This window comes from Desulfatitalea tepidiphila (genome assembly GCF_001293685.1).
Lineage (GTDB): Bacteria > Desulfobacterota > Desulfobacteria > Desulfobacterales > Desulfosarcinaceae > Desulfatitalea > Desulfatitalea tepidiphila.
Map to the genome: position 1 here is coordinate 115344 of NZ_BCAG01000004.1, position 53898 is coordinate 169241.

The 53898-nt window shown below is 59.5% G+C and carries 33 protein-coding genes (1 of these 33 cut by a window edge); 14 read left to right on the forward strand and 19 right to left on the reverse strand.

The window, feature by feature from the left end; translation table 11 throughout:
• The 3 genes from DFT_RS17665 to DFT_RS17675 form a co-directional block, all read left to right on the forward strand.
• On the forward strand, positions 1-891 hold the 3' portion of the coding sequence (locus DFT_RS17665; RefSeq protein WP_054032592.1) for a histidine kinase N-terminal 7TM domain-containing protein. 426 nt of this gene lie to the left of the window's left edge; 891 of the gene's 1317 nt are visible here — the last part of the coding sequence; the start codon falls outside the window, past its left edge; its stop codon occupies positions 889-891.
• 48 nt (positions 892-939) lie between these two features.
• On the forward strand, positions 940-2253 hold the full coding sequence (locus DFT_RS17670) for a histidine kinase N-terminal 7TM domain-containing protein (protein ID WP_054032593.1): 1314 nt from the start codon (positions 940-942) through the stop codon (positions 2251-2253).
• A 215-nt stretch (positions 2254-2468) separates the two neighbouring features.
• Positions 2469-2996 (forward strand): hypothetical protein, encoded by a 528-nt coding sequence (locus DFT_RS17675; RefSeq protein WP_152972070.1) that lies wholly within the window; start codon positions 2469-2471, stop codon positions 2994-2996.
• Positions 2997-3035: 39 nt separating this feature from the next.
• Here DFT_RS17675 and DFT_RS17680 read toward each other — a convergent pair whose 3' ends face one another.
• The 4 genes from DFT_RS17680 to DFT_RS17695 all read right to left on the reverse strand — a co-directional run bounded on the left by DFT_RS17680 (position 3036) and on the right by DFT_RS17695 (position 11755).
• Positions 3036-4913, reverse strand: a complete 1878-nt coding sequence (locus DFT_RS17680; protein WP_054032595.1) for a bifunctional acetyl-CoA hydrolase/transferase family protein/GNAT family N-acetyltransferase — start codon at positions 4911-4913, stop codon at positions 3036-3038.
• Between the two features lie 111 nt (positions 4914-5024).
• Positions 5025-7199 carry an acetate--CoA ligase family protein gene (locus tag DFT_RS17685; protein ID WP_054032596.1) on the reverse strand — a complete coding sequence of 725 codons (2175 nt, stop codon included), beginning with the start codon at positions 7197-7199 and terminating at the stop codon, positions 5025-5027.
• Positions 7200-7588: 389 nt separating this feature from the next.
• The gene (locus DFT_RS17690) at positions 7589-9196 is read right to left on the reverse strand and encodes a fumarate hydratase (protein WP_054032634.1); all 1608 of its coding nucleotides are present in this window, start codon (positions 9194-9196) and stop codon (positions 7589-7591) included.
• A gap of 138 nt (positions 9197-9334) precedes the next feature.
• Positions 9335-11755 carry a DNA internalization-related competence protein ComEC/Rec2 gene (locus tag DFT_RS17695; RefSeq protein WP_054032597.1) on the reverse strand — a complete coding sequence of 807 codons (2421 nt, stop codon included), beginning with the start codon at positions 11753-11755 and terminating at the stop codon, positions 9335-9337.
• 449 nt (positions 11756-12204) lie between these two features.
• On the opposite strand from DFT_RS17695, the gene DFT_RS17700 reads away from it, so the two are divergent.
• Together DFT_RS17700 and DFT_RS17705 are read left to right on the forward strand one after the other, a co-directional pair.
• Entirely contained in the window at positions 12205-12837 is a 633-nt protein-coding gene (locus DFT_RS17700) for an MBL fold metallo-hydrolase (protein ID WP_054032598.1), read from the forward strand.
• 213 nt (positions 12838-13050) lie between these two features.
• On the forward strand, positions 13051-14826 hold the full coding sequence (locus tag DFT_RS17705) for a hypothetical protein (RefSeq protein WP_054032599.1): 1776 nt from the start codon (positions 13051-13053) through the stop codon (positions 14824-14826).
• A gap of 49 nt (positions 14827-14875) precedes the next feature.
• Here the strand turns inward: DFT_RS17705 and DFT_RS17710 are convergent, their stop codons facing one another.
• The 4 genes from DFT_RS17710 to DFT_RS17725 all read right to left on the reverse strand — a co-directional run bounded on the left by DFT_RS17710 (position 14876) and on the right by DFT_RS17725 (position 21661).
• Positions 14876-15304, reverse strand: coding sequence for a GNAT family N-acetyltransferase (locus DFT_RS17710; RefSeq protein ID WP_054032600.1), 429 nt, complete (start codon positions 15302-15304; stop codon positions 14876-14878).
• A gap of 11 nt (positions 15305-15315) precedes the next feature.
• A complete protein-coding gene (parC, locus tag DFT_RS17715; RefSeq protein ID WP_054032601.1) occupies positions 15316-17580 on the reverse strand; it encodes a DNA topoisomerase IV subunit A in 2265 nt (754 codons plus the stop codon).
• A 40-nt stretch (positions 17581-17620) separates the two neighbouring features.
• Positions 17621-19546 (reverse strand): DNA topoisomerase IV subunit B, encoded by a 1926-nt coding sequence (gene parE / locus DFT_RS17720; RefSeq protein WP_054032602.1) that lies wholly within the window; start codon positions 19544-19546, stop codon positions 17621-17623.
• Positions 19547-19660: 114 nt separating this feature from the next.
• Positions 19661-21661: a peptidase U32 family protein gene (locus tag DFT_RS17725; RefSeq protein WP_054032603.1), complete on the reverse strand. Its 2001-nt coding sequence runs from the start codon at positions 21659-21661 to the stop codon at positions 19661-19663.
• Positions 21662-21837: 176 nt separating this feature from the next.
• Between DFT_RS17725 and DFT_RS17730 the strand changes: the two genes are divergently transcribed.
• From DFT_RS17730 to DFT_RS17745, 4 genes are all read left to right on the forward strand, one after another.
• A complete protein-coding gene (locus DFT_RS17730) occupies positions 21838-22677 on the forward strand; it encodes an ATP-binding protein (RefSeq protein ID WP_076750769.1) in 840 nt (279 codons plus the stop codon).
• Between the two features lie 141 nt (positions 22678-22818).
• Entirely contained in the window at positions 22819-24978 is a 2160-nt protein-coding gene (locus DFT_RS17735; RefSeq protein ID WP_054032605.1) for a DEAD/DEAH box helicase, read from the forward strand.
• Between the two features lie 31 nt (positions 24979-25009).
• Complete coding sequence (locus DFT_RS17740; RefSeq protein WP_054032606.1) at positions 25010-25387, forward strand: diacylglycerol kinase; 378 nt, start codon at positions 25010-25012, stop codon at positions 25385-25387.
• 221 nt (positions 25388-25608) lie between these two features.
• Positions 25609-27078 (forward strand): leucyl aminopeptidase, encoded by a 1470-nt coding sequence (locus DFT_RS17745; RefSeq protein ID WP_054032607.1) that lies wholly within the window; start codon positions 25609-25611, stop codon positions 27076-27078.
• A gap of 126 nt (positions 27079-27204) precedes the next feature.
• On the opposite strand, the gene DFT_RS26315 is transcribed toward DFT_RS17745, so the two are convergent.
• Positions 27205-27351 (reverse strand): hypothetical protein, encoded by a 147-nt coding sequence (locus tag DFT_RS26315; protein WP_161807198.1) that lies wholly within the window; start codon positions 27349-27351, stop codon positions 27205-27207.
• A gap of 417 nt (positions 27352-27768) precedes the next feature.
• Here DFT_RS26315 and DFT_RS17750 point away from each other — a divergent pair, with 417 nt between their 5' ends.
• Both DFT_RS17750 and DFT_RS17755 read left to right on the forward strand, forming a co-directional pair.
• Positions 27769-28290: a rubrerythrin family protein gene (locus tag DFT_RS17750; protein ID WP_200907088.1), complete on the forward strand. Its 522-nt coding sequence runs from the start codon at positions 27769-27771 to the stop codon at positions 28288-28290.
• Between the two features lie 135 nt (positions 28291-28425).
• Positions 28426-29502 (forward strand): trypsin-like peptidase domain-containing protein, encoded by a 1077-nt coding sequence (locus DFT_RS17755; protein WP_054032608.1) that lies wholly within the window; start codon positions 28426-28428, stop codon positions 29500-29502.
• Positions 29503-29505: 3 nt separating this feature from the next.
• On the opposite strand, the gene bamA is transcribed toward DFT_RS17755, so the two are convergent.
• The 5 genes from bamA to DFT_RS17780 form a co-directional block, all read right to left on the reverse strand.
• Positions 29506-32370, reverse strand: a complete 2865-nt coding sequence (gene bamA, locus DFT_RS17760) for an outer membrane protein assembly factor BamA (protein WP_054032609.1) — start codon at positions 32368-32370, stop codon at positions 29506-29508.
• Between the two features lie 39 nt (positions 32371-32409).
• Complete coding sequence (locus tag DFT_RS17765) at positions 32410-36606, reverse strand: translocation/assembly module TamB domain-containing protein (RefSeq protein ID WP_054032610.1); 4197 nt, start codon at positions 36604-36606, stop codon at positions 32410-32412.
• 141 nt (positions 36607-36747) lie between these two features.
• Positions 36748-37707: an electron transfer flavoprotein subunit alpha/FixB family protein gene (locus DFT_RS17770; RefSeq protein WP_054032611.1), complete on the reverse strand. Its 960-nt coding sequence runs from the start codon at positions 37705-37707 to the stop codon at positions 36748-36750.
• Positions 37707-38498: an electron transfer flavoprotein subunit beta/FixA family protein gene (locus DFT_RS17775; RefSeq protein WP_054032612.1), complete on the reverse strand. Its 792-nt coding sequence runs from the start codon at positions 38496-38498 to the stop codon at positions 37707-37709. Before DFT_RS17775 ends, DFT_RS17770 begins: the two co-directional genes overlap by 1 nt.
• Positions 38499-38672: 174 nt before the next feature.
• Positions 38673-40739, reverse strand: coding sequence for a (Fe-S)-binding protein (locus DFT_RS17780; protein ID WP_054032613.1), 2067 nt, complete (start codon positions 40737-40739; stop codon positions 38673-38675).
• A gap of 366 nt (positions 40740-41105) precedes the next feature.
• Here DFT_RS17780 and DFT_RS17785 point away from each other — a divergent pair, with 366 nt between their 5' ends.
• Entirely contained in the window at positions 41106-42800 is a 1695-nt protein-coding gene (locus DFT_RS17785; protein WP_054032614.1) for a long-chain-fatty-acid--CoA ligase, read from the forward strand.
• Between the two features lie 131 nt (positions 42801-42931).
• Here the strand turns inward: DFT_RS17785 and DFT_RS17790 are convergent, their stop codons facing one another.
• Together DFT_RS17790 and DFT_RS17795 are read right to left on the reverse strand one after the other, a co-directional pair.
• Positions 42932-44743 carry an acyl-CoA dehydrogenase gene (locus DFT_RS17790; protein WP_054032615.1) on the reverse strand — a complete coding sequence of 604 codons (1812 nt, stop codon included), beginning with the start codon at positions 44741-44743 and terminating at the stop codon, positions 42932-42934.
• A gap of 25 nt (positions 44744-44768) precedes the next feature.
• Positions 44769-45464: a TetR/AcrR family transcriptional regulator gene (locus DFT_RS17795; protein ID WP_076750771.1), complete on the reverse strand. Its 696-nt coding sequence runs from the start codon at positions 45462-45464 to the stop codon at positions 44769-44771.
• Between the two features lie 262 nt (positions 45465-45726).
• Here DFT_RS17795 and DFT_RS25205 point away from each other — a divergent pair, with 262 nt between their 5' ends.
• The gene (locus DFT_RS25205; protein WP_083453614.1) at positions 45727-47046 is read left to right on the forward strand and encodes a (Fe-S)-binding protein; all 1320 of its coding nucleotides are present in this window, start codon (positions 45727-45729) and stop codon (positions 47044-47046) included.
• Positions 47047-47179: 133 nt separating this feature from the next.
• Here DFT_RS25205 and fdhF read toward each other — a convergent pair whose 3' ends face one another.
• The 3 genes from fdhF to thrS form a co-directional block, all read right to left on the reverse strand.
• Positions 47180-49945 carry a formate dehydrogenase subunit alpha gene (gene fdhF, locus DFT_RS25210; protein ID WP_083453615.1) on the reverse strand — a complete coding sequence of 922 codons (2766 nt, stop codon included), beginning with the start codon at positions 49943-49945 and terminating at the stop codon, positions 47180-47182.
• A gap of 197 nt (positions 49946-50142) precedes the next feature.
• Positions 50143-50616 (reverse strand): VanZ family protein, encoded by a 474-nt coding sequence (locus tag DFT_RS17820; protein ID WP_054032619.1) that lies wholly within the window; start codon positions 50614-50616, stop codon positions 50143-50145.
• Positions 50617-50620: 4 nt separating this feature from the next.
• Entirely contained in the window at positions 50621-52534 is a 1914-nt protein-coding gene (thrS, locus tag DFT_RS17825) for a threonine--tRNA ligase (RefSeq protein WP_054032620.1), read from the reverse strand.
• A 113-nt stretch (positions 52535-52647) separates the two neighbouring features.
• On the opposite strand from thrS, the gene DFT_RS17830 reads away from it, so the two are divergent.
• The gene (locus DFT_RS17830; protein WP_054032621.1) at positions 52648-53859 is read left to right on the forward strand and encodes a ribonuclease D; all 1212 of its coding nucleotides are present in this window, start codon (positions 52648-52650) and stop codon (positions 53857-53859) included.
• The last annotated feature ends 39 nt before the right edge of the window (positions 53860-53898 follow it).

The following is a 53898-nucleotide window of genomic DNA, read 5'->3' on the forward strand; positions in this document are numbered from 1 at the left end:
GGCCCCTTATGGTGGGCGATCATCGGATATCACTATGCACTGACGGGGCTGATGAGCGCGATACTGATTCGGACCGTGCATGTCAACCAGGGCGCCCGCCGTTCCCAGGCAAGTGTCGTGCTAGCCGCCATCGGCGTGGTCTGGCTGGCCAACGCAATCTACGTCATGGGGAAAAGCCCGGTTGCCAACATGGATCTCGGGCCTCTGGCCTTTATTTTTGTCGCCTTTTCCCTTGCCTGGGGATTTTTCAAATATGACCTGCTTCAGCTCCTTCCCATTGCCAAGGCGCTTATTTTCAAGTCCCTGAGCGATCCCATCATCGTCATCGACGAAAAACGTCGAATCATAGACATGAACCCCGCAGCCGAAAAACAGTTCAATTTCAAGGCCTCCGACGCCATTGCACGGAATTTCGATCAAATATTCGACAAGCACCTGCAATTAAAAGGCATTCTCGATCAAGCCGCGGCAAGACAGCTCACCTTCCATACGGCCGAAGGGCCGCGGTTTTTCGACTTGGGCAGGTCCACGATCCGGGACAAAACGGGGAAAGAGATCGGGCAGATCCTGATTTTCCAGGACGTCACAGAAAACAAGCTGGCAAACGAGACCATTGTTGAAAACGAGCGCATGCAAGGCGTCCTGGAAATGGCCGGTGCGGTATGCCACGATCTGAACCAGCCCGTCGCCGTCCTGTTGAAGCAGACGGATAGGCTTGAAAGCGTGATAAGCAGCGACCATGCGCTCTACCCCAAGGTGCTCAAATTGGCCGAGCAAGCCAATCGATTGAGGGAAACGACCTTGAAACTGACAGGTATCACCCGCTATGAAACCCGCGAATATCTACGCAGTAAGATCGTCGACATCGACAAATCATCGGCAGATGCTTAATGGTCGCGTGCCCCAGCACTCGATCGCCCCTCTTGACGGAACGGTGTCATGCGTCCCGAACTGATCTATAGTGCGCCTTTTTTCATCGCCGCGTTTCTCATCATCATCGTCGCCGTGTTCGCCTGGCGACGGCGACGGATTCGAGGCGCCCGGTATTTATCCTTGGTATGCATGGCCGGCGCGGTCTGGTCGATATTCGAGGGTTTGCTCTACCTGGGATTGAGCCTGGAGACCGACATGTGGGTCACCTATGTGCAATATCTCGGCACCGCTCCCATGATTCCCCTGGCGCTTTGTTTCACATTCGCCATTTTTGGATTCGAACGTTGGATCCATCGCACGACCAAAACGATTTTCATCCTGATTCCCCTGGCCATGTTGGCGCTGGCGTGGACCGACCCCCTGCACCACCTGGTATATAAAAATTACTACCTGATCCACGACCATGCGGTTCCCATCCGTGGTTTCGAACGCGGTATCCTATGGTGGGGCATCATCGGCACCCAGTACATACTGGCCTTTGGGCTCACCACATTTTTGATCTACGTCGCGTGGATATCGTCGGGGGTCATGCGTGCCCAGGCCGGCGTCATCCTGGCGGCGGTCTCTATCGTTTGGCTGACAAGTGCGGTCTATGTGACCGGCAACAGCCCGATTTCCCATATGGATATCAGCCCTCTGGCCTTTATTCTCGTGGCCCTGTCCATGGCGTGGGGCTTTTTCCGCTATCACCTGCTGGACGTGTTGCCCATCGCCAAGGCCGATATCTACTCGGGTATCGGCGATCCCATCCTCGTCGTCGATGATCAGAACCACCTGTTGGATCTCAATCCCGCCGCCGAAGCCCTGTTTCATATTCGAACCTCTGCCAAGGATGCCGCCTTTCCCATGCCGATTCAACGGCCGGTCGCCCTGCCCTTGTCCCTCGCTCAACCCGAGGAAACGGTCTGCCTGGTAAACAATGGCACGAAACGTTTTTATGAAACCCGGACAACCCCTTTGCCGGACAAACGCGGCAACCGGATCGGTCGTATGATCATCTTGCGGGACGTCACCGAGCGTCATCGCGCCCAATGGGCACTGGGCCAAAGCGAGCGGCTGCAAGGTGTGCTGGAGATGGCCGGCGCCGTGTGTCACGACTTGAACCAACCGATCATGGCCATTATGGGCTATGCGGAATTGATCCTGCTGGACCTTGCCCAGGACGATCCCTTGTATCCCATCATGATGAATCTCACGGCGCAGTTGGAAAAAATCACCACGATCACCCAAAAACTGATGCGCATTACCCGTTACGCGACCAAAGACTACGGCGGTCAACAGATCATCGATATTGAAAAAGCCGCCACAGCTTCTGACTAAGTGGTCGCGGGCAAAAATACAGTGACGCAACGAGATGGTCGAGGCGCCCGTCCCGCAAGGCGCGAGAAGCGAGAATAGCGGGCCTATTTGAGCGCCGAGCAACGCAGTCGGGACGGGATGCATCGGCCATCGAATGCCGCTGTATTTATGCTTGCGACCACTAAGATTCCGCCGGCGCTCGCCGCCGGCAAACACGCAGGGGAGGAATGATCGACATGACACCTGGCCGAACAGGGACGTTCACCCTCTTTCTGGTTCTATGGATCGCCGCGCAGGGCTGCGCCGTGCCGCAGAAAATGTGGCCGCAAAAAGATATGGCACCCGCCGTGCGCACCGGCACCGTCGATGCGCCTAACATCCTGGTGGCCTCACGCCACAGTGCGTTCAAAACCGCACTGGTCGACGAACTCGGCCAACAAATGGCGTCCAGGGGGTTAAGTTTGGAAATCTTGGGGATAGAGGCGCTGGAAACGGTTGAGATGGAACGGTACGACGCGGTGGTGATCATCAGCACCTGTCTGGCATGGGGATTGGATACGCGGGTGCGCGCCTTCGTCGATCGGCAACCCCGCCACGACAAGTTGATTCTGGTCACCACCTCAGCGGCCGGCGATTGGCTTCCTGATGGCGAAATGCAGGCTTACGATGCCATCTCCGCGGCGTCCGAAATCGCCGAGGTGGAAGCCGTGGCGCGCAACGTCATGTCGAGCCTCCTATCGGTCATTGGCGATGTGAGCCCTTGATGGTTGATGGATTCCTAAAAAAATAGTCGGACGGTGCCGTCAATCCTTGAGCTGATCGAACTTGCAGCTCAAGGTCAAGGCCTCCCCATCGAAGGTGGTCTTGACCTTGTAGGGCAGGGTTTTAAACAAACGGATCATGGGCTGGTTGTGAGCGGCCGTGTAGGCCACCAGACCGGAGATGCCGTTTTCACGGGCCGCATCGGCGATCTTTTTGATGAAAATTTTGCCCAACCCCTTGCCTTGAAACTCCCGGCTCACCGTAAATGCCACCTCCGCCATGTTGCTCTCCAGCAACAGCAGGTATTCAGCGACGGCCACGACCCGGTCGAAACCCGATTCGCCGACGACACCGATAAGCGTCATGTCCTTGATGTAGTCGATCTGGGACTTGTTCTCGACCTCCCAGCGTTCGAAACTCGTCTTTTCGTGGAAAAAGCGCAGGAAGATATCGTCCTTGTCCAGCCGGTAATAGTGCTCCTGGATACGGCGTTCATCCACCGGCTTGGCCGGACGGATGGTAATGGTCTCGCCGTCCACAACGATCTTCTCTTCCAGGCTGACCGGGTAGACCGCCTTGGCCGCTTCGCCCAGGGTCCGCTCGGGGCCGACCAGACCGGCCTCCTTGGCCGCTTGAAACAGCTCGTCGCGAAAGTCCGGATGGGCGATGCTGATCATGGCGATCACCCGCTCCTGCAGACTCTTGCCAAAAAGATTGACCACGCCATATTCGGTGGCCACATACTGGACATCGCCGCGGGTCACCACCACGGCCTCGTTTTGCATCATGGGGATGATGCGGCTCTTGTTCCCGTCCGGCGTCGTGGAGCGCAGCATGATGATCGATTTGCCGCCGGGGCTGCGGCGGGCGCCCCGCACAAAGTCCCCGATGCCGCTGACACCGGCGAACAGGGTCTGGGCCACGGCTTCAGACGACACCTGGCCGGTCAGGTCGATGGCGCTGGCCACGTTCATCGACACCATGCGGTTGTGACGGCTGATGATATAGGGATCGTTGACATAGTCCGAAGGATGAAACTCGATGGCCGGGTTGTCGTGCAAGAATTCATAGAGCTCCTTGGTGCCCAAAGCCGCCGAGGCCACCAATTTGCCGTCGTTGAATCCTTTCTTGCGATTGGTGATCACCCCGATGGCATACAGATGCATGATGTCGTTGGTCAAATATTGTGAGTGGAAGCCCAGGTCGTTCTTCTGGGCCAGGGCCTGGACCGTGGCCTGGGAGTTGGCATCCAGTCCGACCTGCAAGGTAGCGCCATCGTCGATCAATCGCGAAATGTGGCGACCGATCCAGGTGGCGATTTCCGACCGCGGCGCCGGTTCGATGGTCAGCAACTCCTCCTCCTGCTCGACGATGCAATCAACGTCGTTGACATGGACGAAACTGCGCCCCATGACGCGCGGCATCCGGGAGTTGACCTGGGCAATGACCCTGGTGGCCGACATGGCCGCGGCCTGGGTCACATCGACAGAAACACCGAGGCTCATCCAGCCGAAATCGTCCGGCGGAGACACCTGAATCAGGGCCACGTCTATGGGCAGCTTGCGGCTCCGAAATAACAGGGGTACGTCGGAAATGTTCATGGGGGTGACAAAACGCAGGTTACGGGCGAAATATTCCGAACGGGCCGCACCCAGATAGATCTGGCGGATACTGAAACTGGTTTCGTAGCTCTTGGTGGCGATTTCGGTCAGCGGCGCACTTTCGTTGGACATCATGCGCACGATTTCGAGACCGGTAAAGGTATGCGCCTGGTCGGCCAGGGCCCTGACCAGGGCCTGGGGTTCACCGCATGCCGAGCCGATAAACACCCGCTGGCCGGAATGGATTCTTTGGATCGCCTGATCGGCACTTTGCCGTTTTTCAAGATAATTGTCGGCCCAATAGAGCGATTTGGCCATGGCATCTCTCCTTCGCTGAACCACAACATTGAACGCCCGGTTCATACAGTCTGATGTTGGACCGGACAGATGACCGGAAGAACTAGACGATAACAGCGCCACCCCGCACGATCAGGTGGACGCCTTGCAGGATCCAGAATCCGGCGGATCGAGGATAAACCGACAATCGGCCACCGTGGCTCCCTTGCCTTCAGGATGCACCAACAGCGGGTTGATGTCCAACTCTTTAATTTCCGGGTTGTCGCACACCAGATCCGACAAAGAGACGATCAATTTTTCCAGGGCCGCCAAGTCAACCTTGGGGTTGCCCCGAAATCCGTTCAAAAGGGTAAATCCCTTGATGCCGCGCACCATGGAGCGGGCACTGTTGCGATTGATCGGCGCCAGACGAAAGGTGACATCCTTGAACACCTCGACCATCACCCCGCCCGACCCGAACATGAGCAGGTGGCCGAACCTATCGTAACGGTTGGCGCCGAGAATCACCTCCTGGCCTTTGGGGGCCATCTTCTGTACCAGCACGCCGTCGATGACGGCTTCGGCTCTATAGGCCTTGGCGCCATTGATGATGTCGTCGAAGGCCTTCTCCACGTCCGCGGCATCGGCCAGGTTGATCTTGACGCCGCCGGCATCCGATTTGTGCACGATCTGGTCGGAAACGATCTTGAGCACCACCGGGTACCCCATGGCGTCGGCCGCCTTGACCGCATCGGCCGCCGATTGGGCCAGGATTGTGGGCAGCACGTCAAAACCATACGCCTTCAGCAGGTGAACGCCGTCCAATTCACCCAGGTAGTGTTTGCCGGCCGCCAAACTCGCTTCGATCGTCTCCCGGGCCGCGGCTTTGTCATGATGGAATGCGTAAGGCGCGAGTTCCTGCCGATTGAGCCATTTGGCATAGCGGTAGATGGCCCCGAAGGCTTTGGCCGTGTGCTCGGGAAACGGATAGACCGGCACACCGCTCTCCTGAAGGTATTTGACCCCGGCGGAAACATCGATGATCCCCATGAAACAGCAGAGGATCGGCTTGTGGGAACGCTTGGCGATGCGCACGATGGCCTCGGCCGTGCCGATGGCGTTGGTCATGGATTGGGGGGTGAGGATCACCAGGGCGCCATCCACCCCTTCGTCCCGAATCACGGCGTTCAAGGCGCTTTCATAACGGTCCTGGGCCGCGTCGCCGATGATATCCACCGGGTTATGGACATTGGCGGTGGCCGGCAGATGGCTTTTGAGCACCTCCACCGTCTCTTCGTGGAATTTGGCCAGTTCCAGCCCGGACACCACGGTCATGTCGGTGGCCACGATGCCGGGACCGCCGGCGTTGGTGACGATGGCCACCCGATTGCCATTGGGGACTTTGCGCCGCATCTTGCCCAGGGCGTTTTCATTTTTGTAGGCGAAGGCGATGGCGAAATCGAAGAGTTCATCGATGCTCTCCACGCGGATGATGCCCGACTGTTTGAAGATAGCATCGTATACCGCCTCGGACCCGGCCAGGGAACCGGTATGCGAAGCCGCTGCCTGGGCACCGGCGCTGGTGCGCCCGGACTTGATCACCAGGATCGGCTTGGGACGGTTGCCGCCGGTAATCTCCTTGGCGATCTTGATAAACTCCCGGCCACACTGGAGCTCTTCCAGGTAGATCATGATCACTTCGGTGTCCGGATCGTTCTGGAAGTATTTGAGCAGATCCACCTCGTCCACGTCGGCCTTGTTGCCGATGGAGATGAACTTGGAAAAACCGAAATCCCGATCGGCCGCAAAATCGAGCACCGCGGTGCACAGGGCGCCGCTCTGTGAGATGAACGACACGTTGCCGGCCTTGGGCATCCGGGCGGAAAAACTGGCGTTCAGACGCACATTATCGAGGGGGTTGATCACCCCCAGGCAGTTGGGACCGACGATCCGTACGCCGTGTTCCCGGCACATCTCGACGATCCGCCGTTCGATCTCCAACCCTTCGCCGCCCACCTCCTTGAATCCGGCCGAAACGATCACGACGCCCTTGACCCCCTTGTCGATGGCTTCCTGGATGGCGCCGATGGCGAGCTTGGGCGGCAGTATGATCATCGCCAGGTCGAGGGGATAGGGTATCTCGCTGATGCGCGGATAGGCCCGCACGCAGGCGATGGATTCCGCGCTGGGATTGACCGGGTAGAGCACGCCCCGATATCCTCCCTTTAGAATATTCACGAAAATATCATGTCCCACCTTGCCCGGTGTCGTCGAAGCACCCACGACGGCTACGGATTGGGGGGTAAATATGGCATCCAGGTCGATCATGTTTGTCGCTCTCCAATTTACGAGTTTAATGGAAAAGTATGAAAGTCGGAAAGTGGTAAGTATGAAAGCTGTGGCACTCTGTCATTTGATGTGACCGTCGAGAGCGTCTGAGTTTGTTTCAGTGGCCAGCAGTAAACATTAAAAAACAATATAGCTAAACTTTCCAACCTTGATAAAACTTTATAAAATCGCAGAGGCGTCATGTCGGCGAACGCCGGCATCCAGACCATAGCAAAAATACTGGATCCCGGCTTCCGCCGGGATGACGGGAAAACCTGATTCCGGATTTTTTCGACTTCATCAACTTTCATACCTTCATGCTTTCGTACTTTCTGGCTCTTTTACTTGTCTCGACCGTTCTAAAGAAAAAGGTCGATTCAAAAAATAAGTTACAATAACCCACTAAAAAAATCGTTGCCTTTGTCGTCCACGAGAATGAAGGCCGGAAAGTCCTTGACCGTGATCTTGTAGATCGCCTCCATCCCCAGCTCGGGAAATTCGATCAGCTCCATATGGGTGATGCACTCTTTGCCCAAACGCGCCGCCGGCCCCCCGATGGACCCCAGGTAAAAGCCGCCGAACTTCTTGCAGGCATCGGTCACCACCTGGGAACGGTTGCCTTTGGCGAGCATCACCATGGAAGCGCCCTGCTCCTGGAAAATGGGCACATAGGGATCCATGCGACCGGCGGTGGTGGGGCCGAACGAGCCGGAGGCATAACCCGCCGGTGTCTTGGCCGGGCCGGCATAGTAGATGATATGATCCCTGAAATACTGGGGCAGGCCCCGGCCGCTGTCCAGGCGCTCCTTGAGCTTGGCATGGGCGATGTCGCGGGCCACGATCAGGGAACCGCTCAACAGCAGACGCGTGGCCACTGGATACTGGCTTAAAATGGCGCGAATCTGCGCCATGGGTTGATTCAAATCGAGATGCACGGCCTCCCCGCTCTCCTGGCCGGGTTCGGGCAAATATTTGGACGGGTCGGTTTCCAGCTGCTCCAGGAAGATGCCCTCGGCCGTGATCTTTGCCTTAATATTGCGGTCTGCACTGCAGCTCACCCCGATGCCAATGGGACAGGAGGCCCCGTGGCGCGGGAGACGGACCACCCGCACGTCCAGGCAAAAATATTTGCCGCCGAACTGGGCACCGATGCCCAGTTGCCGGGACCGTTCGAGCAGTTGCGCCTCGGTCTCCAGATCGCGGAAGGCGTGGCCGCCCTCGCTGCCCCGGGTCGGCAAATGGTCCAGGTATTTGGCCGAGGCGAGCTTGACGGTCTTCAGATTCATCTCGGCCGACGTGCCCCCGACCACCACGGCCAGGTGGTAGGGCGGGCAGGCGGCCGTGCCCAGACTTTTCATCTTGGCCACCAGGTAGTTGATCAAATTCTCAGGCGTCAACACCGCCTTGGTCTCCTGGTACAGATAGGTCTTGTTGGCCGATCCGCCCCCCTTGGCCAACATCAAAAATGAATAGGCGTCTCCATCCACCGCATACAGCTCGATCTGAGCCGGCATATTGCAGCCGGTATTCTTCTCCGCATACATGGTCAGCGGCGCATTTTGGGAGTAGCGCAGGTTGTTACGGGTATAGGCATGGTACACCCCCTCGGCGAGCGCTGCTTCGTCTCCGCCGCCGGTCCACACCCCCTGGCCCTTTTTGCCCATAATGATGGCCGTACCCGTGTCCTGGCACATGGGGAACTCCCCCTCCGAGCTGATCACCGCATTCTTCAGCATCTCCAGCGCCACGAAGCGGTCGTTGTCTGAACTCTCGGGATCTTTCATTATTTCGGCCAGTTGCTGCAAGTGGCCGGGACGATAGAAATGGGACACGTCCCTGAACGCCTGCTCGGCCAGCAGGGTCAATCCCTGGTCGGCCACCTTGAGAATGGCCTTACCTTCGAAGGTGCCTTGGGACACATGGTCGCCGGTCAGACGGCGATAAGGCGTGTCATCCTCTCCCATGGGGAACATGGCCTGATAAACGAAGGGGGTCATCATTTCATCTCCTTGTTCTGATTGGACAGCCTGGAACAACACATTGTGAGGTCGCCGGCCGATAATGAAAAGAAAAACCATTTAGTGACATTAACCGCGGGAAGTCAAGCCAATTGGTGACCGGCAAAACCGATGCGCTCAAGGGCAGTCCGAACGGCAGCTTTGCACGCGGTAAGCCTTGTCCCCGACGGTGATTTGGATGGCGCCGCAATGGTCGGTGCGCCATAGCCGGCAGCCGGCCTGGCGATACCGTTCGATCACTTGCGGGTGGGGAAAGTGAAAGGGATTGTGCCAGCCCGCAGAGGCGATGGCCTCGCGTGGCCCCACGGCCCGGAGAAAATCCTCGGAACTGGAGTTGCGGCTGCCATGGTGGGGCACCAGAAGGATGGTGCTGCCGAGTCTTTCGGCGCCATGCCGGGCCACCAGATCGGCCTCGGCCGCCTTTTCGATGTCGCCGGGAAACAAAAAAGAAATGCCGCCCCAGGCGATCCTCACCACCAGGGAATGGTTGTTCGAACCGCCGCTTCGGACGCCTGCCGAACGAGCGGCGAAATCCGCGGGCGGCCCAAGAATATCGAAACGTACCCCGGCGCGCACGCTCGATCTGGGCAGCCGTTCGAAGGCCGTGTGCGCCAACCGCCTCCGGGCGATGATCTCCTGCCACTGGCGATAGCCTTCGGTCGGTGCCGCCTCATGGTTGCTCCAGATCTCTTTGACATCGAAATGGCGCAGAATATAGAGCAATCCGTTGAGGTGATCGCTGTCCGGATGGCTCAAAACGATCAGATCCACTCGTTTGATCTTGTGATACCAGAGCAACGGTGCCACAATGCTGCGCCCCACGTCGAAGACAGATGAGTCACTGAAACCGCCGCCGTCCACCAGCACCGTGTACCCTCCCGGCAACTGGAGCAAGTTGGCGCTGCCTTGCCCCACATCCAGGGCCGTGACCACCATTCGCTCCGGATCGTAGCGGCGGTGATGCCAGTAAACCCCGTCGGCCACCGTTGCCATGAGGACCACGACCATCGCAACCCACCGAAAATGTACTCTTTTCCAAAAAAACAGCAGCGCAACAAACAGGTAAAAGAGCACGATCTCCACGACCGTGGGGGTAACCGAAACCCAGGCCACCCCCTCGAATCGGGAGATGTTCTCGACGAACCAGAGAATGGCCCGCACCCCCCAGGCGGCGATCTGCCAGGAAAACACCGCTGCAGTTGGACTCAGGGGTGCACACAAGACGCCCGCCAATGCCGCCGGCACCACCACCGTGCCCACCAGCGGAACGACGACCAGGTTGGACACGGGCCCCACCCACGACACCAGGTTGAAATAGCGCATGACCAATGGCAGGGTGCCGATGGTCGCCAGCATGGAAACCCATGCCAGACCGGCACTTCGCGCACCCCATCGCCGCCAAACAGGTTGATCCGTCCCGTGGGTCAGAAACGGCAAGGCCTTGACACCGAGTAAAATGGCCCAGACCGCAGCAAAAGAGAGTTGAAACGAAATGCTGAAAAGGGCCGGTGGGAAGGCGACGAGAATGACCAACGCCGCCACGGCGAACACATTGGGCCAGTTGTAAGGCCTTCCCACCCAGAAACCGCCCAGAAAAAAGGCCGTCATGATCACCGCCCGCTGGGTCGATGGCGAGAAGCCGGACAACAGGCCGTAAAACACGACCGGCAGCAGGCTCAAGGCGGCGGCTCCCCTGATGACACATCCGTTGCGCACCACAACGGGAATTCTCACCAGAAGCGCACGCAGGACATATAACGCCGAAGCAGCCACCATACCGATGTGCAATCCCGAGATGGCCAGGACGTGGCTCACCCCGGTACGGTTGAATGCGGTTCGAAGGTCGTCTGTGATTCCCTTCCGATCCCCCAGCGTCAGCGCCTGAATCACCGCCGCCACCGTCTCGGGATGACCCTGCAGCGCCGCCGCCATTGCTTCCCCTATCCCGGCCCGGAACCGATCGATCCGCGCGGCCCAGCGCTTTGGATCGGAAGCGATTCTCTGGAGACTCTCCCCCTGGGCATAGAGCCGGCAGTGAATGCCGCGCAAGGCCATGTAGCGCTTGTAGTCGAATCCACCGGGATTGCAGAAGTTGTGGATGTCTCGCAGATGGCCGCTGAGCGCCACCATGTCGCCGCGCCACAGTTCCGGAAACGGCGCCCGGACCGTGACCTGGATACGGCCCTTGCCCCTCAACGTCCGCTCTCCCTGCCGCAACTCCCGGGCCGCCAATACGAAACGGAGCCGGTCCCCACTGACCTGGGGTGGGTCGACGATGCGGCCGATCACGCGCCACTTGCCCTGATCCACGCGATGTCGCACGTGGCCGGCCGGAAGTTCCCGCCCCAGCCAGGGCTGGATGGAGAGATACCCCGCAACGGCGCAAAACAGCAGCGGCACCAACACCTGGGGCCGCCGCCAGACACACCACGCGATCGCCGCCGCCAGACCGATGAGTGCAGACACTGCCCACCACAGCCATCCCGGGGCAACGATGCCCGCGAGGATGCCGACGATCACCGCTGCCGTTATGGGCATTAACGGACGCAAAAAAGGGATGTGCCCGTGATCGTGGGGAGGGCACGAAACCGACGCCTTCACTATTTGCTGCTCACTTTACACTTTTCCTCGTTCAACAGGGCGGATGGCTTCAAGGATTGAAGCGACGCCAATCGATGGGAAACGATTTTTGAAGGTAGCGGCGGGATCATAAAGAAAACATAGGGGCCTGTCAACGCCGCTACCCCAGCCACACCATCCATCTTGACCTGTCAGGGCTTTTCTGGCAGCATCCGGCTCGAATTGAAATTAAATAGTGCCCGTACACAAATAGGCAAATTGGGTCGAGATCAAGGCGCGCGGGAAATTTAACCGCAGGCATATGGTCGATATCCCGAGGATTAAATTTTTCGCGCAACACCGATATCGGGCCAATTGGACATTTGTGGATGGGCACTAAATCAAACCCGGGAACAAGCCGACACACAATGAAAGTGATCCAAATCAAACTCAGCCGTATGGAGACCTTTTGCTATCTGGTTGGAGATGAAACCAGTGGCAACGCCGCACTCATCGATCCCGCCTTCGACGTGCCTAAACTCCTGGAAAAGTCCCGCACGGCAGGATATCGCATCACCCAGGTCATCAACACCCATCACCACGCGGACCATTCGGCCGGCAACGCAGAGGTGATCCGGGCCACCGGAGCGCAATTGAGCATCCACGAGCAGGACGCGGCGGCCCTGACCAAAATCGCCGGCAAAGCCTTTGCGCGGATGCTGGGCGGCAAAGGATCACCGCCGGCCAATCGACGTCTCAGGGATGGGGACGATATCGTCGTCGGCATGACCCGCTTAAGGGTGCTGCACACCCCCGGCCACACGCCGGGGAGCATCTGCCTCTATGCTCCCGGCCACCTCTTTACCGGCGACACCCTTTTTGTGGGCGGCGTGGGCCGTACCGACCTGCCCGGCGGCGACTCAAGGCAACTCCTCACCTCCATTCGCAGCAGGATCTACACGCTGCCGGAAAGCACCATCGTCTGGCCGGGTCACGATTATGGAGATCGTCCCTCGTCCACCGTCTACCTGGAGAAACACCACAACCCGTTTACCCAGTGATCCAGTCGGCAAGCGCACCAACCGGCCACCAACCAAGATAACTCGCCTTCTGACGATTTAACTGTTGAAGATGCATCGCGGGAACAGTATGGTGAAACCCGATTTCATGACTGGCGCCGGTAGGGGGTGGGCGCTGAATTCAGGCTGGATGGCAATCACAGGTTTCAAATTCACTCCCCTCTTGGATCGTCAGCACGCAACAGGTGAACCCGCATGCCCCTCTTTCACTCCTTTCACATCCCCGTCATGGGGACCGGATTCAGTATCGATACCCCCCTGCGGGTGGCCCGCTACGGTATCTCCTCGGTGATTTCCCTGGTGGACGATGTCCTGATCGAACAGGTTCGCAAATTTCACTGCCAGAAAAACGGTCAAACCTATACGCCCATCGAGAACGGACCAGATGCCCGCGCCAAACGCATTACCGCTTATCTGAATTACATCGATCGAACAGTGAAACAGCAGGTCGCATCGCTCCAGAACGAACCGTTTGGGCAAGGCGGCACCATCGATCGCTATTTCGAATGGTTGCCCCCATGCCGGTTAAAAACAGAATTCGAACAGATGCGGGGGACGTTGGATCCCTCGAAAAAATGCGCATTGCAGGAACGACTCCGCAGACAGATCGTCGCCGGGAGCGCCGACGTCAACATCATGACCAAGCTGGATGCCGATCAATATGCAAACGGCGAGAAACTGCCTTCCAAATATGCCCTCGCCATGTCGGCCCTGCGCGGATTTGCCCAGAGCGATCTGGGTTCGGCCATCGTCTTTTCGGCCGGCATCAACCAGCGTCTGTACAGCTATACCGCCCAATTCGATGACTTTTTCCCGGACCGACAGGGCCGTTTCAAAAAGAAAATTATTCTGAAGGTGAGCGATTACCGCTCCGCGTTGATCCAAGGCAAATTCCTGGCCAAACGGGGTCTGTGGGTATCGGAATTCCGAATCGAATCGGGCCTGAACTGCGGCGGTCATGCATTCGGCGCCGACTGCAGCCTGATGGGCCCGGTTCTCGAGGAGTTCAAGCAGAACCGGGAATCGTTGCAATCGAGTCTGCAAGAGATCTACATCCACGCGCTGGCTGAGATGGGCCGGCCGGCTGCACCCGTGCCGTCGCGAATCCGCATAACAGCACAGGGCGGCATCGGCACCGCCGGTGAAGACCATTTTTTATTGCGCTACTACCAACTCGATGGGACCGGCTGGGGTACCCCGTTCATGCTGGTACCGGAAGTGACTAACGTGGATCGTGCCAGTCTCGACAAGCTTTGCCATGCGAAAAGGGATGACGTCTACCTGAGCAACAGCTCTCCGCTGGGGGTGCGGTTCTGGAATCTGCGCACGTCGGCCAGCGAGGAGATGCGCCGCAAACGCATCGAAAGAGACAAGCCCGGCAGTCCCTGCCCCAAGGGGTTGTGCCTGCTCAATAAGGAATTTGGGGATAAACCCTTGTGCGTGGCTTCCCGAGCGTATACCAAAAAGCGGCTCGATCAGCTTTCGAAGCAAGAGTTGACCGACACCCAGGCCAAGATCCAGCGGGAGCGAGTCCTCGAAAAGTCGTGCCTCTGTCATGACCTGGCCGGTGCCGTCAGCCTCAAACACCAGACCGATCCGACGGCCACCCCCGCGATCTGCTGCGGACCGAACATCCGGAACTTCAACCGCACCTTTTCACTGGAGGAGATGATCGATCATATTTACGGGCGGCTTTCGATCATCTTCAACCACGAGCGACCCCACATGTTCATCGAAGAGATGCGTCTGAATCTGGATTACCTGAAGGAAGAGATCGCCCTGTTCACCCAGCGGGTTTCCAATCGCCAACACGGCTTCTTCGAAACCTTCAAAAAGAAACTTCTCAACGGGATTGACTACTACCGGACGTTGACCCAGCAGTTTATCGAAGAACAGCGGGAACGTTTTCTCGACGACCTGAAAAACCTGCAGGATGAAATCGAGTGCGTCTGCCTGCCCGAGGCCCGCTGAAACACTTCGGAAGTGTTGCCTTTTTCAGGTCTGTTGAGTGGTGGGTGGTTTATCCCAGCGCATGAACGAAGAGCTGTGTGTCACGCCGTTCGAAACCCATCTTCCGATACAACGCATGGGCCGCAAGCCGGCTGGGATTGGATGTCAAATCCAAGGCCCGGGCACAGTTGGAGCGGGCCGTTTCAAGGCCGTGGGCGACGAGCTGCCGCCCCAGCCCTTTGCCCCTCTCGGCCCTATCCACGACCATATCCTCGAGCCTCGCGCGCAGGCCCGTGGGGAGTTGGTAAAAGACCAGCGTCATGGTCGCGACATATCTCCCCTCGTCCATGGCCATGAAAAGGCGGGTGCACGGGGATGCGGTGATGCGGCGCAACTGCCCTTCCGTGATCGGCTTGGCGGCATCCGACAGCTGGGGCAGCAAACGGTTCAGGGCGTCCAACACCTGCCCGGAAAACGCCTTGATCTCTATGATCTCCACCGATGCCCTCCCTACTCCACCGCGACAGTGGTCACGTTGCGAAAACCGCGCGGCAGTCTCTTTCCGCGTTTGCCGCGGGCACCGATAAAGTCCTGAAGATTGCCGCCGCTCAAAGCGAAGAAGCGCTTGCCGGCATGGATGACCAGTTTGTTCTCGCTGCCCAGAAGCGTGCAGCATAGCAGCCGGTCGGTCCCTTCCTTGATCTCCTTGGGCGCGATGTGGATCATCTTGTTGCCCTTCCCCCGGGGCAGCTCGGGCAGTTCGCTCATGGGGAAAATCAGCAGGCGCCCCTGCAGGGTGACCGCCGCGATGAAGCGCTCGGCCCCGTCGTCCGGCTCAGCCCCATCGTCTCGGATGATCAGGGGCGGCAGGGGAAACGCGCCGGCCGGCAGACTGAGAAAGGCCTTGCCCTTGAGATTGCGCGTGTACATGTTTTCCAGAACTGTGACGAAGCCGTACCCGGCGTCGCTGAACGCCAGGATTCGCTGTTCGGGTTCTCCCATGAGCACGGCCATGAAGTGCGAGTTGGGCGGGTTCTTGAAAAGCCCGGTCAATGGAATGCCGTAACTCCGCGCCGATGGAAAACCAGAAACTTCACTGGCGTAGCTTCGGCCGGTGGAGTCGAGAAAGACCGCCTGTTGATTGCTGCGGCCCTGGGCTGCGGCCAGGAAATCGTCTCCGGCCTTGTAGATCAACTCCTCGGCGGCCACGTCATGCGCCTTGGCCATGCGCACCCAGCCCTGCCGCGACAAGATCACCGTCACCGGCTCCACCGGCGCCAGCTGCACCTGGGAAATCGCCCTGGCCTCCCGGCGCTGGGTGATGGCGGTGCGGCGCGGATCGCCATATTGCCGGGCATCGGCCAGCAACTCCTTTTTGATCAAGTTCTTCAGACGGGTGTTGGAACTCAAAAGCCCCTGGATCTGCTTCTCTTCGGCCAGCAGTTCGGCCTGCTCGGCCTTGATCTTCTGTTCTTCCAGCTTGGCCAGTTGCCTCAATCTCAATTGCAGGATGGCTTCGGCCTGACGCTCGCTGAGGTTGAACCGTGCGATCAGGGCCGGCTTGGGTTCGTCACTGGTCCGGATGATGCGGATCACTTCGTCGAGATTCAAATAGGCGATGAGCAAGCCGGCGAGCACATGCAACCGGTCCTGGACCCGTTCGAGGCGGTGGGCGAGTCTCCGGCGAACCGTCTCCTGGCGGTAGGCAATCCATTCGGTGAGGATCTCCAGCAACCCTTTGACCGCGGGCCGCCGGTCCAATCCGATGAGGTTCAGGTTCACCTTGTAAGTGCGTTCCAGGTCGGTCACGGCAAACAGGTGGAGCATCAATTCGTCCTGGTCCACCCGGTTGGAGCGCGGCGTGATCACCAGGCGAACCGGATCGTCGCCGTCCGATTCGTCACGAATATCCGCCACCAGGGGGAGCTTCTTGGCGTTCATCAAGCCCGCGATCTGCTCGATGATTTTGGTGGGCGAAGCCTGGTAGGGCAATGCGTTGACGACGATGTCGCCGTTTTCGCTCTGCCAGGTGGCGCGCATGCGCATGGATCCCCGGCCGGTGCGGTAGGCGTTGAGGATGTCGGACCGCGGGCTGATGATCTCCGCGCCGGTGGGATAGTCGGGCCCTTGAATATGTTCGCAAATATCTTCCAGAGAAGCATTCGGCCGGTCGAGCAGGGTCACGCAGGCCCGAACCACCTCGTTCAGATTGTGGCACGGGATGTCGGTGGCCATGCCCACGGCGATGCCGCTGGATCCGTTGAGAAGCACATTGGGCAGCCGGGCGGGCAGGGTCATCGGTTCGCTGAGCGTGCCGTCGAAATTGGGCCCCCATTGCACCGTGCCCATCTCGACCTCGGAGAGCAGGGTGTCGGCGTAGCCCGACAGCCGCGCCTCGGTGTAGCGCATGGCAGCAAAAGATTTGGGATCGTCGACCGAGCCCCAGTTCCCCTGCCCTTCGACCAGGGGATAGCGATAGGAGAATGGCTGGGCCATGAGCACCATGGCTTCGTAACAGGCCGTGTCCCCGTGGGGATGGAACTTGCCCAGCACGTCGCCCACCGTGCGCGCCGACTTCTTGAATTTAGCGCTCGCCTTGAGGCCCAGTTCGGACATGGCGTAAAGAATGCGCCTGTGGACCGGCTTGAGTCCGTCGCCGATGAACGGCAGGGCGCGGTCCATGATCACGTACATGGCATAGTTCAGGTAAGCATTTTCGGCAAACAGGTGAATCGGCGTGGATTCGACATGTGCCTCTTTCGCCGGCGTTCCCATACAGGCAATCTCCCCTATCTTTTACTTCCGGACAGCGTCCCTAAAACGTCTCCGCGCTGCTCCCCCTGCGTTCCAGCCACGCCTTGCGCTGGTCGGCCGCCTTCTTGGTCAGCAGCATGTCCATCAACGAATCGATCTGCCCGGGGTCGTCTTCCCGAAATTCCAGACGCATCAGGCGGCGGGTATCCGGTGCCATGGTGGTCTCCTTGAGCTGCACCGGATTCATCTCGCCGAGGCCCTTGAAACGCTGGATGTTGGCCTTGGCATTGAGTTTAGGGGCGTGCTTGAGAATGTCCTCTTTCTCCTGATCGTCCAGGGCGTAGAACACCTCTTTGCCGATATCGATGCGGTAGAGCGGCGGCAGGGCCACGTAGATATGGCCGTGGTCCACCAGGGCCCGGAAATGCTTGAGGAACAGCGCGCACAACAAGGTGGCGATGTGCAAGCCGTCCGAGTCGGCATCGGCCAGGATGCAGATCTTGTGATAACGCAGGCCGCTGAGGTCGCTGTTGCCCGGGTCCACGCCCACCGCCACGGCGATGTCGTGGATCTCGGCCGAAGAAAGCACCGAATCCGAGCTGTCTTCCCAGGTGTTTTTGATTTTACCACGCAACGGCATCACGGCCTGGAATTGCCGATCGCGCGCCTGTTTGGCCGATCCGCCGGCCGAATCGCCCTCGACAAGAAAGAGCTCGCCTTCGGTCGGGTCTTCGCTCACGCAGTCGGTCAGCTTGCCGGGCAAGGTCGGACCGGCGCCGACCTTCTTGCGCGCCACGGCCTTGCTCGCCTTGAGCCGTTTACGCGCGCTTTCGATGGCCAGCTCCGACAGCTGTTCGCCGATCTCCACGTGCTGGTTGAGATAAATGCTGAAGGCGTCTTTGACCACCCCGGAAACAAAGGTGGTGCACTGCCGCGAACCGAGCCGCTCCTTGGTTTGGCCCGAAAATAGCGGATCGGACATCTTCAAAGACAGCACATAGGCGCAGTTGTCCCAGATGTCTTCCGGACCCAGCTTCACCCCACGGGGCAGCAGTTTGTGGATGTCGCAAAACTCCCTCAAGGCCGCCAGCAGCCCGGCTCTGAAGCCGTTGACGTGGGTGCCGCCTTGCACGGTGGGAATCAAATTGCAGTAGCTTTCGGCCACGACCTGCCCCGGCGCTTCGAGCCAGGCCACGGCCCAGGCCAACTGCTCCTCACGGCCTTCGAACGTGCCGGTGAACGGCGGGTCCGGTATGGTCGTCTGCCCCTCGAGGCACTGACGCAAATACTCTTCCAGGCCGGTCTCGTAGTGCCAGGTCTCCAGTTCGCCCGTCTTGCGATCCTCGAAGCTCACGAAAAGCCCGGGACAAAGCACGGCCTTGGCCCTGAGCATGTGCTTCAAACGGGAAACCGAAAAGCGATCGTTATCGAAGTATTTTGGATCGGGCCAGAAGCGCACCGTGGTACCCGTACGGCTCCGCGCCGTCTTGCCCACCACGGTCAGACGCTCGACCACCTCGCCGCCTTCGAACGCCATGGCATGCTGCTGGCCGTCGCGCATCACCTCGACCTCCAGGCGCCTGGAGAGCGCATTGACCACCGACACCCCCACACCGTGCAAGCCACCCGAGAAGCGGTAATCCTTGCTGGTGAATTTGGCGCCGGCATGCAGCCGGGTCATGATCACCTCGACGCCCGACACTCCTTCGGTGGGATGGGTGTCCACGGGCATGCCGCGGCCGTTGTCGCCCACCTGCAGGGAACCATCTTCGTGCAGCACGACCTCGATGCGGTCGGCAAAACCGGCGATGGCCTCGTCGGAGGCATTGTCGACCACCTCCTGGGCCAGATGGTTGGGTCGCTGGGTGTCGGTGTACATACCCGGCCGTCGTCTTACCGGGTCCAGGCCTTCCAACACTTCCACCGACGCCGCCGTGTAGCTGCCGTCGCTCTTGTTCCTGCCGTTGAATATACTACCGTTCTTCATTGCTTTGTTTTCTACCGTTCAATTCCTTAGATCTTCACTTCAAAACTTCTGAGGCGGGCACGATTGTCCTGATCCTTCACTTTAAACTTTACACTTTTCACTTTAAACTTCTTTCTACTTCAACCCGATCTCCCAATTCCAGTTTCCCGGCCGCTTTTTAATGGTAACCCCCTTGGGCACCGGTTCTTCCAGATGCACGAAGAGTCGATAGCCCGCCTTGGTCAGCGTGTTCTGCTCGGCCCTGAGGTTGAGCGGCCAATTGGGATAGATCCAGTAGAGACTGCCATGACGTTCGGCCCAACCCTGCTCGCCGTGGGGGCTGACGAAAGGCTGACCGAGTTTGAGTTCGCCGGCCAGCACCCGGGAAACGCAAAACGGCCATTGACCGGAGACGACCACCCCCAGGGGCAGGACGCTCTTCTCGGCCAGCTGCAACATGTCATCCCGGCCCAGTTCCGGACTGACGATCACGCCCTGGCCGCCCAGCAGCTTGAAAGCACGCACGGCCACCGGGTTGGCGATGTTGCAAAAGGGCCCGGCCCAGAGGCTGAGCCGTTCGGGCCGGCTGAAAAGCGATATCTGCCAGGGTGCATTGAGCACGAATCGGCGGGCACCCTTGCCCAGCAACTGGGCCAGCCGTTGCTGCCATTGGGTCTCTTCCTCGGGCCAGATGACCGGAGGCAACCACCACCAGGCATGGGCCGCCTGGGTGGCCGGGACCCGATCCAGGGTTTGGTCCGACATCCACAATGCCAGGCTGGTCTGGCGGATGCGCTGTCCCGGATAGCGCAATACATGCATCAGGCGGGTGTGGGGTTGCCGGGGGCTGGCCGGCGGCAAGCGCAGATGGAAGGTTTCCCGCTCTTCGGAGGGCACCCGCACCGGATCGATCAACTTTTCCATCTTCTTGATCGCTTCGGCCAGAAAAGACTCCCGGCGGTCGATTAAAAAAACGGAGGCTGCCTTGGAAGGCGCCCTACCTCGCGCAGCCTTCAAATAAAATTTGCCTCCCTTGGGTACGCTCCTGGACAGATCGAAGGTCTGGTGACCCGGATCGTCCTCGTATCCCACGCGCAGCTTGTCCCCTTCGAGCAGATCGATGCGCGGCGAGATGTAGGGCTTGTCCTGTCCGCCGTGCACCGTACCGACCAGCATCCCGGAGCCTGAGTCGGTTCGGATGTCGATGGGGTTCTGAGGCCGCTGGGGCAAAAAGTTGTAATGCGTGCCGCGGCGACCCAGGGCCTGTTCGAGCAGTTCCAAGGCCGTCTTTTTAGCCTGGGCATCATGGCCTTCGTCGCGCAACATCTTGTAGGCCGTCACTGTATAATAGACGTAATGGGGCCCCTTTTTGCGCCCCTCGATCTTCCAGGCGCGCAGCTGGGGGATCTCGGCCAGCACCTTCACCAGTACGTCGAGGCTGAAATCCTGGCATGCGAAAAACCGCTGGCTGGAACGGTTCTGGGTGTAGATGCGCCGGCAGGGCTGCACGCAGCGGCCCCGCAGGCCGCTCTTGCCACCCAAAAAACTGCTCCAGTAACATCGGCCGGAGACCCCGTAACACAAGGCGCCGTGCACGAAGATCTCCAGGCCCAAATCCGGCGGGCAAGCGGCAGCCATCTGCTTGACCTCCTCGATATTGAGCTCCCGGGGCAACACGACCCGCTGAATCCCCATGGTCTTGGCCATGCGCGCCAGCATTGCCGGCATCGTCACATTGGCCAGGGTGGAAAGATGGATCTCGCCATCGTAGCCCACGTGGCGAGCCAGGGCGGGCAGCGCCAGGTCCTGGACGATCAAGGCATCGGGCCGGGCATACCGGTTGACCCAATCGAGCTGCCGCCCCAGGGGCAGCAATTCGTCTGGCTTGATCAAGGTGTTGACGGTCAGATAGACCTTTACACTTTGCCGGTGGGCCAGATCCACCAGTCCTGCAAATTCGGCCGGTTGGAAGTTTTTCGCCGCCATGCGGGCGGAAAACGATTTAAGGCCGCAATAAACCGCGTCGGCCCCGGCTGCCAGGGCGGCCAGAAAACTGTCCCGGTTGCCGGCCGGCGCCAATATCTCGGGCTTTGGGCCTTTAAAACTGCCGGGTTTGCGTCTTACGATCTGATTCATGTCATCCTTTCGCGCCATGGAGGTCCCGGCGCCGATAGTCGGCTTGGCTCATATCAGGAAAGCGCCTGGAACACCAGATATAGTAGCCCATAAAAAATCCATTCACAACATTGGCGCTCGATGCGTTTGCTCGCCCCGAACCGATTTGCGCGGTTTGCGCCCTTGCTGATCGCTCAATGTTTGTTATATTGGTGATTGCGCATAAAAAAGACATCAGCCTTCTGAAGGTTTTCAATATACGGGAGACGAAAGGAACGAGAATGAAGATTGCAGTCAGTGGAAAAGGCGGCGTGGGCAAAACCACGTTCTCAGCCTTGTTGATCCGGATGCTCAGCGACGCGGGTAAAAAAGTTCTGGCCATCGATGCCGACCCGGATGCCAATCTGGCGGCCGCCATCGGCATCGAAAATTCCGATCGCATCACGCCCATCGCGGAAATGAAAGATATGATTTTCGAACGCACGGGCGCCAAGGCAGGCACCATCGGCGGTTTTTTCAAGCTGAATCCCAAGGTGGACGACCTGCCCGACACCCTCTCGGTGAAAAAAGACAATATCAAACTGATGCGCCTGGGCAGCGTCAAAAAGGGCGGCGGTGGCTGCCTCTGCCCGGAAAGCACCCTGCTCAAAAGCCTGGTCATGCATATCGTGCTGCTTCGGGACGAGGTGGTGGTCATGGATATGGAAGCGGGCATCGAACATCTGGGCCGGGCCACGGCCAGTGCAGTGGACAAACTGATCGTGGTGGTCGAGCCGGGCCGCCGCAGCATCGACACGGCCGCCCACATCAGGCGCCTGGCCGAGGAGATTCATCTGACCCGCATCGCCGTGGTGGGCAACAAAATCCGTTCTCCCCAGGACGAGGCCTTTATCCGCGAACACCTGGCCGATTTCGACATCCTGGGATTCCTGCCCTACGGCAACGAATTGATCGAAGCCGACCTGAAAGGCCAATCCCCCTATGACGTGGCCTCAGAGGCCAAACGGCGTATCCAGGAGATGGTGGAAAAATTATAGACCAAAAATCGCCGCACAACCCTCTGCTGCACCGGAATCGAAGGCTTCGTCGATTATCACCGCCGGAATGCTATAGCGTCGAGCGCTCCGGCCGACATGCAGGACATCCCTTCCGGTGCGTCGCTTCTTGAGGAGCCATTGATGGGCAGCAGCCATCGCCGGATCCCGGCCCATGCGCAAAGACATCCCCACCGAACCCCACGCCATAGAAAGGAGGCGGTGCCCCTGCGTCCGGGGATCGACCCCCGGCTGAAAAAAATCTTCGGACGTATCGGCATTCCCGAGCCCACACCCTTTGTCCCCGACCCGTTTCAGCTCGAGTCGCTGGACGCCGTCCGAGAGGCCGACTGCCTGGTGACCGCCCCCACCGGCGCCGGCAAGACCTGGATTGCCGAGCAAGCCATCGAACGAATCTTCAAGAAGAGCGGTCGTGCCTGGTACGCATCGCCTCTCAAGGCGTTGACCAACTCCAAGATGATCGAGTTTGGCGCCCGTTTCGGGGTGACCAACGTTGGTATCCTCACCGGCGACCGCAAGGAAAATCCGGATGCACCGATCATCGTGGGCACAACCGAAATTCTGCGTAATCAACTCTACGATGCCATGCACCGCGGCCAGACGCTGGACACCGATTTCGTGGTGCTGGACGAAGCCCACTATCTTGGCGACGAGGATCGGGGCGTGGTCTGGGAAGAGACCATCATCTATCTGCCTCAGCGCATCCCGCTGTTGCTGCTCTCGGCAACGGTTGGCAATGCCGACCAGATCGCCCGGTGGATGACGGCCATCCGCCGGCGCCCTTGCCGGGTGGTGGAGGAGACCCATCGGCCCGTGCCTCTCTACCCCATCATGCAGCACCCCAGCGGCATGCTGATGCCCCTTTTCGTCTCCAGCGGAACCAGTAAAAAGCCCCACCTTTATAAAAAAGTGGTCGACCTGCTCAACGACCGCCGAGCCCCCTCCCTGGCGCCTCCCGGTCAACTGCCGCCCTTCGGCGCCATGCTGGCCATCCTGCGCAAGTATCACCTGCTGCCGGCGATCTTTTTTCTCAAATCGCGCGCCGATTGCGACCGCGCCCTGCAGCTCTGCCTGGAGAACCGGGTCCGAAACCCGGAGCAGGCCGCGCTGCTCAGCGAGCGCCTGACCCAACTGAGCGAAAGGTTCCCGCACATTCGCGAGCATCGCCAGCGCTGGATGGTCGAACACCTCGCCGTGGGCTCCCACCACAGCGGCCAGTTGCCGGCCTGGAAGCAAACGCTGGAAATGTTAATGAGCGAAGGGCTGCTCGATGCCATCTTCGCCACCTCCACCGTGGCCGCCGGTGTGGATTTCCCGGCCCGCACCGTGGCGTTTTTAAACTCCGACCGCTTCAACGGCCGAGAATTCGTACCCCTGGATGCCACCGAACTGCAACAGATGACCGGCCGTGCCGGTCGCCGTGGCAAGGATCACATCGGCTTCGTCATGGTGGTGCCCGGCAAGTTCATGGACATCCGACAGGTGGCCCGGCTGCTCCGGGCACCGGCGGCGGACGTGCACAGCCAGATCCGCATCAATTTCTCCATGGCCCTCAATCTGCTCCTCTCCCACACACCTGAAGAGGTCGAGGCCCTGCTCCACCACTCCCTGGCCGCCTTTCAACACCATGGCGCGGCCATGGGCGGCGAACAGGCGGCGCATACCCATTTGTGGAACGATTTTCAGCGCCACTTGCGCTTTTTACAGGTCACTGGATTCGTCGACGATCAGGACCGTCTGACCGAGGACGGACTGTGGGCCGCCCAGCTGCGCATCGACCAGCCGCTGCTCGTGGCCGAAGGGTTGCGGCAGGACCTGTTTCCCCGGGAGGACCCGGCCATGCTGGCCGCCATCATGGCCGGTATGGTCAACGACAAGGAGACCGACGAACATCTCGATCGCAAGAGCGTCCCCAACCCGCTGATCAAGACCGTCAAGCGGGTGGTGCGCGGGCTGCAGGGTTTTGCCAAACACATGCTGGCCAACGATTTCGATGTCCGTCCCATTTTTTATCGTCCGACCGCCGCCATCTGGCGCTGGGCCTCGGGCCTGCCGTGGGAGCAGACCGTGCAGGCCGCCCAGATGGCCGAAGGCGACCTGGCCATGCTGGCCCTGCGCACCGCCGACAACCTGCGCCATATCGTGGGCCTGCGCCATGTCTTTCCCCAGATGGCCGAAACCGCCCAGGACGCCATCGAACGCATCTTGCGAGATCCGGTGATGCCCGAATACACCACAGAACCGCCTGTGCCGGTTCCCGAAATCGAATCGACCGGCGCATGACGATGCATCTCACGAGGCCCACGAGGAAATCATGGAAAAACGCAGCGCAACCGGAATGACCCGCCTGATCCATGCCACCCGCTATTCTTTGCAGGGGTTGGCTCAGGCATGGCGCAGTGAAACAGCCTTCCGACAAGAAGCGATCGTGGTCGCCCTGTCCATTCCAGCGGCCTTCTGGCTGGGCCATACGGCCAGCCAGCGAGCCCTGCTGATCTTTTCGGCCCTGCTGATCCTGATCGTGGAGCTGCTCAACTCGGCCGTCGAAGCCACGGTGGATCGCATCGGTGCCGAACGCCACCCGCTTTCCGGCCAGGCGAAGAATATGGGCTCCGCGTCGGTGCTGATTGCGTTGATTGCGGCGGTGGCCGTCTGGGGGCTGGCGGCCTGGGAGAGATGGACCCAGTTTTGACGCCACCGTAAAAAGCCCAATATCTGCGTTGTGCTCATCCCGTCGTCCTTGCGGCGTACGACAAGTACGCCTCAGGACACGGAATTTCGTACGCCTTGATCTTGAGCTTTTTACGGCGCCGTCCGACAGCGACTTTTTACATAACTATCAATTTTAGCGCCTCTCCAGAAAAATGATGGACCCAATTCCAACATGACCCATTGAAGCGTAAGGAGTGTCCCATGCTCAAATTCAAAACCACTGCCCTGGATCGATTCAAAAGCGACAACATGGCCATTGCGGTCTGCGAAGACGGTGAGATTCACGCCGAGCCGGCGGTCCGTGAGCTGATCGCCAATGCCACTGCCCTGCAGGAGTTCACTCCGGAACGGGACCGCCAGGTCGTATTGCACAACGCGATGCAAGGCCGGGTGGCCCGTTGCCTTTTGATCGGCCTGGGGCCCAAGGCCAAGCTGACGGTCGAGACGTTTCGCAACTTTGCCGGCCGGGCCGTCAAAGAGGCCATTTCCGCCAGGCAGAACGGCATCGACCTGGTCGTTCCCCTGGACCCGTCGCTGGGCCTGGAAACGGCCGCGGTGGTCTCCGCATTGATGGAAGGGGCCTTGCTGGCCAACCACAAAGACACGCGGTATAAGGAAAAACCCAAGAACAACCTGCTCAAGCAGGTCGGCCTGTGTCTTCCGGCCGGGACCGCCAAACGCTGCCGCCCCCTGATCGCCCGCACCGAAGCCATCTGCGATGGGGTGCGCCAGGCCCGCGAATGGGTCAACACCCCGCCCAACGAAAAGGTTCCCGAACAGCTGGCCCAGGCCTATGCCCAAATGGCCGCGGCGGCCGGCCTGAAGGTCAACCTGCTGCACGAACCCCAGCTCAAACGCCAGAAATTCAACGCTCTGCTGGCCGTTGGGGCCGGCAGCAGCCATCCGCCCTGCCTGGTGGAGATGATCCATGCGCCCGCCAAACCCAAAAAGAGCATCGTCCTGGTGGGCAAGGGGGTCACTTTCGATACCGGCGGCCTCAACCTCAAGCCCTCCACCGGGCTGGACACCATGAAGGCCGACATGGCCGGCTCGGCTGCCGTGGCCGGTGCCATGGCCGCCGTGGCCCGACTCAAACCCGATCTGCGCATCATCGGCATCACCCCCATTGTGGAGAACATGCCCTCGGGCAGCGCCACCCGGCCAGGCGACATCGTCACCAGCTACGCCGGCAAGACCGTCGAAATCGGCAACACCGACGCCGAAGGCCGCCTGATCCTCATCGACGCCATGGCCTATGCCGTCAAGAAATACAAGCCCGACGTGCTCATCGACCTGGCCACCCTCACCGGCGCCTGCGTGGTGGCCTTGGGTGACAAGATCGCCGGGGTCTTTTCCCGGGACGACGCCCTGGCCCATGCCATCGTGGCCGCCGGCGAGCGCACCGCCGAACGCTGCTGGCGCATGCCCATGCCGGAAGATTACCGCGAACTGCTCAAGAGCGAGTTGGCCGACATCAACAACAACGCCAGCTCCCGCTACGGCGGCGCCATCGCGGCCGCCATCTTCCTCTCCGAATTCATCGGCGACCAGCGCTGGGCCCACATCGACATCGCCGGCCCGGCGTTCCTGAAAAAAGGACCGGATTACGGTGCGCCCGGCGCCACGGGATTCGGCGTGCGCCTGCTCTGCGATCTCATCGACCACCTGTAGCCGATGCCCATGCCCCCTAAAAACAAACACCCCGGTCAACCGACCGGGGTGTCTGTCTTTCAAATCGACCCCATTCCTTTACTTTAAACTTAAAACTTTCCACTTTAAACGTCCGGCGTAGCCGGACTAAGAACATATCCGGCAGCTCGACAGGCACTGCTCGTAGGCATCGGCCCGGCGCTCCGGCGGGGTCTGGCTGTTTTCACTCCAATGCTTGAAAATACATTCGCTGATACAGCGTTGGTCACGGCTGGATATGGGTTGTTGAGACATGGCGTCCTCCTTGCGTTGATATATCAAAACCATCAATGTGTCATGGCGTTGTTGAAATATACTGTAATCACGGATCGACCGGTCACAAGAGGAGCGGTTCCCATGTGGCGCACCCCCCGGGGTTTCGTCCATAACTAGTGTCAGTCCACAAATAGGCAAATTGGGTCGAGATCAAGGCGCGCGAAAAATTTAACCGCAGGCATATGGTCGATATTCCGAGTTTTAAATTTTTCGCGCAACGCCGATATCGGGACAATTGGTCATTTGTGGATGGGCACTAACGAATCTCTCAGGCGCCTGGTGTTTTCCAGCCGTTCGTTTCCCCGATTGCCTTGAGGAGGCGCCCACGGTATAAAGAGCCAGATGGGTTGGACACAATCATATACAGCCAATTTTTTTAAAAAAATGAGGGACAACATGAGCAAAACCAAGGACAACCTGAAAGCCGCATTCCTCGGTGAATGCGAAGCCCGCAGCAAGTATGCCTTTTTTGCAGAGGTGGCACGCAAGGAGGGTTTTCTGTACATTGCCAGAATTTTCGAAGAGACTGCCGAAAATGAGCGCCAGCATGCCAAGGATCATCTGCTGCTGCTCGACGGCCTGGGCGATACGGCCGCCAATCTCAAATCGGCCATCGGCGGCGAAGATTACGAGGTCCACAGCATGTATCCGCGCTTTGCCCAGGAGGCCGAGGCGGAGGGTGAAACCAAGGCCGCCAATGCCTTCCGTCAGGTTGCCAAGATCGAAGCCCACCACCGGGAGCGTTACAAGAAGCTGCTGGCCATGGTCGAAGCGGGCACTGTATACAAGCGCGAAACGCCTATCAAATGGAAATGCACGATGTGCGGGTATATCGTCGAAGGCAAGGAACCCCCGCGCAAGTGCCCATCGTGTGAACATCCGCAAAAATTCTACGAGCCGGCCAATATGGATTTTTAGAAAGAGGGTCCCTTCGAAGTCAAGGTTCAAGCGTTGCCGCCAATAATATAAAAATAGGCGTTCGGATCAATCCGGCGCAACAGGGCATCAGGTTGTCCGGACGATGCGTCAACATTATGAACACAGGCGATGGTTATGAAATTTTCCCAATCTATTCTTCTGACCCTGGCCTTACTGATATGGATCGTGCCCCCTGGTCATGCCGAGCTGTACAAATACCAGAAGGACGGGGTCTGGTATTTTACCGACGCGCCTCCCAGGGAAATGGTCGACCAGAGTGAAAAGATAGCCGGCACCGCGCCCGATGCGCCGCCGCCGTCGCCCGAGGGCACCCCCCTGCTCACCGAATATCCGGCCCGCAACGAGATCGAAAGGGCGGTGGCCGCTACGGTGGCGGTGCGGGGCAGCCTCGGCTATGGGAGCGGTTTTTTTATTTCCAACGACGGCTATATCCTCACCAACAAGCATGTCATTCGAACGACCGAGTCCCAGGCGGAAAAGGAAAAGGCCTTTTTCGGCGAGGTGGACGGCAATATCGAAGAGATCGAGCGAAGGTTCGCCGAACAAAAGAGGCGCCTGGACAATTACGCCGGCCGTCTGGAGAACCTGAAACGCCTGGCCGGCGATGAAGCGGACCCCGCGCGCAAGCGCTCCTTTGAAAACGAATACCGCCACCGCCAGCGGGAATACCAGGCGGCCAGGGACGATTACGAAACGCGCCGCCGCCGGTACGAGGGGCAAAAGAAAGCCTACGAATCCCAGCGCACGGCCCATGCCTACGGCCGGGCGGTGGGCAATCTCTCCCAGAGTTTCGAAATCATCCTGGCCGACAACACCCCCCTCAATGTGCGCCTGGTGGCCACCAGCACCGATCATGACCTGGCCCTGTTGAAGCTCGACGGGTACAGGACGCCGGCTCTGGCGGTGGCGGCCACCGGCCGGCTCACCCCGGGACGGCCGCTGTATGCGGTCGGCAATCCGGCCAAGCTGAAAAATTCGGTCACTTCGGGCGTGTTCTCCGGATTTGAAAACGGCTTTCTCAAGACCAATGCCCAGATCTATCCGGGCAACAGCGGCGGCCCCCTGATCACCGAGGAGGGCCGGGTGGCGGGCATCAACACCTTCAAGCTGTTGACACGCAAATTCGAAGGCCTGGGGTTTGCCATTCCCATCGACCAGGCCATCAACGAGTTCGGCCGTTTCCTGCGCTGACCGTCAGAAGGTGTATCCGATGGAGAGATGGAACCGGCCGCTGCTTTCGCCGGGGCGGGCGTCGATTTTCCGGCCGTAGAAAATCCCCACCGGGCCGATGGGGGTGATGTACTGCAAGCCCAGGCCGTAGGACCATCGGAACTGGTCGCTGCCCGCCGACACCAGCGTCTGCTGGATGCTGCCCGTGTCCAGGAAGGGGATCAATTCGAAATTGCGGCCGATATCGATGCGCGCTTCCAGACCGGCGGTCAGGGCCAGTTGTCCGCCCACCGGATTGCCGTCCGCATCGTAACGCAGCATGTTCTCCTTGTAGCCCCGTACCGTGGCGGCGCCGCCCAAAAAGAAGAGCTGGTCTTCCGGGGGCTGGTCGCCGCCATAAGGTTCCAGATAGCCGGCATAGACCCGGCCGGCCAGGGTCACCCTGGCAAGCAAGGGGTAAAAGCCGCGGGCATCCAGGCGATACTTGACGAAATCGTCGAGGGAATCGTCGATGCCCACCGAAAAATCCACGGCCAGGCTGGCCAGCAGGCCATGCCGGGGACGGATGAACGAGTCCCGGCTGTCCCACTGCACCGTGGGTGTGGTGACGAAGATCCGCCGCGGATCATAGTCTCGCGGATCCTCGGTTTCGTCCGGCGCCACATCATCGCGGCGGTACTGCTCCCGCCGCTCGAACTGATTGGCCAACACGGTTTTTAGATGGGGACCCCAGTCCCGGGACAGGTTCAAAGTGGCGCCGGTGGTATCGACCCCGAAAGATTGGTTGAACGGTTCGCTGCGCTCGACATAGACCCCTGCCCCGGCGCTGATCCGGGTACCCAAGAGGCGGGGCTCGGTGAGACTCGCCTCGTAGCGGCTGCCCACCTCGCTGGCCTCGGCGCTCAGTGCCAGGTCCTTGCCGCTCCCCAGAAAGTTGTGATCCCCCACCTTGGCACGCCCGAAAATCCCCTTGTCGGTTTGAAAACCGCCGCCCATTTCAAAGTAGTAGGGCCTTCGCTCGGAAGTGGTGACCAGCAGATGGACGGTCTCGTCCTTCTCTTTGAGCCCCACGGGCTGCACCTGGACCGAATCGAAGATGTTCAAGTCGCGCAGGCGGCGCTGGGCTTCCAGGACCTGCCGAAGATCGAACGGGTTTCCCGTCGCAAGGCCCGATTCCCGGGCGAGGAAGGCGACCCGGGTGCGGAAGTTGCCGAAGAAGAAAAGGCGTCCCAAACGCACGAACGGCCCTGCTTCGACCCTGTAACGAATGTCCACGCGGGTGCGATCCTCGGACAGGCGCGGGATGCCCGTGACCTTCACGTGGGGATAGCCGGCCTCGGATATCCGGGCCGCCAGTTCGTTTTCATCGTTGTTGACCTGCTCGGGCACATACACATCGCCGCTCTTCAAACCGGCGGCCCCTCGAAGCGTTTCACTGGAGAGCGGGGCATCACCGTCGATGGACACATTGGCCACCCGCGTTTGGGGGCCTTCGTCGATATGGACGATCACCCGCACCGCAGCCGTCGTCTCCTCACCCGTTGTTTCCTTGCCCGTCGTTTCCCCAACCCTCGTTTTATCGATCTGCACCTCCTCGGTGACCTGCGCTTCAAGAAACCCCCTGTTCCGGTAAAGCGCCCGGATGGCCACGAGGTCCTCGCTGAGGACCTGGGCGATATAGGGGCCTGCGCTCAATGTCCCCGGCGGACGGGTCAAGATGTGCTCGTAGAGAAGATCGCTGCTCAAGCGACGATTCCCCCGGAGGATCACCTGGTCGACGATGTGACGGCGGCCCTCGTCGACCTGGATCACCACCTCGCGCACCGCGAGGCCCGCCTCCGACCGATCATCCGTCTCCCAGCTCAACCGGGCATCCGCGAATCCGGCCGCCAGATAGCGCCTGCGGATGTTCTGGATACTGCGCCGGATGCCCATGTTCCCCAGGTTGCCCTTTTCGGTCAACACCAGGTCGCGGCGCAGCCTGAAATCGCTGTAGAAGCGATTTCCTTCGAAACGGACCCGGTACCGGGGTCCTTCGACGATGGTCAGGTCGCAATCCACCCGTTGATCCCGGGGCTTGTAAGTCAGTTTGGGTGAGATGGCCGCGTCGGCATATCCCTGCCTCCGGTAGAAGGCGATGAGGCTGTCGATGTCCGCTTCGAGATCACGTGCCACGAAACGGCCGAAGCCCAGCCCGAATGTGCCGATGCGCCAGGTTTTCAGACGGCTGATGATGTCGGTGTCCTCGAACACCCGATTGCCGTGGGGCCGGACATCGCCGAGCACGTAGTGCGGGCCCTTTTCGATGGCCACGTCAAGACGATAGTGGCCTTCATCCCCGGCCTGTTCCCACCGGATGCACACCCGCGGGTCGATATAGCCTTCGTTGGTGTAACGCTGGACCACCAATGCCTCCTGGGACGGCATCTCTTCCGGTTGGAAAACATCTCCGGACGCCAAGGTCATGGCCGTGCGCACGTCTTTTTCGAACAGGGGATAGGCACCGCTAATGGAAATGGATTCGATCCGCGGATAGGGTTGAAGCGTGACCGTGACAACCGCCCCGCCCGGTCCTGGATCGACATGGGCCGAGACCCGTGCGAGGGGGGCCAGGGCCTCGCAGGACTGCTGCAACTGCTCCGGCGTGAGAAGATCCCCGGGCGTCAAGCGCATCAGGGCAATGGCCCATCCGCGCCAATCGAAGTCGTCGGACAGAGGCGCATCCACCCGGATCAGGACATCGGCGATGGTCACCGGCGGACCGCCCCACTCCGCGACGGCTGCACCGTCCGCCTGGGTCCCGACGGCCAGCAGGCTCCATGATAGGATGAAAATGGCGGCCCCCACCAGGGAAAGACGGCGGCTTCTGCGTCGGCGGCGATCACGCATGGATGTTGACCGCGGCATGTTCGATGAGCGTATGTCCCATCATCTGAATTCGATCCGGAATAGGAGTTCGCCGCCGTAGTTTCCGGCGGTGTCCTGAAAGCCGCTGGCCGACATGTGCTCCAGGAGACGATATTCGGAGATGGCCCGCTGAACCAGCTGGTTGTTCTTGGACTCCAAGGCATACTTCAGGGTCAGGCGCGACGTCAATTTCTTTCCGACGGTCAGCTCGATGCGATCTTCGCCCTGGGTATCACCGCCGGTCTCCACCTCGAGGATATCGAGGCCGGTCTCCTTCTGGATATCTTCCCCCCAGGTCGATGCCACCAGGGCGGCCAGCATCTGACCGGTGGTGGTTCCGCCGCCACCGTTGCTGGAAAATTCACTGCTCGTCTGACCGAACACGATCAGCGAAAGGATATTGGCATCCGATTCGGGCGGATCGGAACTCAATCGGACCTTCAATTGCTGCGGCGTTCCCTGGGCCGACAAGCCGATCAGCCACTCTCGGATCCGGGCTTCGGCCTGTATGTCCAGGATCGGCTCGATGCGGTAGGGATTGACGAAATCGACGACACCGCGTTTGACCGTGAAGGATTTCTTCCGGAAAATGATCTCGCCTTCGGCGACCTGGGCGCGGCCGTCGAGCAGGGGCCGGGCGACGCTGCCGGTCAATTTCAAATCCGGTACGATCTCGAGCCGGGCCACGTTATTGTCCACGAGCAAGGGATAGCGATGGGTGATGATGACATCGAGCCGGATCTTCTCCATCCATTCGGGCGCCTGCCATTGCGCCGGCAACGGCTCCGGGCGCTGGGTTTCGGTGAGCGCGGAGAGCAGGTTCAGCTTGAAATCTTTATAGTAGATCCCTTCCAGCAGCACCACTTGACCTTGCAGCACAAGCTGCCGGGCATCGCCCTTGAGGGTCAGATCGGCGCCGATCTTCGCCTCCATGGTATCGGGCCAAACCAGCGGCAGGGCATGGGCCGCTATGCGCAGGTCGGCCCCGGCCGGCTGCATGCCGGCGATTGGAACGGTGCCGTCCATCGAAAAGTCCCCCTCACCGATCCGGCCGGAAACCGTTTCGATGGACACCTGACCGGGCGACACGCGCAACCGGCCGCTCAGGCCATGCAGGGTCTGGCCCAGCTCGACCAGCCGGCAGCCCACCTCTTCGAGCGCCACCTCGCCCTGCCACGTCATCCGGGTCAGGGCGCCTCGACCCTGAATTTGAAATCGCGCGTTTCCCGATGCATCGGCAACGGCATCGCTGAAAGGGGCAACGGCGGCCAGGGGAAGCACCCCGTCGATTCGTACCGCCAGATCGCGATCCACAGGGCCGACGGCACTGACCTTCAGGTCACCGTCCTGCATCAGGCGCACCCGGGCTTCGGGCACGGCCACGACCCCGTCGTGCAGATCAGCGGCCAGGGTCGCGAAGCTGATCAAGCGCGCTTTCCTGAAACGCAATTCGCCGTCCGAAAGTTCTACCACAGCGTCCGCCGTTTCCAGTCGATTGACGTTGCCGTTGGCATGCAGCCGGCCCGAGAGGCGTCCCTGCCACCGATTGTCGGCCAACAGCGCCAGGTAGGGCGCCAGGTCGGTGCGATCCAGCACGGCGGTCAGGCCGAAATCGCCGCTTTGCAGATGATAATCGGCCTTGAGCGCGAAGGTGAGATCCGCATCGATGGCCAGGCGTTCTTCCCGCAGGTCCAGATCGAAACGAAAATCGTCCCAGGCCTGGCCGTGAATCCGGGGCTGTCGAAGCCAGAGACGGCCGGACATCTGCGGCTGATCCAGGGTGCCGTCGGCACTGAGCATGCCTACCAACCGGCCGTGCACCGGACCACCGGTCTGCAGTCGGTGGATGTTGCGCACATCGAAACCTTCTGTGGCCGCCTCTGCCGCGAACCGCCGGTCAAAGGCATACCAGCCCTTGCCGATGATCTCCTCGCCTGCCACCGGGCTGACGGTCATGCGATCCACGATCACGGTATCTTCGGCCAGGCGGCCTTCGAGGTCTACAGCGGCGAGCTTCTGGTCGCGCAGGTCGAGATCGCGGCCGGTCAGGCGGTAGGCGCCGCGCAACCGGGATAGGGTGCCGGCCACCTCGGCGTCCAACGTGGCCGTACCCTCCAGCCCTCGGCCGAAATCGGCCAGGTGCAGGGCAGTGCTGTTGACCTCGGCTTGCACGATGGGATCGGCACGCCAGGGGCCGCCACGCCCGTTGCGAAACGCCAAGTTGCCTTGCAGGCGGATATCGGAGCGGCCGCTGGCGAGCCGGAGCGCAGAGACCGTCAGGTCGCCATCGTCATAAAGGAGGCGGCCGTCGATAACGCCCTTGATATCCTGCCATGCGACCGGACTGCTTTCCAGGGTGAGATCAGCCCGGGGATGCGTTGCACTGCCCTGAATCCGAAGGCGGCCATTGAGCGATGCATCGACAGCCACCGGCCCGAAAAAGTCGGAGAGCTGCACGTTGGCCAAGTCCAGATCGCCCTCGATCCCCGGGTCGGACGACCAACGGCCGTCACCATCCTTCAGGGTCAAGCGACCCTTGCCTTCTACATGGCTGCCCCGGTTTTCCAGTGCCAGACGGTGGATGTGGAGCACGCCCTCGGGGTTCAACGCCCCTTCGGCCAGCAACCGGCCCAAGTGCCGGCTGTCCAGAGCCAGATTCTCGGCCAGGAGCGCGCCGCGGGCCAGCGGCCGATCCCAGGTGCCCTCGACTTCCAGCCTCAACAGCGCGCCGCCGTCCGGCAGGGGCATGTCCAACAGTGCACCCAACGATGCGATGCGATCCGAACGCAAGGTGGCCCGCGCGTCGATGCGGTGTTGTTCCCAATCCAGGGTGCCGCCGGCCTCCAGGGTCGTGTCATCCAGGTTCGCCTGGCATGAATCCAGATTGAGCCGGCCGCCGGCCCAGCGCAGGTAGGCGACCAGCCTGCCGTCGCCGGACTGGAGCATGCCCGGCCCTTTCAGATCGGCCGCGCTCAGGTCGATTTCGGCTTGACCCTTGCCGCGCCATGCGTCCCCGACATCACCTTGCATCCGCAATTGGGCTTGCCACACCCCGTCCCACGGGATTTCCAGTGCGGTGATGCGTTCGGGTCGGATGTCTTGTCCCTTCAGGTCGATCTGTAAGAGCGCGGCCGACCATCCGGCAGCAGCCTGGCCGAAGGAGCTGGGGAAAACAGGGCGCAGGTCCACACGACCGGCGAGTCCGATTCGCCCCCATTCGTCCTCTGCGGTCAAACCCTCGATTTCCACCACCCGGTTTTCCAAAAGCGCGTCGAGCTTCAGGGCGCGCACCGGGGTTTCCCATGCCATGGCGTCGGAGAGGGTCAGGGTCAGGGCCGCACCAAAGTCATCCAGCGGGCCGTCGAGGGTCATTCTGGCTTTGGCCCGGCCCTGCGAGACGCCGTCGGCAGGCAGCCACGGTTGAATTTCCGCCAGGTCCAGATCGATCTCGACCACCGCTGTGGCCTCGGGTCGGTCCGCGTCCAGGTTCAGGCGGCCCTCGGCACTTGCATTCGATCGTGCGGTCTCGAGCGTCAGCCGGATGGGACGGCCTCGGTCCGGCGCATACCGGGCCGACACCACGATATCGCTCACCGATCCCTGGGTCTCTTCGAATCGCCCCTCCGCCCGGCCGACGGAAACCCGAAGTTGGGCGGTACGCCGCTTCAGGTCGCCTCCGGCCGATACGTGGATGTCATGGGCGTTGCCGCTCCATTTCGTGGCCGGACGGTCGAAAATGACCTGCCCGTTCTTCACCCGCAGGTCATCCAGACGAACCTGCCAGTCCGATGCACCATCGGACGCATCGCCGGATGGCGCATTCGAACCGGGCACGATGTCGAGCAGCTCGAGTCGATCCCGGGCATCCCAGGCCAGGGATAGGAGGGGATCCTCTATGGTCACGCGGGAGATATGAATGGCCCGGACGAGCAGGGGGAGCCAGCGGATTTGAGCCTGCAACCGCCTCGCCTCGGCAACAGGCTCGCCCCGGCGGTCGTCCAGACGGACATCGGACAAAACGAGGCGGCCGGCGATGAGATCCACCCGATGGTCGCCGATCCTCAGCCGGCCCTGGATGACCGAATGGAGGTGGTCCAACGCCAGGTCCCGGCTTCTGTCACTGTTGAGAAAAATGGAGATCGCCGCCAGGGCCGTGATCAGGACGAGACAGCACACGGCACCGGCAACGAGGGCAATTTTGTGGAGTTTCGGTCGCATCGGCAATGATCTTATGGCAAGGCGGGCGTTGGCTGCAAGTCCTCATTGCGAGCGGATCGGCCGGACAAAAAAACCGGCAAGCCGTGTCAGGACCACGACTTGCCGGTGGGTTGGTTCTTAAATTGGAGGCCGGGGTGATGCTTAGCCCAACTTCTCGGTCAAGGCCGGCATGAACTCAAGGATATCTTCGACGATACCCACATCGGCCACCTGGAAAATGGGGGCCTTGGGATTCTTGTTCACCGCGACGATGAACGGCGAGCCCTTGATGCCGCCCAGATGCTGGAACGAACCGCTGATGCCCAGCGCCATGTAGACTTTGGGTTTCACTGTCTTGCCGGACGTACCCACCTGGCGGGATTTTTCCAGCCACTTGGCATCGACGATGGGACGCGAGCAGCTCACCACGGCGCCCATGGCCTCGGCCAGCTCTTCGGCGACCCCGATATTGTCCTGATCTTCTATGCCTCGGCCGATGGAGACCAGCACGTCGGCCTTGGTGATGTCCACATCGCCGGTTTCGGCTTCCACCACTTCGAGGAAACGGCGTTTGGCGCTGATGTCGCCGATGTCGCCGGATTTATCGGTCACGCTCCCGGAAACCGCGCCGTTTTCAGGCTGGAAAGAGCCCGGGCGGAGGGTCAGCACCGCGCCGGCGGCCGTATCGCAGGTCATGTGGGCATGGGCCATACCGGCAAACTCCTGACGGACGACTTTCATCGCGGCGCCGTCCATGCCGTCGATGCCCACCACATCCGGTGTATAGGCCGAATCCAACTTGATGGCCAGGCCCGGAGCCAGATCCATGCCGAAGGTGTCGTGGGGAATCAGAACGATACCATCTTTGGGCAATACGTTGGTCAACAGCTTGCGCACGATCTCGGCATTGGGATAGGCCAGGTCGGCATGGTTGAACTTCCATACCTGGGCATAGAGTTTCGCCGCACCTTCGCAAGCTTTATCCACATCGCCGCCGGAGCCGGTCACAATGGCCGTTACTTCTGCAGAGGCGTCAATCTTACGCGCCGCCACGGCCAGTTCGGCGGCCGTGTCGTCGACAACCCCACCTTTGTGAGCGATATAGGCAAATATCTGAGCCATTATTTCAACCCTCCTTTGGCTTTCAAAAGTTCAATCAGTTTATCGATCTTCTCTTCAATGCTGCCTTCCAGGATTTCGGCACCCGCACCCATCTCAGGCGTGAAGTAATCCACGCGTTTCACGCGGGCCGCGCCGGCGCCGATGCTGTCGGCGGACAGACCCAGGTCGCCGGCACCATGGGTCGGGATCTCGACCGAGGCCACTTTGCGGATACCGCGGATGCCCACGTAACGCGGCTCGTTGATACCGGTCTGGATGGAGAGCACGCAGGGCAATTCGATCTCGTTCATCTCCTGGTTGCCGCCTTCGATTTCACGGCCGACCTTGATGGTCTTGCCGCTGCCGACCTCGACCTTGTTGACCAGGGATGCATAGGGCAGATCCAGCATGGCGGCCAGCATGCCGCCCACCTGGGCCGCGCCGTCGTCGGCCTGGGCACCGGTCAGGATGAGGTCGTAGTTCCCCTTTTCCACGATGGCCTTTAAAATGGCGGCGATGCCACGTCCATCCGAACCTTCGAATGCGTCGTCGGAGAGCAGAATGCCCTTGTCCGCACCCATGGCCATCTGCCGCCGCAGCACCTCTTCGGCCTCATCGTCGCCGACGGTGACCACGGTGACCGAGCCGCCTACGTTGTCACGGATCTGAATGGCTTCTTCCGTGGCATAGTTGTCCCACTCATTGACCGAATAGACCAGGTCATCACGTTCGATGTCGGTTCCGTCGCCTTTGATCTCGATTTCATTTTCGGCGGTGTCCGGAACCCGTTTCACGCATACCAGAATCTCCATGTTTAATCCTCCCTGATCGATATATGATTCCCTAAATATGGTTCCCTAAAATATTCGTTTCCCTGAATTCAAATCGCTATATGTGGTCGACGCCTCTGCCGGCGTCAGTAATCTGCCGTCGGGCCATGATGATCATGGCCCGGTATGTAAGAACAGGGCACGTCCGCGTCCGGATCAATCGACCAGATGTGCGGCCATCAGTTCGGACAAATCGATGGCTTCCATCTTGCCTTCCAGACCGGCGACCTTGATTGCGTCTTCGATGTTCACCAGGCAGAACGGGCAGGCTGTCACGATGACGTTGGCACCGGCCTCTTCCGCCATTCTGACGCGCAGAACACCCATGCGTTGATCTTCTTCGGGTTCGTAAAAGAGCATCAATCCGCCGCCGCCGCAACAGAACGAGCGGTCGCGACTGCGCAGCATGTCGACTCTGCGAATACCCGGAAGGGCGTCGATCAATTCACGGGGGTCCTCGTAAATACCGTTATGGCGTCCCAGGTAGCATGGATCGTGGTAGGTGTAAACCTTATTCCCATCTTCGACGGGCTTGAATTTCAGAGTGCCCTTGCGGACCTGTTTGAGCAGGAACTGGCTGACGTGTTCGACCGGCGGCAGTCCCTCGTAATCACTTTTCAGGGCATTGAGGGCATGGGGATCGGCGGTGACGATCTTGGTGGCGCCGGACTCCTTGATCATCTCGGTGTTGTGTTCACGCAGGCTCTGGAAGAGCATCTCCTCGCCGAAACGACGGACTTCATGGCCGCTGTCCTTTTCGCTTTTACCGAGAATACCGAAATCGGCACCGGCCGAATGAAGCAGTTTGGCCGTGGCCTGGCCGATGGACTGCATGCGGTCGTCGAACGAGGTGATGCTGTCCACGAAGTAGAGCACTTCGGCCTGTTCCCCGGCGTCGAGAGCCTTTACGTTGATCGATTCGTCGAGCGCCTTGGTCCACTCGGCGCGTTTCTTCTCCATCTTGCCCCAGGGATTGCCGCGCTTCTCGATGGCGCTCAGCGGCTTTTGCAGGGATTGGGGCACCATGCCTTCGTCGACCATGCCGCGGCGCAGGTCCACGATCTTGTCGATATATTCGATGCCCACCGGGCACTCCTGCTCGCAGGCGCCGCAGGTGGTGCAGGACCAGATTTCGTCTTCTTCATAGGTCGTGCCGATCAACGGTTCGTCGCCGGCCTTGGGTTCGCCGAAAACCGGATATTTGGCAAACACCAGGTTACGGCCCTTGATCGAGATAAAGCGCGGCGACAGGGGACGGCCGACCGCATTGGCCGGGCAATTGTCCGAACAGCGCCCGCAATCCACGCAGGAATAAAAATGCAGGATGTGGCGCCAGGTGAAATCTTCCAGCTTTTTGACGCCGAACGATTCGAGGTCGTCGAGCTGCTCGCGGCTGACCCCGTATTTGACCGGCTTGATATTGCCGCGCTGGACGCGCATCAAAAAGACGTTGAACAGCGAGGTGATGACGTGGAAGTGTTTGCCGAACGGCAGGAAGCACAGGAAGAAAAAGAAGGTCACATCATGAACGAAGTATGAAAACGAATGAATGAATTGCAGCATGCCCTTGGGTGCCGCTGCCAGCACGTGATGGAAAATCCAGGCCAGGGTGAATGGCGCCAGATAATGAGCCTCCATGCCCTGCTGTTTCTGGGCGGCCACCAGACTGCCCTCGAAAAAACCCTCGGCAAGCACCAGAATGGAAATCAGACCCAACACGAAAACCGCTTCGGCAGTATGCGGCTTGCCGTATTTGGCCGGCACCTCATAGCGCGCCGGTTTGACGACCAGTCGGCGGTACATGGCCCACACCGCGACGACCAGTACCCAGGTGGCGGCATAGGAACGCAGAACCCCATAAATCGCACCGAACGTTCCACCCAATCCGGGCAGGTGGAATCCCGGCTTGATGCCGACGAACATCAACTCCAGAGAGCGCAGCCCCAGAAGCAGAAAACCCGCGAAAAGCAGGATATGCAAAACGCCGGCGGCCATGTAGCGGGGATGACGATACTGAAGGAGCCAGATTCTGATGACTTGGAAAATTCGCTGCGGCAACTCGTTGATCGGTTTGTCCGGGGCGGCCAAAACCATGGGTTTTAACCGCATCACGATGATATAGATGAAGAGCGTGATGCCGACCACGGGGATCAAAGTGTAGATGAGCCATGCGGGGATGAACCAAAACGAGCCGCTAGCTGGTGGAATCAATGCAAAATCCATTGTTCGTCTATCTCCTTATGATGAAATGACCTACCTTGCCTAATGAATGAAGACTCATTCATCTACATATCCAATCTACAGCTGTCAAGGAAAAAAGGGGCTGTAAAATCCGATCCTCCCGCTGCCCATCCCCGCGCTTGCAGCCATTCGATGCCTGCGGGCGACGATTTCACGTTCTGTCCCAATCGGCGACAGGTTACTAAAAAGTTTCGCATTTGTGGACAGTTAACCAACGAATGCTTCTTGACAAATCTGTACAATCGCCATTACAAAAATGACCAATTGGAGTTGGCCTTCCCACCCCTGACGACCCCGCATCGTCGACACGAGAGTTTCCATCAATGTTTAACTGACAAGGAGGTGCACGTGACAGCGACAGTGGCCTACCAGGACAAACCCTGGCTGAAACACTACCAATCCGGCGTTCCTGAAGTTCCCGAGTACGAAAACCTCTGCCTGCCAGAATTCCTGGATCGAACCGTCAGTCGTTTTCCAAACAAGATGGCACTCAATTTCGAGGGGTACACGCTCAACTATACCCAGCTCAAAGACATGGTGGACCGATTTGCCACCTGCCTCCACAATTTCGGTGTCCGCAAGGGAGACGCCGTGGCCATTCTGCTGCCCAACGTCATTCCCTGCGTGGCCGCTTATTATGCTATTCACCGGGTCGGGGCAATCGCCGTGATGAACAACCCGCTCTATTCCGACCGGGAGTTGGAGCACCAGCTGAACGATTCGGGCTCCAAGGTGCTCGTCACCATTGATCTGCTGGCCAAGCGCATGGTCGCCCTGCGCCCCAAAACCAAGATCAAACAGATCGTCTACACCAGCATCGGGGATTACCTGCCTTTTCCCAAAAATCTGCTCTTTCCCCTGGTCGGTAAAAAGAAGGGCCTCCTGGCCGATGTGGCCCCGGCAGACGAGCTCTATCGTTGGAAAGATCTGATCGCCAAGACCCAGCCCGCCCCACCCAAGGTCACGCTCTCCTTCGACGATGTGGCCATGTACCAGTACACCGGCGGCACCACCGGCGTGAGCAAGGGCGCCATGCTGACCCACGGCAACCTGAGCAAACAGGTGCAGCAGGGAGCCGCGTGGTTCCCGCACGTCGACAGCGAGAATATCGCCATGGGCGCCCTGCCCTTTTTCCATGTATTCGGACTCTCCTGCGTCATGAACATGGGGATCTATTATGGATGGGGGATCATTCTCATTCCCAAACCCCAACCGGACCAATTGATCGCCTCGATCAAAAAGACCAAACCCACCTTTGCCGCGCTGGTGCCCACCATGTACATCGGCATTCTCCAGCACCCCGAATGCGGCAGCATCGACATGAGCTCCATCGACAACATGTTTTCGGGCAGTGCGCCGCTTCCCGTGGAGGTGATCAAGGAGTTCGAAGCCCGCACCAAGGGCATCATCGTGGAGGGATACGGCCTCACGGAGAGCTCTCCGGTGACGCATATCAATCCGTGCGGTGAGGGCAGCCTGCGCAAGGTCGGCAGCATCGGCCTTCCGGTTTCCGACACCGAATGCCGCATCGTGGATCTCAACGACGGCAAGACCGACGTACCGGTGGGCGAAAGCGGCGAACTGCTGATCCGGGGGCCCCAGGTGATGAAGGGCTATCTCAACCGACCGGAAGCCACGGCCGAAACCCTGGCCGACGGATGGCTGCACACCGGCGACATCGCCAAGATGGACGAGGACGGTTATTTTTATATCATCGACCGCAAGAAGGACATGGTCATCTCCGGCGGGTATAACATTTACCCGAGGGACATCGAGGAGATCTACTTCGAACATCCCAAGGTCGTCGAAGCGACGGCCATCGGCATTCCCCACCCGTCGCGCGGAGAAGCCGTGAAGGTGTTCATCGTGTTGAAAGAGGGCGAAACCGCCACCCAGGAAGAGATGGTCGCCTATGTGGCCGATAAGCTCGCCAAATACAAATGGCCCACCGAAATCGAATTCCGCAAGGAGCTTCCCAAGACCAACGTGGGCAAGGTGCTGCGCAAGGATCTGCGCGAGGAGGAGTTGAAGCGCAGGAAGTAACCGCAAACAGCATATTGCGGCCCATATGCGCGCTTTATCGGTATTGAATCAAGAAAGAAAATGCCGGAGGTCCCGATGGACCTCCGGCATTTGACTTCCTCTTTGCCTAACTCACGTTCGAAGCCTATCGTCTATTTGCCGCCGAAGCTGTCCTCGTCGATCTCCACGGGCGCACAGCAGTTCTCCAGGATGCCGTCGATTTTGCCGTTGGTCACCGGCAAGACGAAACGGATGAAGAATTCCGCGCCCTTGATCTGTCCCTCAAGGAACTTCTGATCTTTTTTCTTGGCACTGCCCAGCTGCTCGGCAGCGATGGCGGCCCGCCACAGCAGCATCCAGGCCATCACCATGTCGCCGGTGATCTCCATGAAGCTGTAAGCGAAGATAAAGGCGTTTTCCACCTGACCGGACATCATGTTCTTGCCGATGAACATGGCCACGTCGCCGATGCGCTTGATCAATGCCTCCACCTTTTCGGCCAGCGGTTTCAGGGACTCGATCGCCTTGGCCTGGTCGATGTTCTTCTGCATCTCGGCGATCAGGGCCATCATGGCCTTGCCGCCGTCCATAATGGTCTTACGCGCCATCAGGTCCATGGCCTGGATGCCGTTGGTGCCTTCGTAGATCTGGGTAATGCGGGTGTCGCGCACCAGCTGCTCCTGGGGGTACTCCTTGATGAAACCGTATCCACCGTAGACCTGCATGCCGAGGTTGGTCACATCGAAGGCGCGATCGGTGACATAACCCTTGCAGATGGGGGTCAGGAAGCCGATCAGGGCCTCGTATTTGGCCTTCTCTTTTTCGTCTTTGGCCGTATGCGATTTGTCGATGAGCAGACCCACATAGTAGAGCAGGCTTCGCATGCCCTCCACATAAGTTTTCATGGTCAAAAGCATGCGGCGCACGTCGGGATGCTTGATGATCGGCACGGCCGGGGCGTCGTGGGCCTGCTCGGTGACGAGGCGGCCTTGAATACGCTCACGGGCGTAATTGAGGGCGTTTAGAAACGATGTGCTGGCGCAGGCAAAACCCTGCTGACCGGTGTGCAGGCGCGCGCCGTTCATCATCTGGAACATGGCGCGCATGCCCTTGTTCTCTTCACCGAGCAGGTAGCCGCGGCACTTGCCCTTGCCGCCCAGGGTCAACGAGGCAGTGGCGTTGCCGTGGATGCCCATCTTTTCCTCGATGCCGGTGCAGACCACATCGTTGGGCTCGCCCAGGCTGCCGTCGTCGTTGACCCAGATCTTGGGCACCAGGAACAGGGAAATCCCTTTGGTGCCGGCCGGGGCGCCTTCGATGCGGGCCAGAGTCGGGTGGATGATGTTCTCGGCCAGATCGTGCTCGCCCGAGGAGATGAAGATCTTGTTGCCGGTGATGGAATAGGTGCCGTCGTCGTTTTTAACGGCCGTGGTGGTAAGACGTCCCACGTCGGAACCGGCTTCGGGTTCGGTCAACAGCATGGTGCCGGTCCACTGGCCCGAGTTCATCTTCTTCAGGAAAAGCTTCTTGAGCTTCTCGGTGCCCCAATTCTGGACCAGCAGGGCGGCGCCGTTGGTCAAACCGGTGTACATCATGAACGCGAAATTGGAGCCCGAAAAATAGTCGCCGACCGCCATGCCCAACAGGTGCGGCATGCCCTGACCACCCCATTCGGGGCTCATCGTTGTCGCCACCCACTCGCCTTCCTTGAACAGCTCCCAGGCGCGTTTGAAGCTCTCGGGTACCGTGACGACCCCGTTTTCAAATTTACAACCAATTTCATCGCCATCCTTCTGGGTCGGCAGAATCTCCTTGACCGCCAGGTTTCGTGCTTCGCTGACGATCAACTCGATGGTCTTGCGGTTGAACTCGGCGTACTCTTCATGCTTGCTCAACTCCTCCGCATGAAGCTGGTCGAACAACACGAAATCAATGTCTCTACGATCTGCAATTACCTGTGCCATTAAAAAATCTCCTTCCTTAACTATGTCATGTCACCGCATTGGTTTCATCCATCGTTCGCGGCGATGGGTTATCCTTGCACTTACCGGACGCGGGTGTTCCGATGCCATTGATAAAAAGATCCACCAGGGGTTCGGCCATGGAGGTGAGATCATGATCCCGCCCCGTGTGAATCCAGGTATTGATCACTTCGTCCACCGCACCATTGATCAGGCGTTTGACCAAGCCCACGTAAAGATCTTTGCGGATGGTCCCCTCCTGTTGCCCCAGGGCCACCACCTGGGAGATCACATCACGGTACATCTTGGACATCTGACGGGTGGGCTCTTGAACCAGGCGCCACTGCAGATGGGTCTCGCCCTGGTAGACGATGGCACCGGTCGGCTGGCTCTGAAACAGGTCCAAATGGGCGTATATCAGATTGTACAACTTTTCGATGGCGGTTTTACCCTCTTCCACCGCCTTCCAGAATCGTTCGGAAACGTGCTCGGTCATGGCCTCGTAAAATCGGACCAGGATGTCATCCTTGTTCTTGAAATAGAGATAAATCGTGCCATCGGCCACGCCGGCTTCCTGGGCGATCTGCGAGATGGTCGACTGGGAAAACCCCCGTTCGGCGAATACGTTGATGGCCGCGGTTAAAATTTGTTGATATTTATCGGCATTGCGTTTTGAAACCAACGTCCGGAACCTCTCTCCAAAAATGAATGAGCATTCACTCATTTATCAAACCCCTTTTCCGCGTGTCAAGGTTTAAAATTGTGACCCGGGAAAAATCGATGGATTCAAAGACAGGTGCATTTAAGCTACTGAACCGTCACCAAATAGAGTAGCGCGAATGGGACCTTTCTATTGACATGGCCAGATGAATCCGTTTAGATAGTGTCCGTCCACAAACAGGCCGCTTGGCCATTTGTGGATGGGCACCAGGCCGATTCGAATTCGTTGAAAAGTGATACCCCAATAAACTTCGGAGGTTTTTTTAATGGCGGAACAAGCAATCAAACTTGGCGGCAAAAAACAAAGCACCTTTATCGACAAGGTCAAAGAGCTGCTTCCCGAGGGCGGGAACCTCAACCTGTGTTTGACCTGCGGTGCGTGCTCATCGGGTTGTCCGGCGACCGGTATCGAAGGCATGGACCCGAGGAAATTTCTGCGCATGGCGGCACTAGGCATGGACGAGGAGGTCACCTCCACCCCATGGGTATGGATGTGCAGTATGTGTACCCGTTGCGTCTATGTCTGCCCCATGAAAATCAACATACCCCAACTGGTTTTTTACGCGCGTCAGACCTGGCCGAGGGAAACTCGTCCCAAGGGCATCCTCGGCTCTTGCGACATGGCCCTGCGAAGCGACACCTGCAGCGCCATGGGAGCCACCGAGGAGGACTTCCAGTTCGTCGTCGAAGACGTGTTGGAAGAGTATCGCGAAGCCCAACCGGAATTTGCCGAGATGGAAGCACCCCTCAACAAGGAAGGGGCCCACTATTTTCTCAATCAAAACTCGCGCGAGCCGGTGACCGAACCCGACGAGATGGTGCCGTTGTGGAAAATCCTCCACCTGGCCGGCGCCGATTGGACATACGGCACCAAGGGCTGGGCGGCGGAAAACTACTGCATGTTCATGGCCGACGACGAGGCCTGGAAACATATCGTGGAAACCAAGGTCAAGGCGGTGGAGGATCTGGGCTGCAAGGTCTGGCTCAACACGGAGTGAGGGCACGAACTGTTCGCGGTCCGGTTCGGACTGCAAAAATTCAACATCAAATACAACTTCGAGATCCAGAGCATCATTCAACTCTATGCCCAGTGGATCCGTGAGGGCAAGCTGAAACCCAGTTCGGAATGGAACAGGGAGCGGAAGATCAAGTTCACGGTCCAGGATCCCTGCCAACTGGTCCGCAAATCATTTGGCGATCCGGTGGCCGAAGATCTGCGCTATGTGGTCAAAGCGGTGGTCGGCGAGGAAAATTTCGTGGACATGTACCCCAACCGCTCGAACAACTTCTGCTGCGGCGGCGGCGGCGGCTTCCTGCAATCCGGCTATCCCGATCAGCGTCGCAAATACGGCGAGTTGAAGGCCAACCAGATTCTGGCCACAGGGGCCCAATACTGCATCACGCCCTGCCACAACTGCCATGCCCAGGTCCACGACCTGAGCGAGGTTCGCCATCATCCGTGGCAGACGGTTCATTTGTGGACCATGCTGTGCCTCTCTCTGGGCATTTTGGGACCCAACGAAAGGACCTACCTCGGCGAAGACTTGAAGGATGTGGAGGTTTTCCATCCCGAAACAGAGATGTAAGCCCGCTGAACCGATAGGTTGACACATGAAATTCAAAGCCGGCGGCACCCTGGGTGCCGCCGGCTTTTGTGTTTAGAAAGTTTTAAGTGCTAAGTGAAGGTATGCTGTCGATTCAGATGGCTTGGGTCAAATATTATGCCGCCTTATCGATTTTCACGGCGCACACCTTGAATTCGGGAATGCCCGACACCGGATCGAGGGCCGCATTGGTCAGCTGGTTGGCTGCGCCCTTTGCAAAATGAAAGGGGATAAATATCGTGCCGCCGACCGCTTTGGGCAGAATTCTGGCACGCACCGCAATGGATCCCCGCCGCGATGCGATGGTCACCATTTCACCGTCCTCGATACCGTACTTCAGGGCGTCCTTGCGTGAAATCTCGACGAAGGATTCGGGCGCGCGGTTGTTGAGGTCGGAGCTCTTCATGGTCATGGTGCCGGTATGGTATTGGTACAGCAACCGCCCGGTGGTCAGGTAGAGCGGATATTCGTCATCCACCTGCTCTGCGGGCGGGAGCCACTCGATGGCGTGGAATTTTCCCAATCCGCGGGTGAACTGCTGGCCGTGCAGAATCGGTGTGCCCGGATGATCGACGGTCGGACAGGGCCAGTGCATGCCGACGGCGTCGATGCGATCGTAGGTGAGCCCCGCGTAGGAGGGAGTCAACCGGGCGATCTCCTCGAAGATGGCGCGACTGTCGGCGTATTGCATGTCATACCCCATGCGTCGGGCGATTTCGCAAAGGGTCCACCAGTCCTCCTTGCTCTCGCCCGGCGGCGTCACGGCCCGGCGCACCCGCTGGACACGACGCTCGGTGTTGGAAAAAGTGCCCTCTTTTTCGGCGAAGCAGGCCGAGGGCAGCACCACGTCGGCCATTTGGGCCGTCTCGGTGAGGAAAATGTCCTGAACAACGAGAAAGTCCAAATTTTTCAACGACTTTTCCACATGGTGAAGATCGGGGTCCGAGATCATGGGGTTTTCCCCAATGATGTAGAGGCTTTTGAACTTGCCCTCGTAGGCCAGCGGGATCATTTCGGTCACCTTGAGCCCGATCTTGGTCGGCAGTTCGCTGACGCCCCAGGCCTCTTCCATCTTCTTGGCCACGGAAAGATCGCCCACCGGTTGGTACGCCGGATAGACATTGGGCAGACCGCCCATGTCGCAGGCCCCCTGAACGTTGTTCTGGCCGCGCAGCGGATTGACGCCGCCGCCCGGAATGCCCAGGTTGCCGGTCAGCATGGATAGATTCGCCAGGGACTTGACGTTGTCGGTGCCGCTGGTGTGCTGGGTGATGCCCATGCAATAGAGAATGCTGCCCGCCCGGGCACCGGCGAAGAGCTTGGCCGCCGCCACCAGATTTTCGGCGGGAATGCCGGTGATTCCTTCGACGAATTCGGGCGTGTACTTGGCCACCATCTGCCGGAGTTCTTCAAATCCTTCGGTGCGCTTTTCGACGAATTCGGCGTCTTGCAATTTCTCTTCGATGATCACGTGCATCATGCCGTTGATCCAGGCCACGTCGGTGCCCAGGTTGGGTCGCAACCAGATCTCAGCGAACTCGGTCATCTTGATGCGCCGCGGATCCACGACGATGAGCTTGGCACCCCTGAATTTCACGGCTCGCTTGACGTAAGTGGAGAGCACCGGATGGTTTTCGCTGGTGTTGGTTCCTGTGATCAGAATCACATCGGCGGTTTCGATATCGGCGATGGTATTGGTCATTGCGCCCGAACCAAAAGCTGCGGCCAGACCGGCCACGGTGGAGCTGTGTCAAAGCCGGGCGCAATGGTCCACATTGTTGGTTTTGAGAACGGCCCGGGCGAATTTCTGGGCGACATAATTCTCCTCGTTGGTGATGCGGGCCGAGGTCAACACGCCCATCTTGTCGCTGCCATGGGTATCGCGGACCTCTTTGAGCCGGCTGGCCACAAGATCCAGGGCTTCATCCCACGAGGCTTCCCTGAAGCTGCCGTCCTCCTTGATCAAGGGCCGTTTAAGACGCTCTTCGGAGCCGATGAAATGGTAGCCGAAGCGTCCCTTGACGCATAGGCTCCCGTTGTTGGGAGGCACGTCCGCGCCGGTCACCTTGACCACCCGGTTGTCTTTCACGTGCAGGTACAGCTGGCACCCCACCCCGCAATAGCTGCAGGTGGTGCGCACCTTATGGGTCTCCCAGGGACGCACCTTGTAGCGCACATCTTTTTCCACCAGGGCACCCACGGGGCAGGCCTGCACGCACTCGCCGCAGAAGACGCAGTCCGAATCTTTCAGTGGGCGGTCACCGGCGGCGATAATCTTGGACTCCGGCCCCCGGTAACCGAAATTGATGGCGTTGTTGACCTGGACCTCGTTGCAGGCCTGGACACAACGGCCGCATTGAATACACCGCGAAAAATCCCGCACGATGAAGGGATTGACCGACTCGATGGCATAGCGGGTCGGCGTGGCGGGAAACCGTTCTCCGCTGACCTGATAGCGATAGGCCAGATCCTGCAGCCGGCAATCCCCCCAAACCGGGCACAGCTCGTCGCTGCTGTCCTCGCCCTGGACCTTGAGCTGGAAGGCGGTCCACTCCTGGTCGTCGGACCCGCGCACCGCACAATTGTGATTCCCGGAGCTGAGCATCAGCTGCAGCACCAGCTTGCGGGCCTTGACCACGGCCGGCGATTCGGTCTGCACCTTCATCCCGCCCGCCGCCGGCGTGGCGCAAGCGGTCAGCAGGGTCCTTGCCCCTTCGACCTCAACGACGCAGATACGGCAGGCGCCCGTCGGTGTGGTCCCCTTTAAATGGCACAGCGTGGGGATATCGATATGGTTGCGGCGGGCGACCTCCAGGATCGTTTCACCGCTCTCGAATGTCAACTCGCGGCCGTTGATGTTGATGGTTTGCTGAGCATTCATACCGGCGTTACTCCTCAATCAATAAAATTGGGATGATTGGCCTTACGGGGTCCAATCCGAAATTGCGGGAACGGTCGGTTACTTGTAGAAAATATCGGTGCTTTTGTCAATCAGGGTAAAGTGGCGTCAGCGATTCTATCTGAATGCTATTCATTAAACCCGGCGTGGATGGAAAGCAGGCCCTTCAGGACGAATTTTTATTTTGATAGAATCGCTGGCGTGAGATGTCGCCGACGGTAACGGCCGACCGCCACATAGAGGCAAGCGCCTAAAACCCCCCCGATCACATCGGCCAGCAGGTCCATACCATCGGCCGTCCTGACCGCTACGAAGCTCTGGTGCCACTCGTCCAATGCACCGTACAGCGACGTCAGGGCGGCGCCCGTGACGATCAATCTCCACGACCTGCCCCGCCAGGCGGCCAGGGTGTTGAAGGCGCGGCAAAACAGGATGGACAGGACGACATAGACACCCACATGGGCGACTTTGTCCACATGCGGCCATCGGGGGCCGATGTCGGGCGTTGCAAAGGCAGACTGGACAAAAATGATCGCGCACCACAGCCCGACCGGCAGCCAATAGCCGATGAACCGGCGTCCTGAACCCACCTCAGGCGGTCTGCCCGATGTCGATGGCAAGGATCGCGGCGACCGATCGGTCCGGGGGCGCATGCGGCTACCAATCGAATGCCAGGGATAATTTTCTCAGGCGGATATTTTCCAGCACCCGCTCTTCGAAGGTCGCCATAGGCACGCCGTGACGTACCTGGCCGTCCAGGGTGCGCACTGACACGGTGCCGGCCTCTTTTTCCTTGGCGCCGCAGGTCACAATCAACGGAATCTTGTTGAGCTGGGCGTCGCGTACCTTTTTATTCAGGCTTTCGGAACGGTAGTCCACCTCGGTGCGCAGGCCGTTCCTGTCCAGGCGGTTGGCGACCTCCTGGGCGAACGGGATCAGGTCGTCGTTGAGCGGCAGAATGCCGATCTGCACCGGCGCCAGCCAAAGGGGAAACTGACCGGCGAAATGCTCGACCAGTATGCCGAAAAAACGTTCGATGGAGCCGTATACTACCCGGTGGATCATGATCGGCCGGTGGCGTTCGTTGTCCTTGCCGATATAGGTCAAATCGAATCGCTCGGGCAGCGACATATCCAGCTGGATGGTGCCGCACTGCCAGGTGCGGCCCAGGGCGTCCTTGATGTGGATGTCGATCTTGGGCCCGTAAAAGGCACCGTCGCCCTCGTTGATTTTGTAATCGGCGCCATAGGCGTTCAGCGCCGCCTTGAGGCCGTTGGTGGCCATGTCCCACTGGTCGTCGTTGCCGATGGATTTCTCCGGCCGGGTGGAGAGTTCCAGATGGAACCCCAAGCCAAAGGTACTGTAGACGCGCTCGACCAACTTGAGGACGCCCAGGATCTCCTCCTGGATCTGCTCCGGGGTCATGAAGATGTGGGCATCGTCCTGGTGAAACGCCCGGACCCGGAAAAGACCGTTGAGCACACCGCTCAGTTCATGGCGGTGCACCAGGCCGATCTCAGCGGCTCGCAACGGCAAATCGCGATAGGAATGGTGCTTGCGGCCGAACAGAAGCATGCCGCCGGGGCAATTCATCGGCTTGATGGCGTACTCCACCTCGTCGATGGTGGCGGTGTACATGTTCTCACGGTAATTTTCCCAGTGCCCGCTGCGCTCCCACAACTTGCGCTGCAGCAGGATGGGGGTCTTGGTCTCCACGTAACCGGCGGCGCGATGTTCTTCACGCCAGTAATCGAGCAGGGCGTTCCACATCTCCATGCCTTTGGGATGGAAAAAGGGCATGCCGGGGGCCTCGTCGTGAAAACTGAACAGATCCAGGGCCGTTCCAATACGCCGGTGATTGCGCTTGCGCGCCTCCTCCAGGAAGGTCAGGTAGGCGTTGAGGTCCTTCTTGTCGAAATAGGCGGTCCCGTAAATGCGCTGCAGCTGGGCCTTGGTCTGATCGGCCCGCCAGTAAGCGCCCGATACCTTCATCAGTTTGAACGCCCTGACGAAACCGGTGTTGGGCACATGCGGTCCGCGGCACAAATCCGCAAACTCCCCCTGACGATAGAGGGAGATGGTGCCGTCCTGCAGGTCGTTGATCATTTCGAGCTTATAGGGCTCCCCCTCGTAAAGGGAGAGGGCGTCCACCTTGGAGACCTCCTGGCGTTCGATGGGCAGCTTCTCCTTGACGATCTTTTGCATTTCGGCTTCGATACGGGCGAAGGCCTCCTCGGAGATCGGCTCCATGTCGATATCGTAGTAAAAGCCCTCTTCCACCACCGGCCCGATGGTCAATTTGGCATCCGGATAAAGCCGCAAAATGGCCTGGGCCATGACATGGGCCGCGCTGTGGCGCATGATGTCCAGGCCCTCGTCATCCTTGGTGGTGATGAATCGTACCCGGCTGTCCCGAGTGATCCGACTGGCAAGATCCTTCTTCAGCCCGTCCAGTTCCATGGCGATGCAGTTGCGGGCAAACCCCTCTGAAATACGCTGGGCCACCTCGAAACCGGTCGGTGGCTGGTCAAATTGCTTTGAGCTCCCGTCAGGAAGTGTTATATTAATCATTTTTAAAAGCTTTCTTGTGTTTCTGGATTCGTACAACGCTTGATAAAACAGAAGTTTATAACCGAAGCGAGGGGCGAATTCAATAAAATGAATCAAGTAGGAGAAATGCCCCTGTGGGTCAAGAGAAAAATAATTCAGGGCCGATACCATCGACGTTCGATCTGATCGAAACTGTCGACGGACTGGCCGACTTCGTCCGTTCGGCACGCAAGGCCGACATCCTGGCTGTCGATCTGGAGGCCGACTCCATGTTCCACTATCGGGAAAAGGTCTGCCTGATCCAGATGGCGGCCAACGGCCGGACGGTGGTGGTCGATCCGCTCAAGGTCGAGGACCTCTCGGCATTGCGGCCGCTGTTCGATGACGAACGCATCTGCAAGGTATTCCACGGCGCCGACTATGACGTGCGCTCCTTGTACCGGGATTTCGACATCACCATCAATAACCTGTTCGATACCCAACTGGCCAGCATGTACCTGGGATACTCGGAAACCAGCCTCGAGGCGGTCGTGGCCCATCGCTTCGGGGTGAGTCTGGATAAGAGATTTCAAAAAAAGGATTGGTCCTGCCGACCGCTGCCGCCGGAAATGGTGTCCTATGCCGCTTCGGACGTGGTCTATTTGATTCCCATGGCAAAGGCGATGCAGCGGGAACTGGCGGACAAGGGCCGCCTGGCCTGGGTGGAGGGAAACTGCCGCCAGCTCAGCCGGGTCCGGCCCCAGGACAATGGGCAACCGATGTTCCTGAAAATCCGGGGCGCCGGGCGTCTGACGCCGAGGCAACTGGCGGTCCTGGAAGAGCTGTTGCAGCTCAGGGACCGATTGGCGCGCCACAAGGACCGCCCACACTTCAAAATCATCAACAATGCCGCCCTGCTTAAGATCGCCACGACCCTTCCCGCCGATCTGACCAGCTTGCAGGCCAGCAATGCCCTGAGCAAAAAGCAGGCGGACATGTATGGCCATGCGATCCTGGCCGCCGTGGAAAAGGCCAGAAACCTATCCGCATCCCAACTGCCGACCTATCCGCACCAGCGGTCCCCTCGGCTGTCGCCGCGCATCCCCCGCCGCATCAACGCCCTGCGAGATTGGCGCGACGCACTCGCCGCCGAACTGAACCTCGACCCCCCGCTGCTGCTCAACAAAGCCCTGATGAGCGACATCGCCGTCCGCCGGCCAAAGGATATCGAGAGCCTGCGCGAAATCGAGAGCATGCAGCAATGGCCAGGTGGAGGCCTTCGGCCGCCAGGTGATCGACATCATCTCGCGCCTGCCTTGACCCGCGGGCAACAACCAGAACGATCAATGCATGGCAGGCGTGGGTAGAGCAAGCGGCCAGGGCCACATACGCCTGCGGTCCTAGTG

Excerpts from the sequence above, each read along its gene's own strand:
- DFT_RS17795 (WP_076750771.1), bottom strand. The coding sequence starts at position 45,464 with ATGAGTGAATGCTCATTCATTTTTGGAGAGAGGTTCCGGACGTTGGTT.
- DFT_RS17675 (WP_152972070.1), top strand. The coding sequence starts at position 2,469 with ATGACACCTGGCCGAACAGGGACGTTCACCCTCTTTCTGGTTCTATGG.
- DFT_RS26315 (WP_161807198.1), bottom strand. The coding sequence starts at position 27,351 with ATGTCTCAACAACCCATATCCAGCCGTGACCAACGCTGTATCAGCGAA.
- DFT_RS17705 (WP_054032599.1), top strand. The coding sequence starts at position 13,051 with ATGCCCCTCTTTCACTCCTTTCACATCCCCGTCATGGGGACCGGATTC.
- DFT_RS17780 (WP_054032613.1), bottom strand. The coding sequence starts at position 40,739 with ATGGATTTTGCATTGATTCCACCAGCTAGCGGCTCGTTTTGGTTCATC.
- DFT_RS17670 (WP_054032593.1), top strand. The coding sequence starts at position 940 with ATGCGTCCCGAACTGATCTATAGTGCGCCTTTTTTCATCGCCGCGTTT.
- DFT_RS17740 (WP_054032606.1), top strand. The coding sequence starts at position 25,010 with ATGGAAAAACGCAGCGCAACCGGAATGACCCGCCTGATCCATGCCACC.
- DFT_RS17700 (WP_054032598.1), top strand. The coding sequence starts at position 12,205 with ATGAAAGTGATCCAAATCAAACTCAGCCGTATGGAGACCTTTTGCTAT.
- DFT_RS17770 (WP_054032611.1), bottom strand. The coding sequence starts at position 37,707 with ATGGCTCAGATATTTGCCTATATCGCTCACAAAGGTGGGGTTGTCGAC.
- DFT_RS17790 (WP_054032615.1), bottom strand. The coding sequence starts at position 44,743 with ATGGCACAGGTAATTGCAGATCGTAGAGACATTGATTTCGTGTTGTTC.
- DFT_RS17680 (WP_054032595.1), bottom strand. The coding sequence starts at position 4,913 with ATGGCCAAATCGCTCTATTGGGCCGACAATTATCTTGAAAAACGGCAA.
- DFT_RS17765 (WP_054032610.1), bottom strand. The coding sequence starts at position 36,606 with ATGCGACCGAAACTCCACAAAATTGCCCTCGTTGCCGGTGCCGTGTGC.
- DFT_RS17775 (WP_054032612.1), bottom strand. The coding sequence starts at position 38,498 with ATGGAGATTCTGGTATGCGTGAAACGGGTTCCGGACACCGCCGAAAAT.
- DFT_RS17690 (WP_054032634.1), bottom strand. The coding sequence starts at position 9,196 with ATGACCCCCTTCGTTTATCAGGCCATGTTCCCCATGGGAGAGGATGAC.
- DFT_RS17685 (WP_054032596.1), bottom strand. The coding sequence starts at position 7,199 with ATGATCGACCTGGATGCCATATTTACCCCCCAATCCGTAGCCGTCGTG.
- DFT_RS17745 (WP_054032607.1), top strand. The coding sequence starts at position 25,609 with ATGCTCAAATTCAAAACCACTGCCCTGGATCGATTCAAAAGCGACAAC.
- DFT_RS17755 (WP_054032608.1), top strand. The coding sequence starts at position 28,426 with ATGAAATTTTCCCAATCTATTCTTCTGACCCTGGCCTTACTGATATGG.
- DFT_RS17735 (WP_054032605.1), top strand. The coding sequence starts at position 22,819 with ATGGGCAGCAGCCATCGCCGGATCCCGGCCCATGCGCAAAGACATCCC.
- bamA (WP_054032609.1), bottom strand. The coding sequence starts at position 32,370 with ATGCGTGATCGCCGCCGACGCAGAAGCCGCCGTCTTTCCCTGGTGGGG.
- parC (WP_054032601.1), bottom strand. The coding sequence starts at position 17,580 with ATGGGAACGCCGGCGAAAGAGGCACATGTCGAATCCACGCCGATTCAC.
- DFT_RS17730 (WP_076750769.1), top strand. The coding sequence starts at position 21,838 with ATGTTTGTTATATTGGTGATTGCGCATAAAAAAGACATCAGCCTTCTG.
- DFT_RS17695 (WP_054032597.1), bottom strand. The coding sequence starts at position 11,755 with ATGCCCATAACGGCAGCGGTGATCGTCGGCATCCTCGCGGGCATCGTT.
- DFT_RS17725 (WP_054032603.1), bottom strand. The coding sequence starts at position 21,661 with ATGAATCAGATCGTAAGACGCAAACCCGGCAGTTTTAAAGGCCCAAAG.
- thrS (WP_054032620.1), bottom strand. The coding sequence starts at position 52,534 with ATGATTAATATAACACTTCCTGACGGGAGCTCAAAGCAATTTGACCAG.
- DFT_RS17750 (WP_200907088.1), top strand. The coding sequence starts at position 27,769 with ATGAGCAAAACCAAGGACAACCTGAAAGCCGCATTCCTCGGTGAATGC.
- parE (WP_054032602.1), bottom strand. The coding sequence starts at position 19,546 with ATGAAGAACGGTAGTATATTCAACGGCAGGAACAAGAGCGACGGCAGC.
- DFT_RS17820 (WP_054032619.1), bottom strand. The coding sequence starts at position 50,616 with ATGCGCCCCCGGACCGATCGGTCGCCGCGATCCTTGCCATCGACATCG.